The organism is Streptomyces sp. Ru62 (assembly GCF_002920615.1).
Taxonomy (GTDB): domain Bacteria; phylum Actinomycetota; class Actinomycetes; order Streptomycetales; family Streptomycetaceae; genus Streptomyces.
Window position 1 is genome coordinate 1 of record NZ_PQSU01000008.1, and the last position, 57,163, is coordinate 57,163.

Here is a 57,163-nt window from a genome sequence, read left to right on the forward strand (position 1 = left end):
GAGGGCGACCGCGGCGGCGAGCGCCGTCCTGAACAGCGGGGGACGGTGGGGGGATGTGGCGGACAAGGGAAGAGATCACTGCCTTTCGCGTCGATGAAGGAAAGGGAGGGCCTCGCCGGGCGGGGCGCTGCGTGCGGAGGCCCGTCCGGCAACCGGGAAGGTAAGAGGTCTGAACCAGTGCCGTCAAGATGTGAACAACGCTCTCTGCGCAGGGAGTTGGCCGACCCGCTGTCCTGAAATCAGGTCACGGGGTCGGTGGGGGTCCTCCCTCGCCCGGCGTTCACTTGTTGGTGTCGATGGCTTGGGCGTGTCGTTCCCGACCCCTTGACGGCCATCTGGTCCGTACCTATGGTCTCGTCAACTCGAACGTTCAGTCAGCCGCATTGCGTTCACATACGAGGACGGTCAGATGCAGGACACACCCGCTCGGCGCCGCCGCAAGTCCCCGCGTTCCGCTCTCGCCCTCACCGCGGCGGCCACCCTGCTCACCACCGGCCTGCTCTCCTGGCCCGGAAGCCAGCGGGCGGAGGCCGCCCCCGCCACCTTCACCCACCCCGGCGTCACCGTCTCCCGCGCCCAACTCGACTTCGCCCGCGGCAAGGTGCTCGCCGGCGTGCAGCCCTGGAAGAGCGCGTACGACCAGATGATGGCGAGCAAGTACGCGAGCCTCAGCCGCACGCCCCAGCCGCGCGCCGTCGTCGAGTGCGGGTCGTACTCCAACCCCAACTACGGCTGCACGGACGAACGCGAGGACGCGATCGCGGCGTACACCGACGCGCTCGCCTGGTACATCACCCGGGACGAGCGCTACGCCAAGAAGGCGATCGAGCTGATGGACGCCTGGTCCGCGGTGCTCCAGGACCACACCAACTCCAACGCCCCGCTGCAGACGGGCTGGGCGGGATCCTCCTGGCCGAAGGCCGCCGAGATCATCAAGTACACGTACGCCGGCACGTGGGCCAACTCCGGCCGGTTCGCGACCATGCTCCGCAACGTCTATCTGCCCGAGATCATCAACGGCTCCAACTCCAACGGCAACTGGGAGCTGTCGATGATGGAGGCGGCCGTCGGCATCTCCGTCTTCCTGGAGGACAAGGCGTCGTACGACACCGCCATGGCGAAGTTCCGCACCCGCACCGCCGCGTACGTGTACCTCGCCTCCGACGGTGACCTGCCGAAGACCGTGCCCAGTCAGAACCTGAACACGCGCGACAAGATCGTCTCCTACTGGCAGGGCCAGTCCACCTTCGTCACCGGCCTCACCCAGGAGACCTGCCGCGACTTCACCCACACCGGATACGGCATCTCGGCCATCTCCCACGTCGCCGAGACCAGCCGCATCCAGGGGCAGGACCTGTACGGCACCGATGTGGGCGAGCGGCTGCGGCAGGCGCTCGGCTTCCAGTCCAAGTACGAACTGGGCACCGCCGTCCCGAGCTGGCTGTGCGGCGGGTCGGTCAACCGGGGGCTGGGCCCGGTCACCGAGGTCGGCTACAACGCCCTGCACAACCGCCTGGGCATCGCCATGACCAACACCCAGGCCCTGACCGAGCAGAACCGCCCGGCCGGCAGCAACAACCTCTTCGTCGCCTGGGAGACCCTCACCCACGGGGACAACCCGAACTGAGGCACCGGCCCCCGCCGGACATCACCCCCCCCGCGGAGCCGGCGTGCCGGCCGAGCCCGGACAGCCGTACCGGCTGGGGCATCCCTGCCGTCCTGCTCGCCGCGGGTGTGGCCGTTCGCCTCATGCCCGGCAGCCCGGCGGTGCCCTGCGGGCCATGGCGCGGCTCGGCCCACAGGCGCGTCCGGCACCGCACAAGGTGAGGGCCTGATCCCGCCCCGGCTCCCGCGGGGCGGAGGGTCGCCGGGCCCCTGTCGGCCGGACGCCGCGCGCGGGCGTCACCCCGCTCAACGGGCCCGCGAGCCCCGGCCGTTCCCGTGGGCGTGGGCCCGGAGCGCCGCCGGCGGTCCGGACGCGGTGCGCTGCCCCGACTCGATCTGGCCGGCGAACGCCTGGAGCGCGGCGGAGCTGTTCGGCGGCAGGACCGCCATCAGCCCGCGGTCCTGCGCCTCGGCCAGCGTGTCCGCGGCCTGGCTGCCCTCGGGGGCGAGCACCAGACGCACATGCCCGTCACCCGATCCCCGCCGGTCCACCGGCGCCACGGCGCCGTGCGTGCCGTCGGGCAGGGTCACCCACAGCTGGAAGTCGTCGTACCGGAAGAAGTCCGCACCCTTCACGGGCCACGGGTAGTGGTGCTCGCCGGGCACCTTGGGCAGGATTCCCTGGTGATCCGCACGGCTCATCGGCACACAGGCGTTGAAGAGCGAGTCGGTCCACGCCTCGACACCGTCGGCGTCCGTGATCGGCGTGCGCAGCAGTTCCTCGGCCTCCTCGTAGCCCAGTTCCGCCAGGGCGGGCAGCGTCTCGGGGAACCCCGCCACGAGGGTGGCCGCGTCCTGGCGCAACCGGTCGATCTTGGACGGCTCGGCACAGAACTGCATGCTCCACTCGATGCCCGCGCGGGCCCGGTACATCCGCCAGCCGCTCGACGTCTTCACCCATAGGCTGCCCCCGTGGTGCATCTCCCAGTGCGCGGGCGCCACGGGCCGGGGCCCGTAGGGCAGGTCGGCGTCGTCGATCTCGTCCAGGATCTTGTGCGCCGTGCGTTTCGCGGCCCTGAAGAACGAGGACTCGAAGCGCTCCGGGTGCTCGACCAGCCGGATCCTCCAGGGGTGGTTCTCCGATTCGACGCCGCCCGGCTGGAGTGTGTCGGGTGTCCGGGCTGCGGCGACGGTGTCGGCGCGGGTCATGACGACCTCCTCCTGCCGCCCACGGCCCGGAGCACGGACCGTGGTCCGAGTGCCCCCTGTGATTATCGTGCGCTGTGGGACGGGAGTGCGCGAGCCGAAGCGGGCCGCGTTCCACCGGCGGCCCCACCTACCGTCACCGGACCGGTGCCGCCGGTCACGTTGACGCTGCCGGGACCGCTCTGTGCGCGGCGCGGCGGGCAGCAAACGGCCGCCGAGCCCGTGTGCTCGGCGGCGTATGCGTCACGGCTGCGTCCGGGTCAGAGGGACGAACCGCTGTCTCCGGGCCGGATCCGGCCGCGCCAGGCACCGGACTCGCCGCCCTGCTCCTCGATGAACTGCTTGAACCGCTTCATGTCTCCCTTGACGCGCCGGTCGATCGTGCCGATCAGATCCGCGGCCTTCTCCACCGCTCCGCTCGGCTCGACGTCCATCACCAGCTCCACCTTGGTGTGCATGTCGTCCAGGCGCTCGAAGCGGACGGTGCCCTTCTGGTTGGTGTCGCCGCTGGTGGTGCGCCAGGTGATGCGCTCGTCGGGCAGCTGGTCGACGATCTCGGTGTCGAACTCGCGCCGTACCCCGCCGATCTTCGTGGTCCAGTGATTGTGCCGGTCGTCCAGCTGCCTGACCTCCTCGACGCCTTCCATGAAGTTCGGGAAGTCCTGGAACTGCGTCCACTGGTTGTAGGCGGTGTGCAGCGGAACGTCGACTTCCACCGCTTCCTTGACCGTGCTCATCTCTGCACCTCCGTTTGTCGTTCGCTCGACTGCGACAGCCCCGGACCGTTGTCCGGACCTCGACCCGGCGAGTACCCGGGGAACCGCCGGTTATGAGCGCCGGCTCCGGCACCGGCACCGGTACGGCGATGCCGTTCCGCAGCGTGAGAAACTGACGACGCAGCGCGTCGGCGGTGTGCGCGCCCGTGCGGAGGCGGACGCGAACGGTGCGGATCCGGCCACGGCCCGCTCTTCCGGCCACCGCGCTGACGTGGTGTTTTACAGTGGCTCCACCAGTTCCGGCGACAGGACCTGTGAGGTATTCGCGAACATGCCGACCGAGACCTTCGAGTTCCAGGTAGAGGCCCGTCAGCTGTTGCAGCTGATGATCCACTCGGTCTACTCGAACAAGGACGTCTTCCTGCGGGAGCTCGTCTCCAACGCGTCGGACGCGTTGGACAAGCTGCGCCTGGAGAAGCTCTGGGACGACTCGCTCGACGCCGACGTGTCCGACCCCCACATCGAGATCGACGTCGACAAGGACGCCCGTACGCTCACCGTGCGGGACAACGGCATCGGGATGTCGTACGACGAGGTCGGCCGGCTCATCGGCACGATCGCCAACTCGGGCACCGCGAAGTTCCTGCGGGAGCTGCGCGAGGCCAAGGACGCGGCCGGGGAGGAAGGACTCATCGGCCAGTTCGGCGTCGGGTTCTACTCCGGCTTCATGGTGGCCGACGAGGTCACCCTGCTGACCCGGCGCGCCGGCGAGAGCCAGGGCACCCGCTGGACGTCGCGCGGCGAGGGCACGTACACGCTGGAGCGGGTGGACGACGCGCCGCAGGGCACGTCGGTCACGCTCCACCTCAAGCCGGCCGACCCGGAGAACCAGCTCCACGACTACACCTCGCCCTGGAAGATCAGGGAGATCATCAAGCGGTACTCGGACTTCATCACCTGGCCCATCCGGATGGTGCCCGAGCGCTCCGCCACGGCCGCCGAGGGCGACGAGGCACCCGAGCCCGAGACGCTCAACTCCATGAAGGCGTTGTGGGCGCGGCCCCGCGAAGAGGTGTCCGAGGACGAGTACCACGAGCTGTACAAGCACATCGCGCACGACTGGCGCGACCCGCTGGAGACGATCCGGCTCCAGGCGGAGGGCACCTTCGAGTACCAGGCCCTGCTGTTCCTCCCCGAACACGCCCCGCACGACCTGTTCACGCGGGACTTCAAGCGCGGCGTGCAGCTCTACGTCAAGCGCGTGTTCATCATGGACGAGTGCGAGGCGCTGCTGCCGCCGTACCTCCGCTTCGTCAAGGGCGTGGTCGACGCGGCCGACCTCTCGCTCAACGTCTCCCGCGAGATCCTCCAGCAGGACCGTCACATCGAGATGATGCGGCGCCGGCTGACGAAGAAGGTCCTGTCCACGGTCAAGGAGATGATGGCCAAGGACCAGGAGCGGTACGCCACCTTCTGGCGGGAGTTCGGCAGCGTCCTGAAGGAAGGACTGGTCACCGACTCGGAGAACCGCGACGCCATCCTCGCCGTCGCGTCGTTCGCGAGCACCCGCCACGACACCGAGCCGACCACGCTCAAGGGGTACGTGGAGCGGATGAAGGACGGTCAGGAGGACATCTACTACCTGACCGGCGAGTCGCGGCAGAGCATCGAGAACTCCCCGCACATGGAGGCGTTCCGGGAACGGGGCATCGAGGTGCTGCTGCTCACCGACCCCGTGGACGAGGTGTGGGCCGACGCCGTCGGCGAGTACGAGGGCAAGAAGCTGCGGTCCGTCGCCAAGGGGCAGATCGATCTCGACGCCGAGGAAGCGGACACGGCCGACGACGAGCGGGAGAAGCAGACCGAGGAGTACGCCGGGCTGCTCGGCTGGATGAAGGAGCAGCTGGACGAGGACATCAAGGAGGTGCGCCTGTCCTCCCGGCTCACCGTCTCCCCGGCCTGTGTCGTCTCCGACGCGCACGACCTGACGCCGGCCCTGGAGAACATGTACCGCGCCATGGGCCAGGAGGTGCCCCGCGCCAAGCGGATCCTGGAGCTCAACCCGGACCACCAGCTGGTGAAGGGGCTCAACCAGGCGTACAAGGAGCGCGAGGACCGCTCTGAGCTGGCCGAGACCGCCGAGCTGCTGCACGGCCTGGCGGTGCTCGCCGAGGGCGGCCAGCCGAAGGAACCGGCCCGGTTCGTGAAGCTGATGGCGGACCGGCTGGAACGCGCGCTGTAACGCGGCTCCGCCAGGGAAGCAGCGGCCCGCGCCCGTGCCCCCCGGCACGGGCGCGGGCCGGCCTCGTGCTCACTTCGGCCCGGCGCCGCTCATCGCCTCCGTCCGGCCGCCGACGCCGCCGCCCGAACCGGCCAACCGGACGCCGCCGTCGACATCGCCGCTCCCCACCCAAGTCCCGCATTGGCATGGACCTGACGCCAATGGGCGGCTAGGCTCTGCCCCGCCACGCATGAGAGCGCTCTCAATACTCGGCTGTTCCACCCCACCCCTGGAACGACGAAGGGCAAGTCCCATGAGACGCACGAGACTTACGCATGTCGTACTGGCCGCGCTGCTGATCCTCGGCGGATCGGGCGCGGCCGGAGCGGTCCCCGCGGCGGCGAGCGGCGCCACCACCCCACCCGGCTCCGCCGCCGAACCCGGCCCCGCCCCGGCGTCCCCCGAGCCCGCGTCCGACGGAGTCCTGATCGCCATGCAGCGCGACCTCGGCCTCACCCGGAAGCAGGCCGAGGCGCGGATCGCGGCCGAGCGGTCCGCCGCCGCGCTCGATCCGAAGCTGCGCCGGGCGGCCGGGGACACCTACGCGGGCTCCTGGTTCGACGCGGCGAAAGGGCGCCTGACGGTGGCCGTCACCCCGGATGCCTCGCCGGGAGTACGCCGCGTCATCGAGGCGGCCGGCGCCGGGATCCGTACCGCCGCGCACACGGCCCGGGAACTGGACGCCGCCAAGGCGCGCCTCGACCGGCTCTCCGCACCCTCCGGGGTCAGCGGCTGGCACGTCGATCCGAGGGCCGACACGATCGTCGTCGACGTCGTGCGACAGGACCGCCCTGACAACGATGTCCGACGATTCCTCTCCCGGGCCCGGGAGACGGGTCCCGTCACCGTCCGCACCGTCCCCGCGGCCCCGCGCACCTTCGCCGCGGGAACCGTCGGCGGGGACCCCTACTACACGGGCAACGTCCGCTGCTCCATAGGGTTTTCCGTGTACGGCGGCTTCGTGACCGCCGGGCACTGCGGCTCGCCCGGCGCCGGCGTCAGCGGCTGGGACGGCTCGTACATCGGCACGTTCCAGGGCTCGTCGTTCCCGGACAACGACTACGCCTGGGTGAGCGTGGGCAGCGGCTGGTGGACGGTTCCGGTGGTGCTGGGCTGGGGCACGGTGCCCGACCAGCTCGTGCGCGGCTCGGCCGTGGCGCCCGTCGGCTCCTCCGTCTGCCGGTCGGGATCGACGTCGCACTGGCACTGCGGGACGGTGCTGGCGATCGACGAGACCGTCAACTACAGCCAGGGCGCGGTGCACCAGCTGACGAAGACGAGTGTCTGCGCCGAACCCGGCGACTCCGGGGGCTCCTTCATCTCCGGGGACCAGGCGCAGGGCGTCACCTCCGGCGGCTGGGGCAACTGCGCCGGCGGAGGCGAGACCTGGTTCCAGCCCGTCAACGAGATCCTCAGCCGGTACGGCCTGACCCTGCACACCTACACCGGCTGACCACGGACCCGTCCGGAACAGACATGGAGCAGACACCGTGCTGAGACTCCCGTCCCGCAGGGCCTTCCCGGCGCCCCGGCCTGGACATGCCCTACGATCCCTGCGGCACCTCCTGAGCGCCCTCGTGGTGACGACGCTGGCCGTCACCACCCTCCTCACCGCGGGGGTCACCCCCTCCCGAGCCGTCGTGCCCTGGACACCGAAGCCGGCGCCGATGTCCACCCCCTGGACCGATCAGGTGCCGGTGGACCACCCCCTGCCGGAGTACCCCCGTCCGCAGCTCACCCGGCCCGACTGGGCCAACCTGAACGGCATCTGGGACTTCGCCGTCACCGCCCGCGACGCCGCACAGCCCACGACGTTCGGTGAGCGGATCCGCGTCCCGTTCGCACCCGAGTCCGCGCTCTCCGGCATCCAGCGCAAGATCACCGGGAGTGACAGGCTCTGGTACAAGCGCACCTTCACCGTGCCCGCCGGCTGGGGCGGCCGCCACGTCCAGCTCAACTTCGGTGCCTCCGACTGGGAGACGACCGTCTGGATCAACGGCCGGCAGGCGGGCGCCGTGCACCGCGGCGGCTACGACGCCTTCTCGTACGACATCACACCCCTGCTGAGGAGCGGCGGGGCCAACACGATCGTCGTGTCCGTGTACGACCCGACGGAGACCGGCGGCCAGGCCATCGGCAAGCAGCGCATCCAGGACGTCACTCCGCACGCCGGCCGGAGCATCGTCTACACCGCCTCGTCCGGCATCTGGCAGACCGTCTGGCTGGAGCCGACCGCGGCGGCGCACATCACCCGCCTGGACCTGGTCCCGCACCTGGAGGACAGCGCGCTCCGCGTGACCGTACGCGCCGCCGGAGCCACCGGTGCCGGGGTCAGGGTCACCGTCTCCAGCGGCGGTACCCCGGTCGCCAGTGCCACGGGCACGGTGGGCACCGAGTTCTCCGTGCCCGTGCCGAACGCCCGCCTGTGGTCGCCGGACGACCCGTTCCTGTACGACGTCACCGCCCGGCTGACCGGGAGCCCGGGCGGTGACCAGGTCGGTGGTTATGCCGGCATGCGCTCGATCGCTGTGAAGGACGTGAACGGCGTCCGCCGACCGGTGCTGAACGGCAGGTTCGTCTTCCAGACCGGCACCCTCGACCAGGGCTACTGGCCGGACGGCATCTATACCGCCCCCACCGACGCTGCGCTCAGGTACGACCTGCAGAAGCACAAGGACCTCGGGTTCAACATGGTCCGCAAGCACATCAAGGTCGAACCGCAACGCTGGTTCTACTGGGCGGACCGGCTCGGGCTGCTGGTGTGGCAGGACATGCCCTCCATGGACAGCGGCAAGGCCCCGGACGGCGCGGCCCGCACCCAGTGGGAGAGCGAGTACCGGGCCGTCATCGACCAGCACCGCAGCTCGCCCGCGCTCATCCAGTGGGTCGACCAGAACGAGGGCTGGGGCCAGTACGACCAGGGCCGCATCGCGGACATGGTCAAGGCGTACGACCCCTCCCGCCTGGTGGACAACATGAGTGGCGTCAACTGCTGCGGCGCCCAGGACGGCGGCAACGGTGACGTGGTCGACAACCACAACTACGTCGGGCCGGGCAACACGCCGACGGAACCGGTGCGCGCCTCGGTGCTGGGGGAGTACGGCGGCCTCGGCTACCGGGTGCCCGGTCACGAGTGGTACCCGGGCGGCGGTTTCAGCTACGAGGACCAGCCGAGCCTGCCCGCGCTCGACGACCGGTTCGTGGGCCTGCTCGACGGCATCCGGGAGAACGCCATGCCCGCCGGCGGTCTCTCGGCGTCCGTCTACACCCAGATCACCGACGTCGAGAACGAGACCAACGGGCTGATGACCTACGACCGCCGGGTCGTCAAGGTCGACGAGTCCCGGGTCCGCTCGGCCAACCAGGCGCTCATCGCCGCCTCCCGCATCCTCGGCCCGCCGGTGGAGCTGCCCCTGGAGCAGTACGTGTCGATCCGCGTCACGACACCCCGCTACACCGACCGCTACATCCGTCACTACGACGGCCTCGGCTACACGGAGGTGGTCGATTCCGGCAGCAGCGACCTGCTGAAGCAGGACGCCACCTGGAAGGTGAGGCCCGGCCTGGCGAACAGGCTCTGCTACTCCTTCGAGTCCCGCAATCACCCCGGTGAGTACCTGCGCCACCGCGACTTCCGGATCCGTCGCGAGGCGGGAGACGACTCAGCCCTGTACAAGGCCGACGCGACCTGGTGCCCGGTCCAGGGCGAGGGCGGCATCCGGCTGTCGGCGGCGAACTTCCCCGGTCAGTACCTGCGGCACATCAACTCCGAGCTGTGGCTGGCCCAGTCGGGCGGGACCCACACCTGGGACAATCCGAGCACCTTCACCGAGGACACCACCTGGTCCGTCGAGGCACCCTGGGCGCCCTGAGCGCCGTACCACCCGGGCACCGGGCGGGCGGTGTACTCCGCGCCGAGTACACCGCCTTGCTCCCCGGGCCGGACGGCACGGACGGGTTTCTGCGGCACGGTGTCGGACATGAAGTTGAGCCGACCCGCGCGCCGGGCCTCCCTCGTCGTCCATGTGGCCGTCTCCGCGAGCTGGCTCGGGCTCACGCTCGGGCTGCTCGCCCTCGCGGTCACCGCCACCACGACCGGATCGGCGGTGACCGCCGAGGCGTCCGTCCGCGCCATGAGGCTCTTCGCGGACTGGCTGCTGCTTCCCTGCGCCCTCCTGACCCTCCTCAGCGGTGTACTGCTGTCCGTGGGCACCCCGTGGGGACTGGCCCGGCACCGGTGGGTCCTCACGAAGTTCTGGCTGACGCTCGCCACGACCGCGGCCACGGCGTTCGCGCTGCGCCCGGGTGTGAACTCCGCGCTCGCCGGCATGACGGCGGGCGGACCACCGCCCGGCCCCGGCGACCTCCTGCCCGGCCCGATCGTTTCACTGTGCGCCTACGTCTTCATGACGGCGATCTCGGTCCTCAAGCCCTGGGGACTCACCAGGCGGGGAAGGAAACACCGAGCAGCGGTCGGCACCGCGGGATCGCCCACCGGCAGGCGGCCTACTCCGGTGCGGGGTGTGCCGACCGGACGATGAGCGTGCGGAGTTCTTCCACGGCGCGGCCGCGGGCTCCGGACAGTTCGGGCGAGGACAGCGTGGCCGCGGTGACGGGGACGGGGCGCGGTGTGCGCTGGAAGTGCTTCTCGACGGCCGTGATCATGGCCGGATCCGGTCCCCAGGCACCGCCGATGACGATCATCCGCGGATCGGCGAGGGAGACGGCAGCGGACAGCACGCCGCAGACAGCCCGGGCCAGCGCGGCGCGGATCCGCTGGGCCCGTTCGTCGTGCCCGGCGAGGAGTGCGCGGAGGGCAGGGACGTCGATGGCGGTGGAGGAGGGCAGGCGCAGGCCGAGGGCGGCGAACACCTCGGTGAAGGCCATGGCCTCGCCGTCCGGGCCGTAGGTGCACAGGTGCGCGATCTCCCCGACGAGGCCCCTGTGCCCGCGCCGGACCACGCCGTCGCTCACCACGGCACAGCCGAGTCCTTCACCGAGATGGAGGTGGACGAAGTCGTCGACGCCCCGGGCGCAGCCCGCCTGGTGTTCGGCGCGGGCGGCCCAGTTGACGTCGTTGTCCACCAGCACGGGGCCCGTCACGCGGCCCGCGAGGACGCCGGGCGGGTCGAGGTCACCGACGAGGAAGGGGGCGTCGGGCAGGTGCACCAGCCGGCCCGTGTCGCGGTCCACCGGATCGGCGGCGCTGATCACCGCGAGGCGCAACGGGCCGGTGATCCGCTCGGCCAGTTGTCCGGCGGCCCCGCTGAGGGCAGCGGCCGCCGCCTCCGGTCCCGCGTTCGCCTCCAGCGCGGTGCGGACCTGTCCGTGCACGTGGCCGAGGGCGTCGACCGCCTCCGCCGTCACTCCGTGCGGGGTGATGCTCGCCACCAGCGCGGCGCCGAGCCGCGGGGCGAGCGCGTAGTAGGAACCGACCCGCCCGCGTCCGGTGGTGCGTTCGCCGGTGTCGACGACCACACCGGCCCCGGTGAGGCGTTGGACGCTGTCGGAGATCGTCGGCTTGGAGATCCCGGTGTGCGCGGAGATCTCCGCCCTGGTCAGACGCGGGTGGTCCATGAGCGCGCGCAGCACGTTCTCGTCGGTCAGCGCGCGCAGCATCTCCAGTGACGGCTTCGGCTGGGTCATGCGGACCATTCTAGTAAGGACTCTTGCCTAAATATGGCGGACCTGCTTACCGTCGTTCTGGTAAGGAGTCCTCACCAAAGGAGCCGGGCGATGACACTCGCCGTAGAACCCCACCGTCCCGCCGCCCTGCCGCACTGGGAGGAGACCCCGGCCGACCTCGCCGCCGCCATCCGTGAGGTCAAGCCCGCTCTGCGCGCCCGCATCGAAGCCTCCGGACGCAGCGTGCCGGAGGTGTTCGCGGCCGTCGAACAGCGCATCGAGGCCCGCATCGCCGAGATCGAGGCCGACCGGGCCCGCGGAGAGGAGGTGTGGCCCGTCCTGGACTACGACGCGATCGCCGGCGGAACGGTGACGCCGGCCGAGACGGCCAAGCTCAAGAAGCGCGGGTGTCTCGTCGTACGCGGCCACTTCCCGCGCGAAGAGGCGCTGGCCTGGGACGCCGACATCGTCGACTACGTCGAGCGCAACGAGTTCTTCGAGAACTACACCGGCCCCGGCGACGACTTCTTCGGCAGCGTCGGCTCCAAGCCGGAGATCTACCCCGTCTACTGGTCCCGGGCTCAGATGGGTGCCCGCCAGTCCGAGCGCATGGCCACCGTCCAGTCCTTCCTGAACTCCTTCTGGAAGCACACCGCCGACGACGGCACCCAGTGGTTCGACCCCGACCGCGACGCGCTCTACCCCGACCGCATCCGCCGCCGCCCGCCGGGCACCGACTCCTCGGGCCTCGGCGCCCACTGCGACCCGGGCACGCTCGATCTGTGGATGACGCGCGAGTACCAGCAGGCCTTCCGCCACCTCTTCGACGGCACCGCCGAACAGTACGACCCCTGGGACGCGGCCCACCGCACCACCGGCCCCCAGTACCCCGGCTCCACCATGTGCTCCGCCTTCCGCACCTTCCAGGGCTGGACCGCACTGTCCGACATGGACGCCGACCAGGGCGTCCTGCACACCGTGCCGATCCCGGAGATCATGGCCTACCTGCTGCTGCGCCCCCTGCTGCCGGACGTCCCCGAGGACTCCATGTGCGGCGTGCGCACCAACCAGGTCTTCCCCGTCACCAAGCGCTGGCACCCGATGCTCCACCGGGCGCTGACCCCCATCCCCGACGTCCGGGCCGGCGACTCCGTCTGGTGGCACTGCGACATGGTGCACAGCGTCGCCCCGGTGGAGAACCAGAAGGGCTGGGGCAACGTCATGTACATCCCCGCCGCCCCCTGGTGCCCCCGCAACGAGAGGTACGCGGCCTTCGTCCGGGAGGCGTTCGTCACCGGGTCCAGCCCGAGCGACTTCCCCGAGGAGCACTACGAACGTACCTGGACCGGCCGGTTCACCCCGGACCAGCTCAACGACACCGGCCGCCGGGGGCTGGGCCTGGACTGACCGGGGGCGCCGAGCGGGCGGGGCCCGGCCCGGCGCCCGTGCCGTCAGACGGCTCCCAGGTCGGCGGAGATCCAGTGCTCGGGCCGCATGTACACGAGGAAGTGCTCGCCGAGCCGGGCCCGGTCGTACTCCACGAACGCCGCCACCTTCTCCTGCGGCAGATAGCGCGCCGCCATCTCCCGGGAGTGCTCGTGACTGTCCGGGGCCGTCCTGGTGACCGGTCCCTCGACCGACACGTAGCGCGCGGTGGGCTCCGTGCGCTGCACCATCAGGCTGAAGCGTCCCGCGGTGCGGATCGCCCTCGCCTTGCGGGAGTCGGCCCCGGTGCGCACCCACAGCTCGCCACCCGGCGTGTACTGGTACCAGATGGGAACCGTCAGCGGGGCGCGGTCCGGCCGCTCGACGACCGACAGAGCGCCGATGTGAGGCTCCGCCAGGAACTGTTCTCGTTCTTCGATGGAGAGTGTCACGGGCCCGACCCTAACGCCGGGGGCGCTAGGCCGGCCGTAGGGGATTGCGCCGAGTTCCGCGAGCTGACCGGGTGCCGGGCGACGGGTGCCACGGGTGCTGGGCGTTCTAGTCGGCGCCGCGCTCCAGGACGCGGCGGGCCGCCTCGGCCTCCGCCGCCGGCGGGGACAGCTCGTCGAGCGTGTCCAGCTCGTCGTCCGCTTCCAGTTCCCGTTCCCAGGCCGCCGCGAGGCGTTCCTGCGCCTCCCGCGGCTGCGCGCCGACGGCCTCCCGGTGGTGGGGGTCCAGCGCCGCCAGGAATCGTTCGACCGGGTCCGTCGGCATGCGGTGCTCCTTGTCGCCACTAGGTGCCGCTCCGGCCCAGCATGGCCAACCCGGGCCGCGTCGGCCGCCCGACACGACCCGGCACCACCCTGATGGCCCTGCGGGTCGTTCCATGGCAGCGGGGGTGGCCACGCCCGTGCCGGGCCGTGGGGCGTCGGCCGGTGGTCGGCCGTGCGTGGACGCGGGGCGGTTCAGGTCTGCCGGGCGTGCACCGGGTCGTGGGCGACCTCGTCCGGGCACTTCCGGTGCGGGGGGTGCGGCCGCCGGTCGCGCTGCCAGTCGAACGTCGCGAGTGCCAGGGACGCCGCCATCCCGACGAGGGCGGCGCACAGCGCGGTCACGAGGGCGCCCCGGTAGTCGTGGCTCCTGCCGAGCACCAGGTAGAAGAGGCCGGGCAGGGCTGCTGTCCCGAGCGTGGCGCCCAGCCGCTGCCCGGTCTGCAGGGCGCCGCCCGCCGCGCCCGCCATCCGCACCGGCACGTCCCGCAAGGTCATCGTGATGTTGGGGGCGACCACGAAGCCACCGCCGACGCCACCGAGGAACAGCACCGGGGCGGCGACCCACGGGGCGATGTGCAGGGGCACGAAGCGGAGCAGCAGCGCGGTGCCGCCCAGACCGACGATCACGCCCGTCAGGCCGCACACGGTGAGCAGGCGGCCGAACCTGTCCACCAGCCGCCCGGACACCACGGCCGCGCCCGCCGAGCCGAGGGCGAACGGAGTCACGGCGAGGCCGGACCGCAGCGGGGAGAAGCCGAGTCCGTGCTGGTAGAACAGGGCGAACACCAGCCAGACCCCGCTGAAGCCGATGAAGTACAGCGTGCCGATGCCCGCGCCGATGGCGTAGCCGCGCACGGTGCTGAACAGGCGCGGGTCGAGCAGCGGCTGGGCGTGCCGGGCGACCAGGCGGCGCTGCCACCGGGCGAAGACGACGAGCACCGCCGCACCGACGGGGAACAGCCACCACAGACGGTCGAGACCGCCGGATCCCGCCTGGACCAGCGGGTACATGAGCGCGAGGACGCCGAGGCCGAGGAGCAGGACGCCGGGCACGTCCACCCGGCTCCGCCCGGAGCGCCGGGTGCGGGGCAGCAGGCGGCGGCCGAGGAGGACGGCGAGGATGCCGATGGGGACGTTGACGTAGAAGATCCACCGCCAGCCCTGGGCGCCGGAGGCGAGGGCGAGGATGACACCGCCGGTGAGGGGGCCCGCGGCGGAGGAGATGCCGACGGTGGCACCGAAGAAGCCGAAGGCCCGGCCGCGTTCGGCGCCGCGGAACATCTGCTGGATGAGCGCGGAGTTCTGCGGGGCCATGAAGCCGGCCGCCAGGCCCTGGGCGAGTCGGGCCACCACCAGCAGCATGATGTCGGGGGCCGCTCCGCACACCGCGCTGAAGACCACGAATCCGCCGAGGGCCAGCAGGAAGATACGGCGCCGGTCCAGCGCGTCGCCGAGACGGCCGGCGGTGACGAGGGCGAGGGCGAAGGTCAGGGCGTATCCGGAGACCACCCACTGCACCTGTGCCGGGGAGGCCCCCAGATCCCGTTGGACGGTGGGCAGGGCGACCGCCACGATCGTCACGTCGAGCAGGCTCATGAAGCCCGCCACCAAGGTGACCCACAGGGCGCGCCACCGGCGCGGGTCAGGCTCGTACCCGGCCTCCTGGGCACCGCTGTCCCGACCGCCCGCCGCCGACGTCGACGTTGTCACGTGGGACTCCTCTCACCAGGGCCGCACCCGGCCGAACCACGTTCCCGGGCCGGGCACGGGCACACATACCCCCACCCTGCTACCCGACCCGCCCGCTCGCTCACCCCGCCCCCGCCGTGTTCAGGACCAGTTCGCGGAACGACGGCACGACCGGGCGGAGGTCCGTGAGGTGCCAGGCCGCCCAGAGCCGTACCGACGCCTCGTGCCAAGGCAGTTCCCGTACGGTGATGCTCTCGCCGGCGCCTCGCAGCAGGCTCTTCTGGATCAGCGCGAGGCCCAGTCCCGAGGCGACGAGTCCGAGGGCGGTCTGCGGCTCGGCGGCGTCCAGCCGCACGTCCGGCGTGAACCCGGACGCCGCGCAGGCGGCGATGAAGACGTCGCGCCAGGCCGGATGCTGGGAGTCCGCCACGGCGATCCAGGGCTGCCCGTCGAGATCGGCGGCGGTGATGACCTCCCGCGCGGCGAGCGGATGCCCATGGGGGAGCGCGAGCATCAGCGGGTCCTCCAGCAGCAGCGCCGAGCGCAGGTCGGGGTCGTCGTCGGTCGGCGGCTCGTGGACGAGCGCGATGTCCAGGCTCCGCTGCCGCAGACCCTCGAACTGCTCGGCGGGGCTCAGGGGGTACAGGGCGACGTGGATGTCGGGGCTGCGCTGCTGGAGGGCACGCAGCGCGCCGGGCAGGATGCCGGTGTGCAGGGCGTGCGGGACGTACCCGATGCACAGTCCGCCCTCCTCGCCCCGGCCCAGCCGCCGGCCGAGGTTCTCCAGCCGCTCGGCGTGCCGCAGCAGCGCGCGGGCCTCGCTGAGGAAGACCCGGCCGTCCGCGGTGAGCCGGATCCGCTGCTGGCTGCGCTCGAAGAGCGTCAGACCGAGCTTCTGCTCCAGCTGGGCGATCTGCCGGCTGAGCGGCGACTGGGAGATGTGCAGGGCCTCCGCGGCCCGGCCGACGTGTTCGGCCTCGGCGACGGCGACGAAGTAGGTGAGCTGGCGCAGATCGAGCATGTAAGACCTCTGGGGACTGAAGTCTGTCCAACTATGTCTTGGACAGTCTCAACTCCTCGATCCTAGCCTCGGTGACACAAGGACGACGACCGCCGGACACCCCGCCCGGCACCCGTCACGACCCTCACCGAAAGACCCCCCATGAGCATCAAGAACCTGCTTCCCGGACGTCTCGGCTTCGGCACCGCCCCGCTGGGCAACATGTTCCGCGCCATCCCGGACGAGGAGGCGGCGGCCACCGTCCAGGCCGCCTGGGACCACGGCGTCCGCTACTTCGACACCGCCCCGTTCTACGGCGCGGGGCTCAGCGAGATCCGCCTGGGCGAGGTGCTGTCCGGCATGCCCCGGGACGCCTACGTCCTGAGCACCAAGGTCGGCCGCGTCATCCTGGACGAGGCCGAGGACCCGGCCGCCCGCGACCTGGGCGAGAAGGGCGGCCTGTTCGAGCACGGACGCCCCAACAAGATGGTCAACGACTACTCGGCCGACGCCACCCTGCGTTCCATCGAGGACAGCCTCAAGCGCCTGCGGACGGACCGGCTCGACATCGTCTGGGTGCACGACGTCGCACAGGACTTCTACGGCGACGAGTGGCTGGCCAGGTACGAGACCGCCCGGACCGGAGCCTTCCGGGTCCTGGACCGGCTGCGGGACGAAGGCGTCATCAAGGCCTGGGGCCTCGGCGTCAACCGTGTCGAACCCCTGGAGGTGACCCTCGACCTGGAGGAGCCCAGGCCGGACGCGTTCCTCCTCGCCGGGCGCTACACCCTCCTCGATCACGAGCGCGCCCTCCAGCGGCTGCTGCCCGCAGCGGCCGCGCAGAACGTCGACATCGTCGTCGGCGGTCCCTACAGCTCGGGCGTCCTCGCGGGCGGCACGCACTTCGAGTACCAGCAGGCCCCCGCCGAGATCGTCGCCAAGGTCGAGCGGATCAAGGCGCTCGCCGCCCGGCACGGCGTCGGCATCAAGGCCGCCGCGCTGCAGTTCTCCCTCGCCCACCCGGCGACCGCCGCGGCCATCCCCGGCGCCACCCGCCCCAGCCGCGTCGCCGAGGACGTCGCCGCACTCGCCGAGACGGTCCCGGCCGCGTTCTGGACGGCGCTCCGCGAGGAGGGCCTGATCGCCGCGAACGCGCCGGTGCCCGCCTGATCGTCTCCCCGAACCGCATCCCGATCCACAGGAGAAACCCATGGCCACCACCACCGCGTCCCTCGACGTCCCCGTGCCCGCCGACCGGGTGTGGCGACTCATCGGCGGCTTCGACTCGCTGCCCGACTGGCTGCCGTACATCCCCGGCAGCGAACTGAGCGAGGGCGGCCGGGTGCGCACCCTGACGAACGAGGAGGGCGGCGTCATCGTCGAACGGCTGGAAGCGTTCGACGACAAGGCGCGCACCTACACCTACTCCATCGTCCGGGCCCCCTTCCCGGTCACCGACTACCGGTCCACCCTCACCGTGCGCGAAACGCCCGACGGCCACGGCGCCCGCGTCGAGTGGTCCGGCACCTTCACCCCCGTCGGGGTGCCGGACCAGGAGGCCGTCGACCTCTTCCACGGCATCTACGCCGACGGGCTGGCCGCTCTGCGCCGGACCCTCGCCGGCTGACCGCCCGGGCGCCGCGCGCCGGGCGCGGCGCCCGGTCAGCCGGCCGCCGGGGACTCCGCCCCCAGCCCGATGAGGTAGGCGGTGAGGACGCGGGTGAGGCGGGGTTCCACCTCGACGACGGCATGGCTCAGCCGGGGATCGCTCGCGTACAGCTCCCGCAGGCGCGGTCCCGGGCTGGCCATCTGCCACAGCGCTCCGGCCATGCTGGTGGCCGCGGCGACCGTGTCGACGGCCTGCAGTTCGGTCAGTCCGAGCAGCCGGTGCAGCTCGCCGCCGATCCGTTCGACCTCCCCGAGCGTCACCAGCTTGAAGGCCCGCACCGACTCGGTCGACACGTTCCGCTCCAGGTTCAGGGGCGCCTGGGCGAGCAGGTCGCAGAACATGGGGCGCGCCGCGAGCGTGCCGGCGATGACCTCGGCGACCTCGGCGGGCGTGGCCCGCGACCGGCCCGCGAGGTCGCCGCACAGGTCGGCGGACCACTGCCGCCACCCCTCCGCGGTCAGTGCGAGGAAGATCTGCTCCCTCGTCTCGAAGTAGCGCAGCAACGCCGACTTGTGCATGCCCACGGCCGCCGCGATGTCGGTGAGGGTGACGTCCCTCACTCCGTGCCGACCGCCGAGCGCGCGGGCCGCGTCCAGGATCGCCTGTTCCCGGGCCTGTTTGGCCTCGGCACTGCGCGCACGCTGAAAGGCAAGCTCACTCATGGAGGACATCATAGGAACCGGTAGCAGAACGATGTTGCGTTATTAAGGAAACGGTGTTGTACTAAAGCCATGAGTACACAGCACCCGCAGGTCTGGTTCATCACCGGTTCGTCGCGCGGCCTCGGCCGCGCCCTGGTCACCGCCGCCCTGGAGGCCGGTCATCACGTCGTCGCCACCGCCCGCCGCCCCGAGGCGCTCGCGGAGGCCTTCCATGAGTACGGCGACCGCGTCCTCCCCCTCGCCCTGGACGTCACCAGCGCCGACGCGGCCCGCGCGGCCGTCGACGCGGCGATCGAGCGCTTCGGACGCATCGACGTCCTCGTCAACAACGCGGGCTACGCGAACGTGTCGCCCATCGAGACGGCGGACGACGACGACTTCCGCGCCCAGTTCGAGACGAACTTCTGGGGCGTCTACAACGTCACGAAGGCCGCGCTCCCCACCCTGCGCCGACAGGGATCGGGCACCGTCGTGCAGTTCTCCTCGATCGGCGGCCGGGTCGGCGGCTCGCCGGGCATCGCCTCCTACCAGGCGGCCAAGTTCGCGGTCGACGGCTTCAGCCGCGTGCTGGCCACGGAGACCGCACCGTTCGGCGTGCGGGTCATGGTGGTCGAGCCGAGCGGCTTCGCCACCGACTGGGCCGGCTCCTCCATGACCGTCCACGCCATCCCCGAGGCCTACGACCAGACCGTGGGCGAGATGAACCGGCGGGTGCGGCAGAGCACGGACGGTGCGGCCGGTGACCCCCGCCGCGCGGCCGAGATCGTCGTGCGGACCGTGGGACGCGAGCAGATCCCCAGCCACCTCCCCCTCGGCGTGAACGCCGTGACCATGGCGCTGGACTACTCCCGCCGCCAGATCGCGGAGGCGACCGCCTGGGAGAAGGTGAGCAGGTCGGCGGACTTCAGCGAGCCCTACCCCGTGGAGCTCCCGGCCGAGCCGCGTCCGTGACGTCCACCCGGCCCTCGCCCCGGCGTCGTCGCTCACCGGTCCCGCTGCTCGGTGGCGGTACCCGGGCCGCCCGCAGGGAGGCGTGAGCGGTACCCGCCGCGTGCGCCGGTTTCGGCCGGCTTCGTCGGGTACCCAGGCGAGGTGAGGAGGCATCGGCATGGCCCGGACACGTGGAAGGCGGCCCGCTCGTGACGCGGCTCGGCGGCGCCGGGGGCGATCGGACGGACCTGGCTGACGGCTTGGTGGCCGCCGCGCTGGGGGTGGGCGATGCCGTCGAGCTCCTGGCGACCCTGTGGTCGTCGGCGGCCCAGGACGTGGACTTACCCCTGTCGCCCCATCAACTCCGGGCGCTGCGGGCGCTGGAGGCGGCGCCGGGTCTGAATCTCACCGCCCTCGCGGAGCGGCTGGGCATCGGGCTCCCCACGGCCAGTCGGCTCTGCGACCGGCTGGAGGCGGCCGGCCTGCTGGAGCGTTCGCCGCGGTCCCGTGATCGTCGTGAGGTGCGTCTGGAGCTCACGGCGCACGCGCGGCGCGTCCTCGGAGACGTGGCGCGACGCCGGGCGCGGGCACTGGCCACGGCACTCCGGCGCATGGGACCGGACGACCGGGCGGCGCTGACGCAGGGCCTGCGGGCGCTGCGGGCGGTGCTGGACGGGGGAGCGCCGGCGCGGGGCGCCGAGGCGGAGTGACCGGCCGGGGGCGGTGCCGGCGGGGTCGTCGCTCGCGGGTCCGGACCCGCCGCGTCAGCGTCCGTGCCAGTCCAGGCACACGATCAGGGCGTCGTCGTCCGGGGCGGGCCGGCCGCGATGGCCGGACAGTTCCCGCAGGATGGCGCGGGGGACGTCGGCGGCGGGCAGCAGGCGCGTCGACTGGATCGCCCGTGCCAGCGCGGCGTCCCCGTACGCCTCACCCTGGGCATCGGCGACGGCGTAGACCCCGTCGCTGACGAAGACCAGCCGGTCGCCCGGCCGCACGTGGAACTCCTGGGCCACGTAGTCGGTCTCCTCGAACATGCCGAGCGGCAGCTGGGCGTCGAAGACGACCCGCTCCACGGTCCCGCCCCGCAGACGCAGCATCTGCGGGGATCCGGCATCCACCACCGTCACGCGTCCGGTGGCGAGCTCGAAGTCGAACATCAGCACCGACAGGTAGCAGCGGCCACGGTAGTGGGCGTAGACCGCCTGATCGGCCAGCGCCGCCTGGTCCGCGAGGGAGATACCGGCCCGCCGGGCGTTGCGCAGGGCGTTGATGGCCAGGTTCGTGAGCAGGGAGGCCTCTATCCCCTCGCCCATCCCGTTGGTGACGTACAGCATGAGGTGGTCGGCGGTCGCGGACCAGTCGAAGTTGTCACCGAAGATCCCGTACGCGGGCTCCAACTGGGCGCCCAGCTCGTACTCGGGACGGGCGCACGAAGCGCCGGGCAGCAGTTGCCACTGCATCTCGGCGGCCAGGGTGAGCCGGTCCTTGCGGCGCGCCCGCAGGTACAGGTCGGTGTCGCGCCCGGCGACGACCACCTCATGGGCGAGCACTTCGGCGATCTCGGCCAGCTCCGCCAGCCCGTCGGGGGTGAGTGCGTCCTCCGGCAGGGTCACCGACAACACGCCGAGCCGGTCGCCCCGCACGGTCACGGGCAGATGGACCCGGACCAGCCCCTCCGACTCCGGCTCGGCGAACGGCTCCTGAGCGCCGAACGCGCGACCGGCCGCACTGCCGTGGACCGCCAGCGGCTCCAGCGCATGCGGCGGCACGGGAACCGGCTGCAGCACCGTCATTCCGTAGTCCGCCATGAACAACTCGGCGGACCGGGCCGCGTACTCCTCGGCGAGCACGCGGCGGAGGGCGTCGAGCAACTCGTGCGGTGCCGCCGTCCGCAGGGCGCGTTCAGCGGCCACAAATCTGTTCACGATGGGAAGAACACCAATCCTTCGGTCGGACCTCGGTCGCACGCGGCACCCGATATCTGCGCGCCGGTCGTGCGGGACATCTGTCATCGGCCCGCGTCCCTAGTAGGCTGCCAACCGTCCCGAAGCCTGCGAGAGTGTGACAGTGACCGCCTTCCGACACCTGCCACAGCCCGATGAGGTCGCCCGGGTGACCTCCACGGCCGGTGAGCTGCTGGAAGTGCTCTGGGGTCGTGCCTCCACCGCGCCCGCCTCCGCGTCCCAGCTGCGCGTGCTGCTCATCCTGGAGCACCACGAGGGCATCAACCTGCGCACCCTGGCGGATTCCCTGGCGTCCACACCGCCGTCCACGAGCCGGCTGTGCGACCGGTTGCAGGCCGCCGGTTTCGTCGACCGCGTGGTCAGCGCCACCGACCGGCGAGAGGTGCGGTTGTACCTGAGCAGCCGGGGGCGAGCCTTCCTCGACGACCTGCGGGCCCGCAGGGAGAGGGAGCTGCAGGAAGTCCTGACACTGATGCCCGCCGCCAAACGGGCCGCGCTCCTGGAGGGGCTGGAGGCGTTCTGCACCGCTGCGGCCACGCAGATACACGACGACGCCGAGGGGTCCGGCAGCCGGACCGCCTGATGCGCCGGGCGCCGTACCAGGCCCGTCGGCGCCATGGGGCGCCGGCGGCCGGGACAGGCAGCGGCCCGCGTCCACCGGAACATCACAGATCCTTCCCCGTGCCCGTCCGACACGGTTACTTTGTTGCCTCGTGGCTATAGTTGTCAAACGGCAACTGCCGTTCCCGTTCCTCTTCCTTCACATACCCCGGCCGCCGCCGAGCCTGTCCGAGCCGACGGCTGCCGGGTGGCCGTCGCGCCGATGCGACCGGATACCCTTGAGCGGCGCCGGGCATGTCCGGGCCTCCGGCGGGTAGACGTGGGCCCATGAACGGGGGAACGCGTATGGACCCGGTCACATCGGGACCCGGTGGTGACGGCGTGACCGGTCCCGAACCGATGCACGAAATCGTCCCGCTGGACGGTCAGGGTGGCTGCATCGCCGAGGCACGTCGCCACGCGGCCGACTTCCTCGCCCGGGTGCAGCGCGAGTACGGGTTGCCGGTGTCGGACCGGGCGATGGACCTGACCCGGCTGGTGGTCAGCGAGCTCGTGACCAACGCGCGCAAGTACGCGCCGGGTCCGGTGCTGCTGGAACTACGCCTCGTCGGCGGACTCGTCGAGGTGGTCGTGTGGGACGGCGATCCGACGCTGCCGATGGCACGGCCGGCCGACCCGGGCCGGGTCGGGCAGCACGGACTGGAGATCGTGATGGCGGTCGTCCAGGGCTTCGAGGTGCAGAGGGAGCCGGTCGGCAAGCGCGTCACCGCCCGAATCGCCCTGGCCGACGGCCCGGACGACACCCTCACCGGCCGCTCCCCCCGCTAAGCCCTCAGGGGGCGTCGTCCGCGCGCAGGGCCCTGGCGCGGGAATCGGTGAAGGTGAAGTGCTCCCGGGTGCCGGTGAGGGCGAACAGCCGCTCGACCGTCGGATGGAGGGGGCCGAGCAGCAGCAGCGCGCGGTTCGTGTCCCGGTGGCGGCGCCAGGCGTCGAGGAGGGCGTTGAGCAGTCCGCTGTCGGCGAAGGTGACCTGGGAGAGGTCCACCAGGGTCACGGGACGCGCCGACTCGTCGGCTTCGGCCCAGGCGGCCTGCAGCAGATCGCTCTCCTCGTAGTCGATCTCGCCGCGCACCGTGATCTCGAAGACTCGGTCATGGCAGGTCAGCCTCACGGTAGCCCTGCGTTCCCACTGCATCGCGTCGTCCCCGTGCGCCGTCGGTCGGTGGCCCGCGCGGCGCGGTGCCGCCAGGCATTGCGTGGTTCTCCTACCCAGCCCCGATCATAAGTTGCCTACCGGCAAGTATTCGCCGTGGAGACGGGACGGTCGGTCAGGGCGGCGGTGCCGCGCCGGAGCAGGTGCAGGGAGCGGGGGAAGTCGCGCAGCTGGTGTCTCAGGGCACCGAGTGTCGTCGCCGGGGGAGCGGTCACGGAATGCCCCGGTAGGCCGTGGAGCGGGCGCGACCCTGGTCGTCCGCCGCCGTCCGGTCCGCCGCGCGGGGCGCGCCGATGGCCACGGTGGCGATGTCGTCGTGGCCGCCCGGCCCCAGCCACTGGGCGGTCAGCATCTGGATCCGCTCGACCACCGCCTCGGCCGGCAGCCCCGCGCACTCCGCGAGGACCCGCTTGAGCCGGTGCTCGCCGAACAGTTCGTCCCCGAGGGGACCACCGCGGGCTTCGGTGATGCCGTCGGTGTACAGCAGACACGTCTCCCCGGGGTGCAGCGTCACCCGGGCGGTGGCGGCGGTGACCTTCGGGAGGGCGCCGATCAGTGATCCGCGCGTGGCGGCCTCCTCGACGGTGCCGTCGGCACGGACGATCAGCGGGGGGAGGTGCCCCGCGCTCGTGAGCCGCAGCTCCACCTCCCTGCCGCGCCGGCGGACGGACGCCAGGACCAGGGTGGCGAACCGGGTGTGGGGGGAGGACAGCAATGCCTTGTTGAGCAGGGTCAGCATGCGTACGTGGTCGGTGGCCAGCGGCAGCAGCGCGTGCAGCGTGTTGCGGATCTTGCCGGTCAGCACCGCCGCGTCCAGGCCCTTGCCCGCCACGTCTCCGAGCGTGACCAGGCTCTCCTCGGCGGGTCCGGCGCCGGGATGGACGTCGTAGAAGTCGCCCCCGATGTGTTCGTTGTCCCGCGCCGGGCGGTAGGCGCCTGCGTACTCCACCCCGTGCACGCTCTCCAGCCGTGGCGGCAGCAGCTCCCGCATCAGCGTGGCGGTGATCGAGGACTGTTCCGTGAACAGACGGGCGGCCGACAGCGCGGCCCCGGCCCGGGCCGCGAAGAGCCGGGCGAAGAGTTCGTCGTCGTCGCTGAACGCCTGTTCACCGCTGGAGCGGAGGAGGACCAGCGCACCGGCGGACACGCCGTGCCCGGGCAGCGGGGCGACGATGACGGAGCCCACCGGCTCCCGGAAGCCCGCCGGACGCGACCAGCCGGGCAGGCGGGCCGGGTCGATCCAGCGCGCGGGTACCGGCGGGAACCCTTGCAGCGCCTCGGCCAGTCCGGGGAGGTCGCACACGTCGACCGACGCGGTCACCCGGGTCACCGGCCCACCACGGAAGGCGTACGTGAGCGGGTGCCGGCGGCCCTGCGGCGGGGCGACGAGCACAGCCGCCTCGGCGAGGTGATCGGTGGCCATGCGGGCCGTGGCCTCCAGACACCGGGTCAGGTTCAGCGTCGACAGCAGCTGGCTGGAGACGTCGGCCAGGAGGGCGGTGCGTCGGCGTGTCCCGGCCAGGGTGGCCTCCGCCAGCCGGCGGTCGGTGTCGTCGACGAGCCACCACACCACGTCGCCCTCGTCCGTCGGGGTCGGGTGTGCCTCGAAGAACCGGTCCGCGACGGCGCCGGACGTCCGGACCGCGGCACCGGACGTCCCGTCCGTGAACCGTCCGTGTGCCTCCGCCAGCCAGGACGGCACGGTGTCGCGGAGCTTGTCCCCACGGGCGGCGTCGGACCACAACCGCCGGGCCGCGCGGTTCAGTTCGACCAGGCCCCCGTCCCGGTCGGCGACGAGCACCGGGTACGGGGCATGCGCCCAGGCCGCACCGGGGCCGGCCGCGACGCAGCGAGGATCTACGGGGGAGCCGCTGGAACCGAGCACACGCGGGGGCGCCGTCCGGGACGCGCCCCACCACCTCTCTGCGACGGAAAACAGATGTCTTATGGCAACAGTCCCGCATGACGCCCCCCGGCGCAAGCAGCTCTCGACGTTCCCGGTTGACGCGGCCCGGGCGCCGCGAAGAGGGCGCCGCCCGGACCCGGCAGGGCCCCTTGGCCACGCGTACGCGTTGCCCCAGGCGGCAGACTCCCCGGCGGTGTGGCACGCGCCTCGACGAGGAACCCCTGTCCTCGCCATCGACGATCAGCATGCCGGCCGGAGACGGATCGGGGGTGGCTGCCCCCTGGAGCGCGGTCGCCTCGTCCCGAGGGGTGGACAGGGCGTGAAGGGGTGCGGCGGGGGAACCCGGCCGGTGCCGACGAACGGATCGGAGGACGGCCATGACGGGACACAGCGACGAGCCCGCCGAGCGGTTCACCCGGGCCCGCGACGAGGAGGAGCCCGGAGCCCACTCGGGCAGCGAGAGCCAGGCCCGCGACCGCACGATTCCGGGCACGGCCAGTGCCAAGGAGGGCTATCAGCCCGAGGAGGGCACAGCGACCGGCGAGCCGCTGCGGGGCGTACGCGCCGAGGACCGGCCGGGGGAGCGCCGGCCGGGAGACGCGGAGACCGGCTCCGACCGGTAGGGAGGGCGCACCGGGCCGGACGGCGCGGTGTCACCCGGCGGGGCCGCCCACGGTGGCGGCCCCGCTGTGCTCACCGCTGTCGTCCCCGCCGCCCGCGCCGGGACGCCGTACGACGAGACTGCTCACCTCGAAGCTCATCTCGGTCGTGTCGGGATCGGGTGGCGGGTGGTAACGGCCTGCGCTCACGGAGAGGTTGACGATGAGATGGGCGTGCCAGGCGCGGCCCACGCCCCGCCCGTCCGAGAACACCCGCGTGCCGTTCAGCCACCAGACGACCGAACGGCGTCCGAAGTCGGTGCGCAGGTCCACCCAGGCGCCGGGACCGACGGCGTCGTCGTGCACATAGCGCTCGGCGCCGCGTACATGGTTGGTCAGTTCCAGCAGGTCCGGGTGGTCCGGGTGGTATTCGAAGACGTCGATCTCCTGGTCGCCGTCCCGCCAGGTCCAGATGGCCGGCCAGGCGCCGATCTCCCGGGGGAGCCGGACGCGGGCCTCCAGCACGTCCCCCGACCGGACCGTGAACCCCTCCTCGCTCCCCTCGGTGGTCAGCAGCCCCGTGTTCCATCTGCCGTCCGGCCGGCGCGTGGCCCGGAAGACCCCGGAGCGGCTGTGGTCGGCGTCGGACACCAGGTAGTCCAGTTTGTCGTCGCCCGGATTGACCGGGCCGCCGTCCGGATAGGCCCACGAGCGGCCCGCGACCCACTGCGTCTCCGAAGCGAAGTCCGCCGTGAACACGACGTCGGATCCGGTCGGGCGGCGCGGAGCCGGCAGGGGGCCGCCCGGTGCGTGTTCGTCCATGCCCGATGTCTCACCGGCGGTCGCCCGGTCATGCGCCCGGGCCCCGATCCGGCGCCGAGATTGAGCCGTCCGGGTGAACGGACGGCTCAGCGCAGACTGGCGCCCTGGGCGCGCAGCTCCCGCTGGACCGCGTTCACCGGGACGTCCCGCGGCTGCCGCCCCTGGGTCGCCGCCAGGGCCGCGCAGACGCCCGCCGCCTGCCCGGTGGCCATGGAGATCGGCATGACGCGGTAGGAGGAGTGGGCCACGTGGTCGCCGGAGATGCAGCGGCCCGCGACCAGGACCCGCTCCACCCCCCGGGGGAAGAGGCAGCGCAGCGGGATGTCGTACGACTCCCCGCGCGGCAGCCGCTTCAGCGTGGTGCCGCGGCCGCTCGGGTTGTGGATGTCCACCGGGTAGGCACCGCGGGCGATCGCGTCCTGGAAGGTGCGGGCCGTGAGCACGTCGTCGCCCGTCAGCCGGTACTCGCCCACGATCCGCCGCGTCTCCCGGACGCCGACCTGGACGCCGCTCTGCACGACGTAGGAGTCCGCGAAGCCCGGTACGCGTTCGCGCAGGAAACGGGCGATCTGCGCCATCTGCCGGTGAGCGGTGAACTCGGCCCGGGTCAGGTCCCACACGCTGGTGCCGAGCACCTCGGTGATACGGGTCGAGTTCACCGCCACCTCGCCGGCGTTGGGGGTGGCGAAGAAGAGCACGTCCTCGCGGGGCAGGTCCAGCTCCCCGGCGTCCGTGGCGGCGCGGACCAGGTCCCACAGTCCGTGCACGCCCCGCCACTGGTCCGGGTGGGCGCGGGTGTAGGCGGTGAAGTCGTCGTGGTCGAAACGGGCCATGCGGAACATCAGTGACATGGGCTGCGTCCAGCCGTCCTCCGGCCGGCCGACCTCGTACGAGGCCCCCGCCGCCGCGGCGATGTCCCCGTCCCCGGTGCAGTCGACGACGACGTCCGCGTCCATGACGAGGGGACCGGACTTCGTCTCGAACACCGCACGCGCCCGGTCCGGCAGGCTGAGGACGTCGGAGGCGAACGAGTGGAGGAGCGTGCGGACCTCGTGCATCTCCAGCAGCTCGTACACCACCAGCTTGAACAGCTCCGGGTCGAAGGGCACGGTGTAGCCGGTCTCCAGTGCGGGCCGGATCGCCGCTCCCGCGCGCACCAGGTGGTCGAGCAGCACCCACAGCACCCCGCCGACGACCGGCTGGCCCTCGCCGTGATCGGGCGGCAGCAGACGCGTGGTGTCGCCGGGCACGGCCTGCTTGACCTCGTTGTGGAAGCTCATCAGGGGCATCACCAGCGCCGCGGTGGCGTTGCCGCCGAGGAACCCGTAGCGCTCGACGAGGACCACCTCGGCGCCCGCGTTGGCGGCACCCAGAGCCGCGCTGATGCCGGCCGGCCCGCCGCCGATCACCAGCACCTGCGTCGACCCCGCGTGCAGCGCCTTGCGCGGCGGGAGCTCCACCGTCCTCGGAACGCGGGGCGGCATCAGGTAGGACACGTCTCACTCCCTCGGAGAACCGGTGGCCGTCGGCCTCAGCCCGCGGCGGAGGCCACCACGGGCACGCCGCCGGGTACGACGTCGTGCGGGGCGGCACCGTCCAGATAGGCGAGGAGCCGCTCTGCCGTCCGTGCCGCCCGCAGCCGCATCTCCGCCGTCCGCACGGCCGTGTCCGCCACCCGGGCCTCCCGCTCGTCCCACAGGCGGTCCACCTCCGCCAGCAGCAGCCCGGCCGTCTCCCGGACCACACCGCGCAGGGCCGGCGCGCCGATCTGCTGGGCGAAGTCGAAGACCTTGCCCGCGTAGGGCAGGGGCAGCAGGGGGATCCCGGCCAGCGCGGCGAAGACGAGGAAGTGCAGCCGCATGCCGACGGCCAGATCGAGCTGCTCGACGATGTCGAGGACCTGCTGCGGCCCGTGATCGCCGTGCAGCACCGTGCAGCGGTCCGCCTCGGCCATCCGCGACACCACCGCGTGGGCGTGCCGCATGTCGCCGCGTTCCATGGAGACGAAGACGACATGGGCGTCCAACCGGTGGACCAGGAAGTCACCCACACTGGCGAGGAGCTGGTGGTACCCCTCCTCGTCCAGGTGCTCCGCGGCGCGCCCGGGTTCCCGCACGCTCATGCCCACCAGCCGCACCCCGCGCGGTACGGCCTCCGCCCGCAGCAACGCCGCACCACGGCCGCCGGGTTCCAGCAGCAGCGCCGGATCGGCGGTGACCAGGACGGGACGGTCGAGACCGGCCTCTTCCAGCACGAGCTTCGACTCCTCGTCGCGCACCGTCACCTCGACCGCGTCCGACAGCACCGTACGGACCCACGCGCAGTCCGACTCGTCGGTGAGCGGCCCCGCCCCCACGGCGTAGGTGAAGACGGGCACGCCGAGGTCCTGCGCGGTACGGGCCGTCCGCAGATAGCGCCGCGCCTCGGTGTCGTAGAGGATCCCGCCGCCACCGAGGACCAGGACGCTCAGCCGGCGCAGGTGCGCGGAGATGCCCTCCCGGCAGACGCCCTCCCACCCGACGACCTCGACATCCGGATGGGCCCTGCGGGTGTGCCGGGGATCGCGGGAGAAGACCACGAAGCGAGTGCCCGGCCGGCCTGCCCGGACGCGGTTCAGCAGGGCGGTGAGGATCGCCTCGTCGCCCACGTTCCGGCCGCCGTAGGAACCCAGCACGCCTACGGTCATGCCCTGCGCACCATCCACGGCCGCTCCCTGCCGTACGACCCTTATGAGCATGTCTGTACCAGCTTGCCGTCGTCCGCGGGGAACGCGCGACCGCGTCGCTCGGCGCTCAGGGGCCTCGTTCGCGGGGGGAGGCTCACGTCCGGCCGGCCCGCGACGCACGACTGCCCGTCCACGGGAGCCGGGGCGTCGACGAGCGCCGGACGGAGCAGCCGGCCGCGGAGCCGTCCGGCGGCTGACCGGCCGGGACGCCCCCGCGGCCGGGTCCGGCGAGGGACGACGTCCCGCGCCGGGGCGGGTCGCGTGCGGGGTGGCCTTGGCCGGTCAGCGGAGCACGCGGTGGCTCCTGCCTCCCCGGCGGAAGCGCACCGCCGCGTAGACGAGGTCGAGGACGAGCACGACGGCGCCGATGACCAGCAGGTAGAGCAGGCCGTGGACGACGAATCCGATGATGCCCAGGACGACGGCCACGAGGATCAGGAACAGGAACAGAGTCATCGGGTCTCCCGGCGTTCTTCCGTGCTCAACGGCGGGCCAGGCGCCGCTCGCCGCCGGCCCCCGGGGTATAGGTCAGCTCGTAGTGGGCGAAGACGTCCGGCTCCTCGGCGACGGGCAGTTCCCCGTCGGTGTCGATCGCCGGGGCCTTCTTGACCTGGTCCTTGCTGTGGGTGACCTTCAGGTAGCCGGGACCGACCGTCGCACCGGGGAGCGGCACGAACACCAGGCGGCGACGGGTGGGCATGCCCACGATCACCGTGGCGAAGAACGGCTGGTCGGTGGCCGTGTCCACATAGACCGACTCCAGGACGCCGATCTTGTGCCCCTTGGGGTCGACGACGTCATGACCTCGCCACTCGCGGATATCGGATGCCTCGAACATCAGAACCTCCTCTGCGGGGGTACCCACGATCGGGCCGGTGATGTGGCCGCGCCATCCGAATGCCTCAGAAGGCGTACCGGATGCGCAGCCAGGGGACGTGGGACGCCAGGAGGTCCCGCAGGGTCCGTACGGCCTCCGCTTTGACGCCAGTGGCGTAGCGGACGTTCAGCGCGCCGTTCTCCGAGCGTTTGCCCTCTTGCAGGGCGGGCTGCCACAGCACTTCCTCGGCGCGGGGGTGCCATCCGAGATTGACCTCGTGCAGCTCCCGGTTGTGCGTGAGCATGATGACTTCGGCGGCCGCCTGCCGTTTGACCCTGTCGGGCAGGGCGTCGTCGAGATGCCGTAGCAGTTCGGTCCAGGCTTCCTGCCAGCCCGGGCGCACCACCACGGGGGAGAGGTTGAAGTGGACTTCGTATCCCGCGTCCAGGAAGTCCGCCGCGGCGGCGATCCGGTCCCCGACCGGGGAGGTCCGCAGATCCAGCAGGTTCGAGTCCGCCGAGGGCATCAGCGAGAAGCGGATGCGCGTCCGGCCCCGCGGGTCCAGGGCCAGCAGGTCGGGGTTGACGAACTTGGTGGCGAACGACGCCTTGGCCGTGGGCCACTGGCGGAAGGCACGGACGAGATCCGCGGTGTTGTCGCTGACGAGCGCGTCCACCGAACAGTCGCCGTTCTCCCCGATGTCGTAGACCCAGGCCGACGGGTCGCACTGGTTGGGGTCCCGTTTCCGGCCCTGCCGTGCGATGTGCCGTGCCAGGTGGGCGATGATGCCGTCGATGTTGGTGAAGACGGTGATGGGGTTGGCGTACCCCTTGCGCCGTGGCACGTAGCAGTACGCGCAGGCCATCGCGCACCCGTTGGAGGCGCTGGGGGCGATCCAGTCGGCGGACCGGCCGTTGGGCCGCGTCGTCAGTGTCTTCTTCTCGCCCAGGACCAGTGTCTCCCCCTTCACCCGCACCCAGCGCTCGACGTTCCCCTCGTTGCCGTGCAGCCCGGGGATGCGCCAGTGGGACTCCACCTCGATCACCTCGGCCCGGGGGAAGCGGGCGAGGATCTGGCGGCCGCGTGCGGAGGCGGCGGCGGCCGGCTCGGCGTAGACGGTCCGTACCGGCAGGAGGCGGCGGGCGACCGCGGAGTCACGGAACGAGCGCTGGTGCTCCGCCCCGTGCCCGGGAGCCGTGCCGCCCCGGCCGGTCGTGCGCGCGCCGGGCGCGGCGGTGCCCAGCGCGTCGACGTCGAACAGGGTGTCGGGGCCGTCGTCCGGTCCGGCGGAGGGGTACCGCATCTCTGCTCCGCTCGGGAAGGTGCCTGGTGGAGTCCTCACTCCACTGTAGGCATGCGGCGCAGCGGTGGTTCCGCGCGCCCGGCACAGGAGCAGGTGTCTCCGCTCCCCGCCCGCGACCGGGCCTACTTCTTCCTCTTGAGTGCGGACGGCTTGTGCACCGCCGAGCGGCCGGACTTGTCGCTGCGCACCTCGTACTGCGGGTCGTCGGACGAGGCGTTCACCGTGCGTCCCGCCGCCTCGGTGCGCTCGGTGATCTTCTTCTCCACGGTGCCCGTGGTCTCGCTTCCGTGACTGCGCCAGGCGACCTTGTCGCCCTTGGACAGCTCGTTCTCGCCTGACGCGCGCTTGGCCTCGGCCATGGTCGTACTCCCGGGAACAGAGGTTCCGGCGTGCCGGTGGTTTCCGGTACGTCCTCCTACCACCGTGCCGGGAGAGGGCGCGGTCCGCACCTGAGGGCCCGGCCGGCCCTCTCCTGGGCCGCAGAGGTCAGGAGAGCTTGCCGACCGCCGTTCGGGTGGTCGTCTTGAAGGCCTTGACCGGGGCGTCGCGGAACGAGCCCATCTGGGACCACTTCACGACCGTCACGGTCCTGCCGGCGCGGCCGACCGAGAACAGGGCGATGTCGGAGGCGCCCCAGGTCGCGGTGGTGTGGACGCCGTAGACGTGGGCGCCGTCCGCCACCTTGACCTTGCCGTAGTACTTCTTGGCCGCCGTGATGTCCGGGAACTGCGACCGGAGCTTCTTCGCGCAGCCCGCGAGGTCCTTGCGCAGCAGGCCGGCGAAGTCGGCGGCGCGCTGTGCGTCGCGCTCCACCACGGTGACCTGCAGTGCGTTGGTGTCGAGGTCCGTCCAGTAGACGCGGTGCACGGAGATCGACGGCAGGGCGTCCCCGACGCAGATCGGCAGCGGGTCCGGCTGGCCGGCGGTGACCGGCCCGGCGTACCAGGGCGACGACGGGTGGGGCGGCAGGTCCGCCGGGTCGAGGAAGGCGGGTGCGTCGGCGGTGCCGGCGGCAGCCGTCGCCGGCACCGCCGCCAGCGCGAGGGCGGTGCCGGTGGCCAGGGCCGTCAGAGTGTTACGGAAGCCACGCGTCCGGATCGTCATGCTGTCCCCCTGTGCGGTGTGATGCGCCGGATGCCGGTGAGGACGGGTTCCTCCCGGCCGTCATGTGGAGTACGACCCGTCACGGGAGCGGTTCGTTGTGCGCCCGTGTGGCACGGAACGGTCACGGACGTCACCGTTCGGTGCTTGCACCCGCCTCTCGCCCGGGCCCAGCCGGACGGGCAGGCTGCGCACGCCGCGGGCCACGCGAGCGGGGCTGTACGACACCCGGTGACCGGCCGGCCGGGGCCGGCGGGCGCTCCCCGTCCCCGGCTCTACCGACCGCCGGTAGGCGCGCCCACGGTGAACGGTGCGTTAGGCTCCCCTTGCCTCCCGTGGGGGAAGTCCGGTGAGAGTCCGGCGCTGACCCGCAACGGTGTGTGCGGGGACCTGTGGTCCTCGCGCGAGCCCGATCGCCCGCGGAGGGGTCAGCGACCCGTTTGACTGCTCGCCGCGGACTGCGAGAGGGGGGCCGCGCGGCCGGTACGGCCGTACGGGCTGTCCCTGTTTCGACGTCCCGCGGCAGCCCGTGCGAAGGACGGCCCCACCGTGCGTCGAAGAACGGCCCCCGGCCGGATACCCGCGCTGCCGCTCGGCCTGGGGCTGGCAGTGCTGCTGGTGCTCTCCCTCCTGTGCGGTGTCGCACTCGGGGCCGCCGGAATCGGCTGGGCCGACGTGCTCCGCCTCCTGTGGGCCGGGCTCACCGGCGGCACCGTGCACACGAACGACGCGGCCCCCTACACCATCGTCTGGGAGATCCGGCTGCCCCGGGTCCTGCTCGCCGCCGTCATCGGGGCGGGGCTCGCGGCGGTCGGCGTGGCCGTGCAGGCCATGGTCCGCAACGCGCTGGCCGACCCGTTCGTCCTGGGCATCTCCTCCGGCGCGGCGGTGGGCGCCAACGCCGTCATCCTGCTCGGCGCGCTGGCGGGACTCGGGGTGTGGGCGCTGTCGGTGTCGGCGTTCGCCTCGGCGCTCGGGGCCATGGCCCTCGTGTACGCAGTGGCCCGCTCGCCGCACGGACCGACCCCGCTACGGCTGATCCTGACGGGCACCGCACTGGCGTACGGCTTCGAGGCCGTCACCACCGTCATGGTGTTCGGCGCCGCCCGGGGCGAGGCGGCCCGGTCGGCGATGATGTGGCTGCTGGGCAGCCTCGGGGGCGCCAACTGGGCGCAGTTGCCGCTCGCCGCGGTGACCGTGGCCGCCGGATGGGCGTGGCTGCGATGGCGTGCGGAGGCGCTGAACGCGCTGTCCATGGGCGACGAGACCTCGGCCGCCCTCGGCGTCCCACCACCCCGGCTGCGGCGGGAACTGTTCCTGGTGACCGCGGCCGTCACGGGAACCGTCGTCGCGGTCAGCGGGGCCATCGGCTTCGTCGGGCTGATGGTGCCGCACGTCGTGCGCATGCTGGTCGGTGCCGACCACCGCCGGGTGCTGGCGGTGGCCCCGCTCGCGGGAGCGGTGCTGCTGGTGTGGGCGGACGTGCTGTCCCGGCTGCTGCTCGCCCCGGCCGAACTGCCGGTCGGGGTCATCACCGCGGTGGTCGGGGTGCCCGCGTTCCTGCTGCTGATGCGGCGGGGCGGTCACGCGTTCGGAGGGCGCTGAACGTGCGACTCGACATCGACCAGGTCACGATCGAGGCCGCCGGAACCCGGCTGGTCGACCGGATCCGGCTCGCCGTGGACAGCGGGACGTTCGTCGGGCTCGTCGGCCCCAACGGCAGCGGCAAGTCGACCCTGCTGCGCACCGTGTACCGGGCGCTGCGGCCGACCGCCGGGACGGTGCGGCTGGACGGCGACGACCTGCACGCCCTGGACCCGCGGGCCGCCGCCCGGGCGCTCGCCGCGCTGCCCCAGGAGTCCTCGGCCGAGTTCGACTTCACCGTCGCCGAGGTGGTCGCCATGGGGCGGCTGCCGCACCGCGGCCGCACGGCCGCTTCGGACCGGGAGATCTGTGCGCGGGCGATGGACCGCACGGGCGTCGCCCACCTCGCCGACCGGGGGTTCTCCGGCCTGTCCGGAGGCGAGAAACAGCGGGTCCTCATCGCCCGCGCGCTGGCGCAGCAGCCCCGGGTGCTCGTCCTCGACGAACCCACCAACCACCTCGACATCGCTCACCAGTTGGACGTCCTCTCCCTGGTCCGGGACAGCGGGCTGACCGTGCTGGCCGCGCTCCACGACCTCAACCTCGCCGCCGCCCACTGCGACGTCCTGTACGTCATCGACGAGGGCCGGATCGTCGCCGCCGGACCACCGCACGAGGTACTGCGACCCGCTCTGCTCGCCGAGGTGTTCGGTGTCCGAGCGCACCCGGTGCGGCATCCGGTGACCGGCGCCGTCCAGCTCCTGTTCGACCTGCTCCCGCCCACCACCTGAGGATCACGATGCGCACGCTGCTCGCCGCCGCCCTCTGTCTCGCCGCGACCGCCACCGGCTGCGGCGCCACGGTCGAGTCCGCCGGGGACGGGAGATCCCCGGCGGTCACCCTCACCAACTGCGGCCGTGAGGTGACCTACGACAAGGTCCCCGAGCGCGTCGTCACCAACGACGTCGGCATCACCGAGCTGATGTTCGCGCTCGGCCTTCAGGACCGCATGGCCGGCTTCGCCATGCCCGACGACAAGGGCGACCTGAGCCGCGTGCCGTGGAAGGACGGGTACGACAAGGTGCCCTGGCTGTCCAAGGACCGGCTCACCAAGGAGAACGTCCTCGACGCCCGCGCCGACCTGGTCGTCGCCGGCTGGAACTACGGCTTCCGCGAGGACGGCGGCTTCACCCCCGACGCCCTGGAGAAGCTCGGCATCCCCTCGTACGTCCTCACCGAGTCCTGCCGCAACGGCCGTACGAAGACCTCGCGGGGCATCATGCCGCCCCTGGACGCCCTCTACACCGACCTCACCAACCTCGGCAGGCTGTTCGGTGTCGAGAAGCGGGCCGAAGCGCTGATCGACGGCTTCGAGGAGCAGATCGCCGACGTGCGGGCGAAGGCGCCCAAGGGGGCCGACCGTCCCTCGGTCTTCCTCTACGACAGCGGCCAGGACACACCCTTCACCTCCGGCCGCTACGCCGCCCCGGAACAGATCATCACGGAGGCCGGCGGCGTCAACGTCATGCACGACGTGGCGGACTCCTGGACCACGGCCGGCTGGGAGAGCGTCGTCGAGCGCGACCCGGACGTCATCGTGATCTGCGACTACGGCGATGTGAGCGCCGAGCGGAAGAAGAAGTTCCTGCTCTCCTACGCCCCGCTGCGCGGCGTCTCCGCCATCAGGCACCGGCGCATCATCGCCCTCGACTACGCCGACCTGGTGGAGAGCCCCCGCAACCCGTCGGCGATCGCCCGGCTCGGCGCCTATCTGCGGACGGTGACGGGGGAGGGGTGACCGCCGTCGGAGTGCGGACCGGCCTGTACGACGGCGGTACGGACCGCGGCATCACCGAGCCGCGGTCCGTACCGGGGTGAATCGGCTGGGGCTGCGTGGGGTCAGCCGGTCCGGTTCACCTTCGCCAGGGCCTTGGCCAGGCCGTTGGCCCACAACTGGTTGACCCGGGAGCGCTCGGTGGCGTTCGGGTACCGGTTGGTGCAGGACGGGCCGGGGCCGCCGCCCGACATCAGTTCGCTGCACGGACCGCTGTAGTGGTCGGGCAGGCCCAGCACGTGGCCGGTCTCGTGCGCGGTGACGCGGATGGAGTCGTACTGCTGGTTCTGCGCGTAGTCCAGGAAGATGTAGCCGCGGCCGTGGCCGTTGGTGGAAGCGTAGGACCCGCGCGGGTCGTTGCCCTCGTAGTAGGTGAAGTCGCCGCTGCCCGAGGTCGCCTGGAGCTTGACGTTCGACACGGAGCTGTTCCAGATGGAGGCGGCGCTCGATATCTGGGAGCGGAAGCTCGGGGCCTGGGAGGCGTTGTAGTAGACGGTCACCACCTTCAGCGAGGGCTGGTCGGCCTGCCGCTCGGCGACCGACTTGAGCACCGCGTCGAAGAACGCCTTGCTGCCGGCGCCGTCGGCTGCGCCCACGTATCCGACGGTGGCGGTGCGGGCCGGGGCCTCGGCGGTGTTCTGGGCGCTCGCCGGGCTCGCGGTACCCAGCGCGGCCGAGGCCAGACCGAGACCGAGGGCCAGGGGCAGGAGTCTTCTGGTCCGCCTCGACCCGGTGCTGCTGCGGAACGACGCCATGGGGGGCTCCTTCTCGTCCTGTGGGGTGGAACGATCGGTTGCCTGTGAGTCTCGGGCAGCCCAACGGGGCGGGGGATGATGGCAATCGGGGATAGCCCGGGGCTATCGCGGGCCGACTCGTCCCTGTTCGTTGGTACTTGAACATCTGGTGCGGTGCCGTGCGCCGTCCTACGCTCCCCCCATGGAGCTGGAGGTGAGGCACCTGCGCGTCCTGTGCGCCATCGCCGACACCGGCAGTCTGCACAAAGCCGCACGGCAACTCGGCCTGGCGCAGCCCTCGTTGAGCACCCAGCTGCGGCGCATCGAGCGCTCCCTCGGTGCTCAGCTCTTCGTACGCACCCGGACCGGCTGCCGTCCCACCCCGCTGGGGCTCGCCGTGCTGAGCCGGGCCAGGCCCCTGGTCGCGGAGTTCGCGGCGATCGTCACCGAGACCAGGGCGGCGGCCGCCCGCGCCGCCGGCGGGTTCCGGCTGCGCATCGGCGCCACCGCGAGCCGGGCCATCCCGGGCTGGTTACGTCTGCTGAGGGCACGCGGGTCCGGATCCGGCCCGACGCTCCAGATGAACGTGTCCGCCAACGCCCTGCTGGCCATGGTCGCCGCCGGCCGGCTCGATATGGCGTTCGTGCACGAGGTGGAGGGCAGCCCGCTGCGCATCCCGCCCGGCCTGAGCCTGCGGGTGCTCGTCGAGCGCGAACCGCAGTTCGTCACCCTCGCCGCGGACCACCCGGCCGCCGCACGGCCGGAGGTGAGCCTCGCCGACCTGGCCGGTGACCGCTGGATGGTCGACTCCACGGTCGACGGCGAGTGGGACGGGCTGAGCCGGGTCCTGCGGGCCGCGGGCCTCAACTCCGAGATGCTGCACGGCGACTACCTCACCGCCTACTCACTGGCCGCCACCGGCGAGGTCGTCACGGTCAGCCAGCCGACCGCCCACCCCCGTCCCGACCTCGCGATCCGCCCGCTGAAGGGCGACCCGATAGGGGTGCGCCTGCTGCTGGCGGCCCGCACCGAGGGCGAACTGGACGAGGTCTACCCGGAGCTGGAGGAGGCCTACTGGGCCGTGGCCCGGGAGGCGCCGGCCTACCGGGAGTGGCTCAAGCGCGCGGACCCGCGCGGCGCCCCGGGAGGTCTCGCGATGCCCGCGAGGTGGGCCACCGCCGCGGGAACCGCCGACGCGCTGACGTGAATCACCCCCCGGTCGCTGCCCGGCGCTCGGCCGGTGAGCGCGGCGCCACCGCGGAGCACGGCCCTCACGCTCATCCGTTGCCTCCCCCTCCTGGCGACAGGCGCGAGCGCGGACCGGTCGTGTGCGGGCCGGTCGTGTGCGGACGGGTCGTGTGCGGGCCGGGACCGGCGTCGTCGATCCCACGCCGTCGACGACGCCCGCTCACACGTTTGGCAGCAACAGCCGGACCTCGGAGAAGGCCAGGCCGTGGGTACGGGTCACGGTCCCGCACGGGCAGCGAAGCGAGATCAGGGACCAGTGGCAGGTCACCGTCGGGCAGCAGCGCCCGCGCGACGGCCGCCGGCAGCGCGACGGCCGACGGGCTGACGTGATCCGTTGTCAGTGGCGGGTGCCCTGCCGGCGCACGTGGGGACCTTCGAGTCCGGGCCACCCTAAGGTGATCAAGTGACTAACTTCAACATCCTTGACGACCACAGCACGTGGCAGAAGGACTTCGAGCAGCGGCTGCACGCCCCCTACACGGCGGCCGGGTTCAGCGTGGCCGCGGCCGAGCGCCTGGTGGAGGACATCCGCGCCCGCGTCGGTGACTGGACCGTCGCCGAGATCACGGACGCCGGGACCCGGGTCGGACACGTCGCCGTGGACGTGGCCGACGACAACGGCGTGCCGGCGGGGAGCATCCGTGACCTCCGCGTCGACACGCCCCACACCGGCCGAGGGTATGAACAGGCCGCCCGGGACTGGGCCGAGGCGTGGTGCGCGGAGCAGGGCGCGCGCAAGCTCGGCATACGGCTCACCGAGCCGGCCGGTGACCTGTTCGCCGGTTACGGCGTCCGGGGCCAGCTCAGGGCGCGGCGCATCGACTCGCCGCCCGAGCCGCTCGAAGGCGTCATCGCGCGGCCGATGACCCCGGCCGAGTACCCGGCCTGGCACGCCTCCGAGACGGCCGCCTACGTCGCCGACATCGTCCGGTCGGGGGCCATGACCGAGGAGGAGGCCGCACGCAAGGCCGACCGGGACTTCGAGGAGCTGCTGCCCCAGGGGCTGGAGACGCCCGGCAACAGCGTCCTGGTGCTCGAAGCGGCGGGCGAGCCGATCGGCACCGGCTGGTTGAAGCACGGACATCTGCCGGGGGTGACGTACGGCTACTCGCTGAACGTCCTGGAGCGGCACCGCGGCAAGGGGTACGGGCGGGCCGCGATGGCGGCCGGCGAACAGGTCGCGCTCGCCGCCGGTGACTCGATGCTGATGTTCACCGTGTGGGGCGGCAACGAGGTGGCCATGAACCTGTACACGAGCGCGGGGTACCGCGTCGTGGAGGAACGGCGCTCCCTCGACCTCCCTCACAGCCTTCCCCGCGGCGCGGCCTGACGCGATGCGGCACGGCCCTGATCCTCGGCCCCCTCCATGGGCGAGGAGCAGGGCCTGTATCCGCTCCTGTTGCTCCTAAATTAGTAATTAATATTGACAGGGTTTCGGCCACGGGCCACAGTCTTCGCCGTGACGTCGGCCTCCCTCAGGGACGCGCCCGGCTCACACCTTCCCGCTTCCCAACCCCCGGGAGAGGCACGTGACTTCCCAGTCGCCCACGCACAGCCCCCCGCGCCACCGGACCACCAAGCTGGTCCTCGCCGCGGCGATCACGGTCGTCCTCACCGCGGCCGCCGTCCCCCCGGCCACGGCGGACCCCGCGGTGGACCAGGGGGCGCCCGACTTCTACGACAGCGGACTCGCCCCGACGCCGTACATGGGCTGGAACACGTACTACGGACTCGGCGCCCCCACCGAGAAGGAGGTGCGCGCGGTCGCCGACAAGCTGGTCAGCAGCGGTCTGCGCGACAGCGGCTACGACATCGTCTGGCTCGACGGCGGCTGGCAGGCCGACAACCCCCGTGACGCGCAAGGCCGGCTGGTGGCCAACCCGGACCGCTTCCCGTCCGGCATCCCCGCCCTCGTCACCTACCTCCACCAGCGCGGCCTGCGTGCCGGCATCTACACCGACGCCGGTACCTACGACGGCGGCAAGAGCTGCGGGCTCGGCAGCCGCGGTCACTACGCCGAGGACGCGCGGCAGTTCGCCGACTGGAAGATCGACGCGATCAAGGTCGACTTCCTGTGCGGCATCGGTGAGAAGCTCGATCCCGGGCCCGCGTTCAAGGAGTTCGGCGACGCCGTCGCCAAGTCGGGCCGGAAGATGCTGCTGAACCTGTGCAACCCGCTCACCGATGACTGGGGCCTGCCGCACACGCCCGAGCAGGACGCGCACAACACCTACGCCTACGCCCCGACGATCGCGGACTCCTGGCGCACCGGCACCGACATCGCCTGGGGCACCCCGAGTCCGGGGCAGTGGCCCAACGTCCTGCGCAACATGGACGCCAACGCCTGGCACCCGGAGGCCCAGGGACCCGGTCACTACAACGACCCGGACTACCTGATCCCCATGCGCCGCATGGCCGACGGCTCCCTGGAGCTGACGCAGGAGGAGTCCACCACCCAGTTCGTGATGTGGGCCGAGATGGCCTCCCCGCTCGTCCTCGGTTCCGATCCGCGCACCCTGACGCCGTCGATGATCGAGACGCTGCGCAACCCGGAGATCGTCGCCGTCGACCAGGACCCGCTCGGCGTCCAGGGGGTCCGGGTCGCCACGGACTCCGTCGGCGATGTCTACAGCAAGGTCCTGGCCGGACACGGCGAGCGCGCGGTCGTCCTGCTCAACCGCTCCGACCGGCCGGCCGAGCGCACCGTGCGCTTCGCCGACGCCGCCCTCGGCGGGTCCGTCAAGGTGCGCGACCTGCGGGCACGAGCCGACCGCGGCACGCACACCGGGTCGTACACCGTCGAGGTCCCCGCCCACGGCACCGCCTTCCTCAGGCTCACCGGGCAGGACGCGCTGCCCGGCACCAGCCTCGGGCGGAAGGCCTCGGCGAGCCCGGCCGTGGTGCGCGACGGCGACACGCTGACCACCTTCTTCCGCGGACCGGGCGGCACACTCGTCCAGCACACGGCGGACGGCACGCGTCCGGCGCGGACCAGGGACCTCGCGGGCCCGGCCGGCGGACGGATCCTCGGCCAGCCCGCCGCCTACGCCTCCGCCGGCGGCCGTATCGACGTCTTCGTCCGCGGAACCGACGACCGCGCCTACCGCAGGGTCTTCTCCGGCGGGCGCTGGGGCGACTGGCAGGACCTGGGCGGACGCCTGACCGACGCGCCGACCGTGGCCTTCACCGATCCCGCGCACTGGACCCTCGTCGCGCGCGGCGGCGACGGGAGCGTCGTCCAGCGCGGCCCCTCGTCCGGCTGGTCGTCACTCGGCGCGCCCGGTGACCGGCCGGTGTACGGCAGGCCGTCCGCGGCCGTCGACGCGGACGGGCGCGTCCACGTCGCCGTACGGACCGCCGCGGACGACATCTGGACCAGCTCGCGGGACGGGTCGGGACAGTGGTCGGCGTGGAGTTCGCTCGGCGGCACGGTGAGCGGCAGCCCGACGCTCGTCACCGTGGGGGACGCCGTGGTGCTGTACGCGCGGGCGGGTGACTACACCCTGTGGCAGCAGCGGTACGACGGCGGCGCATGGCGGGGCTGGACCAAGCGCCAGGAGTTCCCCAGCGCGGCCTTCGACGGCCCGCTCGGTGCGGTCGCCGGCCCGGACGGCTCGGTCGACGCGGTGTTCCGCGGTGTCGACGGCTACGTCCACAGAACTCAGTTCAAATAAATTAGTAATTAATATTGACGTGGCGTGATCGCCACGCGACTCTGGATCCGCCGCGAACGGGGCCCGGCCGTCCACAGGGCCGGCCCCGCCGCGCGGATCCACAGGGAGCCTCCATGACGAACCACCTGCCCGGCCGCCGGCGCTTCCTCGCCGGACTCGGAGCCGCCGGAGCGACCGCGCTGCTCAGCGGCTGCGTCACCTCGACCTCCTCCGCCAAGTCCTCCTCCAAAGGCCCGGTGACCCTCCAGTCCAACCTGTCCGCACCGCAGGCCAAGGCCGCGATGGAGGACCTCGTCGCCGCCTACGCCAAGAAGGGCGAGGGCCGCGCCAGCCTGAACACCGTGGCCGCGGAGACCTTCCGCACCCAGCTGCCGACCTACCTGACCTCGGCCAACCCACCGGACGTCTACACCTGGTACCCCGGCTCCGTGGCGGACGCCTACGCCAGGAAGAACCTGCTCCTCGACCTCGACGACGTCTGGAACACGTCGCCCGACCTCAAGCGGTACTCGAAGGCGCTGCACAGTCTGTGCACCGCGAGCTCCGGCAAGAAGGTCTTCGTCCCGACCACCTACTACTGGTGGGGCATGTTCTACCGGAAGTCGAACTTCGCCAAGTGGGGCGTGCGCGCGCCCTCCTCCTGGGACGAGTTCCTGGACCTGTGCGACAAGCTCAAGTCCAAGGGTGTGGCGCCGATCGGGCTCGGCGCCGGCGGCAACACCCCCTGGGTCGCCTCGGCCTGGTTCGACTACCTCGACATCCGCGTCAACGGCGCCGACTACCACCGGCAACTCCTCGCGGGCAAGCACCGCTTCGACGACCCCGAGGTGCGCAAGGTGTTCGACCGCTGGCAGGAGGTGCTGCCGTACTTCGACCCCGACGGCACCGCCCTGGCCTTCCAGGACGCCAGCACGGCCCTGCTCAACGGCCGCACCGGCATGATGCTCATCGGCACCTTCTTCGCCGACGCCACCCCCAAGAACGCCCTCGACGACATCGACTTCTTCCGCTTCCCCGTCATCGACCCCAAGGTGCCGCTCGCCGAAGAGGCCCCGACCGACGGCTACTTCGCCAGCGCCCGCACCGGACGCGGCGACCAGGTCGCCGACCTGATGAAGTACCTCGCCACCGCCGAGGCGCAGGAGATCTACATCAAGGGCTCGTCCGGAACCGTCCTGCCCTGCAACCCCGACGCGAAGGACGCGGGCACGGCGCTGGTGAAGAAGGGCCGCGAGCACATCGAGCAGGCGGCCGAGCTGACCCAGTTCTTCAACCGCGACTCCAGCGACGCCCTCCAGCCCACCGCCGACACCGCGCTCACGAAGTTCATCGCCAGACCGAAGGACATCGCCGGCATCCTCCGGGACTGGCAGCGCGACGCCGAGAAGATCTGGAAAGCCTGACATGGCCGTCCTGACCGCCCCGCACCGCGAGTCCCCGGTCCCGGCGCCGCCCCGGGGGCGCCGGCCCCGGGGCCCCCGCCGCACACCCCCGCTGGTCCTCGCCTTCGTCCTCGTCCCCCTCCTCGCCGAGGCCGTCTGGGTCTTCTGGCCCGCGCTGCAAGGCTTCTACCTCGCCCTGACCAGCTGGGACGGCGTCTCCGCACCGAAGTTCGTCGGTCTCGGCAACTTCCGCGAGATGGCGGGCGACGACGTCTTCCGCAGCGCCGCCGGCCACACCGTCCTGTGGCTGCTCCTCTTCGGCGGCCTGTCCGCCGTACTGGGGCTGGCCGCCGCCCTGCTGCTCCAGCAGGAACGCCGGGGCATCGGCTTCTACCGCGCGGCCCTGTTCCTGCCCGTCGTGTTCTCCCTGGTGGCCACCGCCCTGGTCTGGCAGGCCATCTACCAGCCCGACGGCGTCCTCAACCGCCTCCTGGAGTCCGTCGGCCTGGACAGCCTGCGGCACGCCTGGCTGGCCGACCAGGACACCGCCCTGTACGCGGTGATCGTGCCCGCCCTGTGGCGGCAGATCGGCTACGTGATGGTCCTCTACCTCGCCGGCCTGAAGGGCATCGACCCGGCCCTGTACGAGGCGGCCAAGGTGGACGGCGCCGGCCGCCGGCAGCGCTTCCGCCATGTGACGCTTCCCCAGCTGCGCAGCGTCAACGCCGTCGTGCTGTCCGTCATCGTCATCGACTCGCTGCGCTCCTTCGACGTGGTCTGGTCGCTGACCCGCGGCGGCCCCTACCACTCCTCCGAACTGCTGAGCACCTACATGTACTCCACCGCCTTCCAGTCCCTGCGCCTCGGATACGGCTCCGCCCTGGCCGTCGTCATCTTCCTGCTGGCCTTCGGAGTCATCGCCTCCTACCTGGTCCGGGCCTTCCGGGAGGCCGACTGATGTCCGCCGCGGAGACCCACACGTCGGCCCGTGCGCTGCGCCGCCGGCGGGCCGCCACCGCCGGCTTCCACCTCGGCGCCGGAGCCCTGGCCGTCCTGTGGCTGCTGCCCATCCTCCTGGTCGTGGTCACCAGCCTGCGGTCCTTCAACGACATCGCCGCACACGGCCTGGGCAGTTGGCCCCGCTCCTTCACCCTGGACAACTTCCGGCAGGCCTGGGTCGACGGCGGCCAGCAGCGCGCCCTGATCAACAGCCTGATCGTCACCGTCCCCTGCGTCCTGGTGACCCTCGCCCTGGCCGCCATGGCGGCGTTCGCCCTCAGCCGCTACGCGATGCCCTTCCGCCGCTCCCTGCTGCTGCTCATGCTCGGCGGCAACCTGCTGCCCCCGCAGATCCTGCTCATCCCGGTCTCCAAGCTCAGCGAGATGATGGGCATCTACGACACCCTGCCCGCCCTGATCGGCGTACAGATCGGCTTCGGCGTCGGCTTCTACGTGTTCGTCCTGCACGGCTTCATGCGCGCGATCCCCGCCGAGATCCAGCAGGCCGCCGTCGTCGACGGCGCCGGGCCCTGGCAGATCTTCTGGCGCGTCATCCTCCCGCTCACCCGGCCCGCGCTCGCCGCGCTCAGCGCGCTGTCCTTCACCTGGATCTTCAACGACCTGCTGTGGGCGATCACCGTCCTGCGCAGCGACAGCAGGATGCCGATCACCGCCGCGCTCATCGGCCTCCAGGGCCAGTACGTGTCCATGTGGAACGTGATCGCCGCCGGATCCGTCATCGCCGCCGCACCCACCGTGGCCGTCTTCCTCCGCTTCCAGCGCCACTTCGTGGCCGGCCTCAACCTCGGAGCAGTGAAGTGACCCCGCACCAGCGCTGGACGCTGCGCACCGAGCACACCAGCTACACCGTCCGGCTCTCCCCGGACGGCCCCTGGGCGGAACTCCACGCCTGGGGACCGCACGGCGTGGAGAACGGGCCGTCCGCACTGGACTGGTCCCACCGCACCCACTTCATCACCCCGGCGGACGCCGCCCCCGCGGAGTACCTGCCGCACGGACTGCGTCCGTTCACCGGCGCCGACCTCGTCGCCGCCCGGCCCGGCTCCGACCGCGGCGTGTGGTGGAGCTTCCAGGACGCCCGCGAGGAGCCCGGCACGCTCCGGCTCACCTTCACCGACGACCTCCTCGGCCTGCGCACCACCCTGTGCTACGCCATCGTGCCGGGCACCGACGTCCTGCACCGCTGGACCGAGCTGACCTGCACGGGCGAGGAGGAACTGCGGCTGGAACGGCTGGACTCCGCCGCCGTGAACATCCCGGTCACCGCCGCCGCCCGGCTGACGTACCTGACCGGCCAGTGGTCCCAGGAGTTCCAGCACACCCGACTCGACCTGGCCCGGGGCACCTTCACGATGGGCAGCACCCAGGGCGTGCCCGGCCACGCGTACGCCCCCTGGCTCGCCGTCCAGGACGCGACGGCGCCCCACGACGCGCCCGCCCCCGCCTACGGCATCGCCCTGGAATGGCCTGGCAACTGGCACATCACCGCACAGGCCGAGCCCGGCGGCGCCGTACGCGTCCGCGCCGGACGCGTGCCGCACGAGGGCGCGGTGCGCCTGGCACCCGGCGACACCCTGACCACCCCCCGCCTCGCCTGTGCCTTCAGCCCGGACGGACTCGACGGACTCTCCCGCGTCTGGCACCGCTACGAGCGCCGGCTCGCCGGCGAGCGCCTCCACCGCCCCCGCAAGGTCCTGTACAACTCCTGGGAGGCCACCGGCTTCGACGTCGACGCCGAGAGCCAGCTGGAGCTGGCGAAAGCGGCGGCCGACCTCGGCGCCGAGCTGTTCGTGGTGGACGACGGCTGGTTCACCGGCCGGACCGACGACACCGGGGGACTGGGCGACTGGTACCCCGACCCGGCGGCCTTCCCGCACGGCTTCGACCGGTTCGTCGACGACGTCCGCGCCCTCGGGCTGGACTTCGGGCTGTGGATCGAGCCCGAGGCCGTCAGCCCCGGCAGCCGCCTGCACGCCGAACACCCGGAGTGGGTCTACCGGATCGAGGGCCGCCCGGCCCGCCGCGTGCGCAACCAGCTCCTGCTCGACCTCGGCCGCACCGACGTGCAGGACTTCGTGCTCGCCACCCTGGACCGGCTGCTGACCGGCCACGCCATCGGCTACCTGAAGTGGGACATGAACCGCCCGCCGACCGAGCGCGGCCGTCCGGGCGCCGGGCCCGCGGACCGGCTGGACCTCGACGCCGAGCACGTCCACGGCTACCTCCGCGTCCTGGACCACCTGCGCACCGCGCACCCCCACGTCACCGTCGAGGGCTGCGCGGGCGGCGGCGGCCGGATCGACCACGCCACCCTCGCGCGCACCGACGTCGTCTGGCCCAGCGACAACACCGCGCCCCTGGACCGGCTCCGCGTCCAGTACGGCTTCCTGCACGCCCACGCCCCGCACGTGATGAGCTCCTGGGTCACCGACGCCCCCGGCGTCTTCGACCCCCGCCCGCGCAGCCTCGCCTTCCGCTTCGTCACCGCCATGTGCGGCGTCCTCGGCATCGGCGCCGACCTGCGGGTCTGGACGCCCGGGCAGCGCGCCGAGGCGGCCGGGTGGATCGCCCGGTACAAGGAGGTGCGGGACGTCGTCCACCACGGCGAGGCCCACCTGCTCGGCTCCCCCGGGGACGCCACCTGCGGAGTGCAGTACGACGCCCCCGACGGGCGTCGTACCGTCGTCGCCGCCTTCGGCACCGGCCCGCTCGACGGCGCCCCGCTCGTGCCGGGCCGCCCCGCCCGGCTGCGGCTACGCGGCCTGGACCCCACGGCGGTCTACCGGGACGCCGCCACCGCGACCACCTACAGCGGCGCCCATCTGCTGCACTACGGGCTGCCCTGCGCGTGGACCGCCGACCATGACGCCGACCTGGTGGTACTGACACGGCAGTAGCCGCACCAGCATGCCGGAAGCCACCCAGACGACAAGGAGTCCCGCCCCCATGGATCCCGCACGACGGCACGGCGCCCGCTTCACCGGCCGCACGGCCGTGATCACCGGAGCCGCCTCCGGCATCGGCGCCGCGACCGCCGAACGCCTCGCCCGGGAGGGCGCCGCCGTGGTCCTGGCCGACATCGCCGAGGAACCCGGCGAGGCCGTGGCCGCACGCATCACCGAGGACGGCGGCCGGGCCCGCTTCGTGCCCGCCGACGTCTCGGCCGAGCAGGACTGGCAGCGGATCGTCTCCGCCGCCCACAGCTACGGGCCCGTCGACGTGCTGGTCAGCAACGCCTACACCGTCGACGTCACCCCCGCCCACGAGATGACCCTCGCCTCCTGGCAGCGGCAGCTCTCCGTCAACGTCACCGCCGCCTTCCTCGGCTTCCGGGCGGTCCTGCCCGACCTGCGCTCCCGCCGGGGAGCGGTCGTGCTCACGTCCTCCGTGCACGCCCACGCCGGCATCCCCGGTCATCCCGCCTACGCCGCCTCCAAGGGCGCGCTGCTCTCCCTGTGCGGCCAACTCGCCGTCGAGTACGGCCCCGAGGTGCGCGTCAACGCCGTCCTTCCGGGACCGGTGCTGACCGCGGCCTGGGACAGGGTGCCGCCCGAGGAACGCGAGCTGAGCGTCGCCGCGACCGCGGCCCGCCGCTTCGGCACCCCCGAGGAGGTCGCCGCGGCCATCGCCTTCCTCGGCGCCGACGAGGCCTCCTTCATCACCGGCGCGCACCTCGTCGTCGACGGCGGCTGGAGCGTCACCAAGGCGTCCGCATGACCGCCGCCGTCCGCACACGCGGCCCGTGCGCACCCGGCCATACTCGTCCGACACGTGCGCATCCGAACCAGCCCGACATGTGCGCATCCCGAGAGAAAGGCTGTACGACATGACGCCCTACGCCCGCCGCGGCGTGCACGGCCAGACGGTGGAGGCGCTGGCCCGCCGCATCCTGGGTGGCGAGATCCCCGAGGGGGCCACGCTCGACCTGGTGGCGCTGCAGAGCGAACTGGACGTCAGCCTCACCGCCCTGCGCGAGTCCCTGAAGGTACTGGCCGCCAAGGGCATGGTCGACGCCCGCCAGAAACGGGGCACCTTCGTCCGGGCCCGCGCCGACTGGAACCTCCTCGACGCCGACGTCCTGCGCTGGCAGTTCGAGGGCGGCGGCGCCGACGAGACCGACCGGGCGCTGCTGCGCAACCTCGCCGAGGTGCGGGCCATCATCGAACCGGCCGCCGTCCGCCTCGCCGCCGAGCGGCGTACCGACGACGACCTCGCGGCCCTGGACGCCGCCCTGACAGCGATGGGGGAGCACGACACCGACCCCGCCCACGCCGTCGAGGCCGACCTCGCCTTCCACCGCGCCCTGCTCGCAGCCACCCACAACGAGCTGCTGGAACGCATGGAGATGGTGATCGAGTCCGGCCTCGCCCACCGCGACCGCCTGGTCCACAGCTCCCCGCACAGCGAGGACCCGGTCCCCGCCCACCGCGCCGTCCTGGACGCCGTACGCGACCAGGACCCGCGGGCCGCCGAGGCCGCCATGCACGCCCTGCTCGAACAGGCCGGGCGCGACCTGGACCGGATCGACGGCCCCGACGACACGAAAGGCACCGGCGGCAAGTGAAGATCGCCCGCATTGAGACGTTCCTGGTACCGCCGCGCTGGCTGTTCTGCCGGATCGAGACCGACGACGGCGTGGTCGGCTGGGGCGAACCCGTCGTGGAGGGACGCGCCGAGGTGGTCCGCGCCGCCGTCGACGTCCTCGCCGAACAGCTCCTCGGAAAGGACCCGCTGCGCATCCAGGACCACTGGCAGGTGCTCACCAAGGGCGGCTTCTACCGCGGCGGCCCCGTGCTCTCCAGCGCGGTCGCCGGCCTCGACCAGGCCCTGTGGGACATCGCCGGCAAGACCTACGGCGCCCCCGTGCACGCCCTCCTCGGCGGACCCGTGCGCGAACGCGTCCGGGTCTACGCCTGGGTCGGCGGTGACGAGCCCGCCGAGCTCACCGACCAGATAGCGGCGCAGGTGGAGGCCGGCTTCACGGCGGTGAAGATGAACGCCGCCGGGGCCACCTCGCCGATCACCAGCCCGGCCGAGACGGCGGCCGTCGTCGCCCGGGTGGCGGCGGCCCGCGAGGTGCTCGGTCCCGACCGGGACGTCGCCGTCGACTTCCACGGCCGCTTCACCGCCGCCAGCGCCCGCCGCGCCCTCGCCGAACTCGCCCCTCTGCACCCGCTGTTCGTGGAGGAGCCGGTCCTCCCCGAGCACAACCACCTGCTGCCCGGCCTGGTCACCGCCGGCCCGGTGCCGCTGGCCACCGGTGAACGCCTCTACTCCCGTGGCGAGTTCCTGCCCGTGCTCACCGCCGGGATCGCCGTCGCCCAGCCCGACCTGTCGCACGCGGGCGGCATCTCCGAGGTGCACCGCATCGCCGCACTCGCCGACACCTTCGGCGCCCAGCTCGCCCCGCACTGCCCCCTCGGCCCCATCGCCCTCGCGGCCAGCCTCCAGATCGCCTTCGCCACCCCGAACTTCCTCATCCAGGAGCAGAGCCGCGGCATCCACTACAACAAGGACGCCGACCTCCTCTCCTACCTCACCGACCCCGAACCGTTCCGGTTCGTCGCCGGTCACGCCCGCCGCAACGACGCCCCCGGCCTCGGCATCACCCTGGACGAAGCGGCCGTACGCGCGGCCGACCGGAGCGGGCACACCTGGCGCAACCCCGTGTGGCGGCACCCCGACGGCTCGTTCGCGGAATGGTGACCCGCGTGCTCGACGTCGTCACCGACCCCGCCCACGGCGGCCGTTGGACCTCGCTGCGCGCGGACGGCCGGGAATGGCTCTGGCACCGCCCCGCACCGCAGCGGGACACGGCCGCCCCCGGTGACGCGTTCGTCGACGCCGGGGGACTGGAGGAGTGCGTGCCCACCGTCCGTGGCCGCCCCGACCACGGCGACGCCTGGTCCCGCCCGTGGACCCGGGACGGCGACACCGAGCGCGTCCACTGCGACTCCTTCACCCTGACCCGCACCCTGCGCACCACGCCCGACGGAGCCCGGGCCGACTACACACTGACCGCCGAACCGGGCTTCCGCTTCGTCTGGGCGGCCCACGCCCTGCTCGACCTCTCCGCGCACGCCACCCTCCACATGACCGGCGGCGCGACCACCCGCCTGTTCCCCGAGGCCGCCCCCCTGCTGACGGAGCCGTGGCCCGGCGGCGCGCCCTGGATCGAGGGCGCCTGGCCCACCCCGCGCGGGCTGGCCCTCGACCGGCTCGGCCCCGACGACGGCACAGCGGTGGGAGCCGTCGTGGACACACACCTGTGCTGCGTGCACGACGGCCGCGACCGGCTGTCCTTGAGCGTGCAGGTGACCGGACACCCCGTGACCGCCCAACCGGCCGGCGGGGGCTTCGGAGTCGAGCAACCCGTGTCGATCGCCCTGTGGCGCAACCTCGGCGGCTTCCCCGAGGCGAACCCCTACCGCAGCACGGGCGTCGAGCCGATGCTCGGCCGTGTCTTCGACCTCGCCGACGCCGGCCCCGGGGACGCCGCCGAGGTGCCCGCCACGGGAGAGGCCCACTGGCGACTGACGCTCACCACCGCCTGCCGCTGCCCCTGAACCCCCAGCAAGGAGACCGGTTCGTGGATCTGCCCGCCGCCCTCGCGGCCCACCGTCTGCTGGCCATCGTCCGCGGGCGCGACGCCGACGCCGCGCTGCGCACCGTACTGACCCTGGCCGAGGAAGACATCGACCTCGTCGAGGTGTCGCTCACCGGCGCGGACGCCCTCACCGTCATCGCGCGCGCCCGGGAACTCCTCGGCCCCGACCGCCCGTTGGGCGCCGGCACCGTCCTGACCGCCGACGACGCTCGTGCCGCCCACCGCGCGGGGGCGGCCTTCGTGGTCACACCCGGCCTGGGCGAAGCCGTACCCGCGGCACACGACCTGGGCCTGCCGGTGCTCGCCGGTGTGTTCACCCCGACCGACGTGATCGCAGCACGGGGCATGGGCGCGGCGGCGCTGAAGATCTTCCCGATCGCCCAGGCCGGGGGAGCGGCGTACCTGCAGGCCCTGCGCGGCCCGTTCCCCGACGCCGCGTTCGTCCCCGTGGGCGGAGTCGACGAGGCCGCCGCCCGTGCCTGCCTCGCCGCGGGCGCGGCGGCCGTCGGCGTCGGTTCCCCGCTCGTCGGCGACGCCGCCGACGGCGGCAGCCTCGACGCGCTCAGGACCCGCGCCCGCGCCTTCCGCACCGTCGTACGAGAGGTGGCGCCGTGACCGCGGAGCCCCGCCCCACCCGCCCCGACCGCCTCGAACTCGGTGAGGGCATCCGCTGGACCGGCACCGGGATCGTCCTCGTGGACCTCCTCGCCGGTCGCCTCCTCGCGGCCCCCGACGACCCCACGGCCCCGCTGCGGACCGTCGCGCACCTCCCGGTTCCGCTGGGGGCCGTCGCCCCGGTGGCCGGTCACCCGGGCACCTGGATCGCGGCCGCGGGAACCGGCATCTGCCTCCTGCGCCCCGACGGTGCCACCAACTGGCTGGCCCGCCCCGAGGACGGCTCGGCGCCGCGCACGCGCATGAACGACGCCGTGGCCGACCCCTCGGGCCGCTTCTGGGCGGGCAGCATGGGCTACGACGCCGACGAGGACGCAGGTGCCCTCTACCGCGTCGATCACGACGGCACGGTCGAACGCGTCCTGGAGGGGATCACCGTGCCCAACGGCCCGGTGTTCACTCCGGACGGGCGCTCGATGTACCTGGCCGACAGCGCCCGGGGCGTCGTCCGCCGTTATCCGGTGGACCCCGTGACCGCCCGGCTCGGCAGCCCCGAGGTGTTCGTCACGGTGGACGACGGCAGCCCCGACGGGATGGCGATCGACGCGGAGGGCGCCGTGTGGATCGCCGTCTGGGGCAGCGGAACGGTACGCCGTCACCTTCCCGACGGCACGCTGGACCGCACCCTGCGGCTGCCCGCGAGCCGGCCGGCCGGCGTGTGCCTCGAAGCAGACGTCCTGCACATCACCACCGCTCGGCTGGGCCTGTACCCGCCCGGGCCCCACGACGGCGCCGTGTTCAGCGTCCGGGTCGAGGTGCCGGGCAGCCCGGCCGCGCCCTATCGGCCGACCGCCTCCGCCGTCCCGGCGCCACCGGCGGTGGCCGGGGGCGAAGCCTCCGGGAGGGGACCCGCATGACCGGTGCCGCGACGGAAACCCTGACGGGACAGCCGTGGCGCCCCGCCGCCGGGCGCGTGGTGTGCGTCGGCGAGACGATGGCGGCCTTGGTGCCCGATCCGCCGGAACCACTGGAGCGGGCCGGCCGGTTGAGCCTGTCGGTGGCGGGCGCCGAGTCCAACGTGGCCATGTACCTGGCCGACCACGGCGTCCCGGTCGCCTGGCTGTCGGCGCTGGGGGACGACCCCCTGGGCAGACGAGTCCGCGCCACGGTGTCCGCCGCGGGGGTCGACGTCTCGCACGTCCGCACCGACCCCCGCCACCCCACCGGTCTCCTGGTGAAGAGCCCGGGCTCTACCGGCACACGCGTGCACTACTACAGAACCGGTTCGGCGGCTTCCGCGCTCGGCCCGGAACTGCTGGCCGAAGAGCCCGTGCGCTCGGCGGCCCTGCTGCACTTCACCGGCATCACCCCGGCCCTGTCGCCCTCCTGCCGGGAACTGGTCACGAAGGCCCTGGCCACCCCCGCGGACGCGCGCTCCCACGCGGTCAGCTTCGACGTCAACCACCGCCCCGCCCTGTGGCCCGACGGCACCGCGGCCACCGTGCTGCGCCGGCTGGCCGACCGGGCCGACATCGTCTTCGTCGGCCTCGACGAGGCGCAGGGCCTGTGGGGCGAGGACCTCACGGTCACCGGCGTACGGCACCTGCTGCCGCATCCCCGCGTCCTCGTGGTAAAGGACGGGGCCCGCGCCGCCACCGCCGTCACCGACCACGGCGTCCACACCGTGCCGGCGCTGCGGACGGCAGTGGTCGAACCCGTGGGCGCGGGTGACGCCTTCGCCGCGGGCTTCCTCGCGGGCCTGCTGCGGAGCCTCACGACGGCACAGGCGCTCCGGCTGGGACACATCACGGCGGTGTCGGCGCTGCGGGTGCCAGGAGACCACGGCCCACTGCCCCCTCCGGCCCGCATCGAACGGCTCCTCGCCCTGCCCGACCCGGAGTGGGAGGCACTCGGCCAGGCGCCGGATTGAAACCCCTCCGGACGCATCAGCGTGGGCCCGAGCGTGGTGGCGACGGCGGTCCCGGTGTGTCCTGGTCCGCGGGCCGCTGCGGGAGCCGGGGACCAGGCGCCGCTCGCCGCCCGGTTCGCGGAGCCCGCACACCGTCGGCAGCGTGCCCGCGGTGTTGGCCGACGACGCCCACGACGGCCGCGTCCACCGGCTCGCCACGGTCCGCGTGTACCCCTCGTACACCGCGGGCCCGGCGACCAGCGTCAGCACGGGCGGCGTCACCGCCTGCGCCACCCCGCCTCCGGACAGCAGCGGCGCCGGGACCGCCACGACCACCGCACGGGCAGGCGGCGAGGCCCGCCGCGCGGGGCAGGCCGTGCCATCCGGCCGGGGAATCCGGGTATACACCCCTGGACAGTGACAAACACGTACGTATGGTCGCTGCCCGTTCCGGGAGGCACGATGAGCCAGCAGCCAGCCCTTCTCCCGTACGCCGACCCGGCCTTCGTGGCGGATCCCTTCCCCCTCTACCGACGACTGCGCGAGGAAGGCCCCGTCCGCCGCGCGATCATCGCCGGCGGCCTGGACGCCTGGCTGGTCACCCGTTACGAGGACGGACTCGCCGCCCTGTCCGACCCGAGGCTGAGCAGCGACGTCCGTGACGCCTCGGATCCCCGCCTCATCGAACAGCTGCCCGAGTTCGAGCGGGAGTCGATGGTGAGCACCATGCTCCGCTCCGACCCGCCCGACCACACCCGGCTGCGCCGCCTGGTGTCGAAGGCGTTCACGGCACGCCGGGTCGCCGGGCTGCGGCCCCGGATCCAGGAGATCACCGACCGGCTCCTCGACGCGGTCGTCCCGGCTGGCCGGGCGGAACTCGTGGCGGACTTCGCGCTGCCGCTGCCGGTCACCGTCATCAGCGAGCTGCTGGGCGTGCCGGTGGACGACAGGTACGACTTCCAGCGGTGGACCGACGCCATGCTGGTACGCGGGGAGAAGATGCCCGACTCGGCCGTGGTCGACGAGGCGTGGCACCAGATGCGCGCCTACGTGACGAAACACCTCGAAGCCAAGCGCGCCCGGCCCGGGGACGACCTCCTCAGCGCGCTGATCGATGCCCACGACCAGGAGCAGCGGCTGAGCCACGACGAGCTGATCGCGATGACGTTCCTGCTGCTGGTGGCGGGCTACATCACGACGGTCAACCTGATCGCCGGCGGCATCGCCGCGCTGCTCGCCCACCCCGGCCAGCTCACCCTCCTGCGGGATCGCCCGGAACTGCTGCCGGACGCGATCGAGGAGTTCCTGCGCTACGACGGCCCGGTCAGCCCGGGCATCGCCCGTTTCGCACGGGAGGACGTCGAGATCGCCGGCGTGACCGTCCCACGCGGCGCGACCGTGCTCATCGCGTCCGCGATCGCCGACCGCGACCCGGCACGGTTCCCGGAGCCCGACCGGCTGGACATCACCCGGCGGGACAACGCCCACCTGGCCTTCGGGCACGGCATCCACTACTGCCTGGGCGCGCCGCTGGCCCGGCTGGAGGGCCAGGTCGCCATCGGAACGGTGCTGCGCCGCCTGCCGGACCTGGCCCTGGCCGTGCCGCCGGCGGAGCTCACCTGGCGCCCCGGCGGACTCCGCGGCCCGGCGCGGCTGCCCGTCACGTTCACCCCCGGCCGGCTGAGCTGAGCACCGCCGGTCGCTCCCGTCCACCATGGTCGCCCCGAGGCCGATGGCCCGGCTGGACGGCCCCATCGGCCTCATGCCCCGTGGCCGTCACGACCTACGGTGGACACGGGATCACCCGAAGCGACGGGAGAGGACCAGGTGGAGATCATCGCGTACGGCGTCCTCGCCGACGAGGAGCCCCTGCTGCGAGAGGCGTTCGACAAGGCCTTCGCCGACCGTCACGAGCTGCGGTGTCTGGGGCTCTTCCTGGACCGGGACACCGTGCCGACCGCGCTCGGCCACGAGGTGGTGATCAGCGGCGTCAACGACACCCTGGACGCCGAGGTGCTGCGTGCCCTGGCCGAGGGCGGCACCAGGATGATCGCTCAGCGGTCCACCGGGTACAACAACATCGACCTCGGCACCGCCCGGGAAATCGGCCTGTCGGTGGCCCGGGTCTCGTACTACTCGCCGTACTCGGTGGCCGAGTTCGCCTGGACCCTCGCGCTCGCGGTCGACCGCCGGATCGTCCGGGCCGTGCAGCGCACCCGGGAGTTCGACTTCCGGCTCGACGGGCTCATGGGCCGGGACCTGCGTGGCCGCACGGCGGGGGTGGTGGGTACCGGGAAGATCGGCACCGCGTTCGCGCGGATCGCCCACGGCTTCGGCATGCGGCTGCTCGGCTGGGACATCGCCGAGCATCCCGACTGCCTCGCCCTCGGCATGGAGTACGTGCCACGGGAGCGGCTGTTCGCCGAGGCGGACCTGGTCAGCCTGCACGTGCCCCTGCTGCCCGACACCCACCACCTCGTCGGCGCCGAGGCCCTGGCGCTGATGAAGGACGACGCCCTCCTGATCAACTCCAGCCGGGGCGGTCTCGTGGACACCGACGCCCTCCTGGAAGCCCTGCGCGCGGGGCGGCTGAGCGGCGTCGGGCTCGACGTGTACGAGGAGGAGGCCGGCGTGTTCTTCCTGGACAAGTCGCTGGAGGTCATGACCGACGAACGCCTCGCGAGGCTGATGACCTTCAGCAACGTGCTGGTCACCTCGCACCAGGCGTACTTCACCAGGGACGCCGTCGGCCAGATCGCCGAGACCACGGTGGCCAACATCGAGGACTACCTCGCGGGCCGGACCAGTGACAACACTCTGGTACGGCCCGTGACGGCGTGACACGCGGTCTCGTGCGCGGATTTGGCCCCCGCTGGTCCGCCGCCCCGGGAGTGGCGGACCAGCGCCTGCGAAGGCGCCGTCGCGGGGTAAACGGAACCTACGCTTCCAGTCGTTCGCGACGGAAGACCTGGGGATGTGGTCCGCCTCACACCGGCCTGGTTGACCCGTCGGCGACGCGCTGACCAGCGGAGACGTACGGGATCACGGCGGGCCCGGCGTGGCAGGACACCGCTCGTCCCACTATCTGGGCGAGCACGGCGTCCCGTACTCGCCGCCGTCGAACGTGCAGCGCGAACACTGCGGTCGCACGGTCGACGCGCGCGTAGGCTCTGGACGCGCACGGTCGACCAGGGCGGCGTCGGGCCGGTGCCCGAGGGGTTGGACGAGGGGAGCGTTCCACGGTGACGCAGGCTCACGAGGAAGAAGTGCTGGACCGGATCGCCAGGGGGCTGGTCTACACGGAGTCGGAAGCGGCCTTCCAGGCCCCTCGGCGCCGCACGGAGGAGATCTTCGAGTACAACCACACACCACCGAGCCAAGCGGAGAGGCGCCGCGCGCTGCTCGTCGCGATCTTCGGCTCGGTCGGTGAACGCACGGTGCTGCTGCCGCCGTTCCACGCCGGGTTCGGCAGCAACGTCCACATAGGCGACGACTTCTTCGGGAACGTGAACCTCACCTTCGTCGACGACGTGGACATCCGCATCGGCGACGGCGTCATGATCGCGCCCAGCGTCACCCTGACCACGACGGGACACCCGGTGCACCCCTCGCGACGTGCCGACTTCGGCCGGTTCTCGGAGCCGATCGTGATCGAGGACAAGGTCTGGATCGGCAGCAACGCGGTGGTCCTGCCGGGTGTCCGCATCGGATACGGCTCGGTCATCGGCGCGGGCAGCGTCGTCAGCCGCGACATCCCCCCGATGACCGTCGCGGTCGGAACGCCGTGCCGGGTGGTCCGCCCCATCACGGAGGAGGACCTCACCACACGCACGACCGGGCATCGGTCCGCCGCCGGGTGCCATCCCGGGACGGACGGCCGTTCTCATCTCCCGTAGGAGCTCCCCCGGCGCAGGGGCCCCACGTCGGCGTGGCGGCCGGGGCGCAGGGCGGCGTGACGTCGGCC

General features: G+C 72.5%; 55 protein-coding genes and 1 riboswitch (1 of these 56 cut by a window edge). Of the genes, 34 read left to right on the forward strand and 21 right to left on the reverse strand.

Annotated elements, in window-relative coordinates:
- Positions 1-409 precede the first annotated feature (409 nt).
- Positions 410-1,627 (forward strand): alginate lyase family protein, encoded by a 1,218-nt coding sequence (locus C3492_RS12370; protein WP_103811805.1) that lies wholly within the window; start codon positions 410-412, stop codon positions 1,625-1,627.
- 284 nt (positions 1,628-1,911) lie between these two features.
- On the opposite strand, the gene C3492_RS12375 is transcribed toward C3492_RS12370, so the two are convergent.
- Complete coding sequence (locus C3492_RS12375) at positions 1,912-2,814, reverse strand: DUF6424 family protein (protein WP_103811806.1); 903 nt, start codon at positions 2,812-2,814, stop codon at positions 1,912-1,914.
- A 257-nt stretch (positions 2,815-3,071) separates the two neighbouring features.
- Positions 3,072-3,548 (reverse strand): SRPBCC family protein, encoded by a 477-nt coding sequence (locus tag C3492_RS12380; protein ID WP_103811807.1) that lies wholly within the window; start codon positions 3,546-3,548, stop codon positions 3,072-3,074.
- Positions 3,549-3,858: 310 nt separating this feature from the next.
- On the opposite strand from C3492_RS12380, the gene htpG reads away from it, so the two are divergent.
- From htpG to C3492_RS12400, 4 genes are all read left to right on the forward strand, one after another.
- On the forward strand, positions 3,859-5,769 hold the full coding sequence (gene htpG / locus C3492_RS12385) for a molecular chaperone HtpG (protein ID WP_103811808.1): 1,911 nt from the start codon (positions 3,859-3,861) through the stop codon (positions 5,767-5,769).
- Positions 5,770-6,061: 292 nt separating this feature from the next.
- Positions 6,062-7,261 (forward strand): S1 family peptidase, encoded by a 1,200-nt coding sequence (locus C3492_RS12390; protein WP_103811809.1) that lies wholly within the window; start codon positions 6,062-6,064, stop codon positions 7,259-7,261.
- Positions 7,262-7,397: 136 nt separating this feature from the next.
- Positions 7,398-9,680, forward strand: coding sequence for an AbfB domain-containing protein (locus C3492_RS12395; RefSeq protein ID WP_103812008.1), 2,283 nt, complete (start codon positions 7,398-7,400; stop codon positions 9,678-9,680).
- 108 nt (positions 9,681-9,788) lie between these two features.
- Positions 9,789-10,349, forward strand: a complete 561-nt coding sequence (locus tag C3492_RS12400; protein WP_103811810.1) for a DUF2269 domain-containing protein — start codon at positions 9,789-9,791, stop codon at positions 10,347-10,349.
- On the opposite strand, the gene C3492_RS12405 is transcribed toward C3492_RS12400, so the two are convergent.
- Positions 10,315-11,454, reverse strand: a complete 1,140-nt coding sequence (locus C3492_RS12405; RefSeq protein WP_103812009.1) for an ROK family transcriptional regulator — start codon at positions 11,452-11,454, stop codon at positions 10,315-10,317. The genes C3492_RS12400 and C3492_RS12405 overlap by 35 nt on opposite strands.
- A 90-nt stretch (positions 11,455-11,544) precedes the next feature.
- Between C3492_RS12405 and C3492_RS12410 the strand changes: the two genes are divergently transcribed.
- Positions 11,545-12,840, forward strand: a complete 1,296-nt coding sequence (locus C3492_RS12410) for a DUF1479 domain-containing protein (RefSeq protein ID WP_103811811.1) — start codon at positions 11,545-11,547, stop codon at positions 12,838-12,840.
- A 44-nt stretch (positions 12,841-12,884) separates the two neighbouring features.
- Here C3492_RS12410 and C3492_RS12415 read toward each other — a convergent pair whose 3' ends face one another.
- The 4 genes from C3492_RS12415 to C3492_RS12430 all read right to left on the reverse strand — a co-directional run bounded on the left by C3492_RS12415 (position 12,885) and on the right by C3492_RS12430 (position 16,341).
- The gene (locus C3492_RS12415; RefSeq protein ID WP_103811812.1) at positions 12,885-13,310 is read right to left on the reverse strand and encodes a pyridoxamine 5'-phosphate oxidase family protein; all 426 of its coding nucleotides are present in this window, start codon (positions 13,308-13,310) and stop codon (positions 12,885-12,887) included.
- Between the two features lie 106 nt (positions 13,311-13,416).
- Positions 13,417-13,632 carry a hypothetical protein gene (locus C3492_RS12420; protein WP_103811813.1) on the reverse strand — a complete coding sequence of 72 codons (216 nt, stop codon included), beginning with the start codon at positions 13,630-13,632 and terminating at the stop codon, positions 13,417-13,419.
- A gap of 191 nt (positions 13,633-13,823) precedes the next feature.
- Entirely contained in the window at positions 13,824-15,341 is a 1,518-nt protein-coding gene (locus C3492_RS12425; protein WP_107500668.1) for an MFS transporter, read from the reverse strand.
- 100 nt (positions 15,342-15,441) lie between these two features.
- Entirely contained in the window at positions 15,442-16,341 is a 900-nt protein-coding gene (locus tag C3492_RS12430) for a LysR substrate-binding domain-containing protein (RefSeq protein WP_103811814.1), read from the reverse strand.
- Between the two features lie 141 nt (positions 16,342-16,482).
- Here C3492_RS12430 and C3492_RS12435 point away from each other — a divergent pair, with 141 nt between their 5' ends.
- Positions 16,483-17,490, forward strand: a complete 1,008-nt coding sequence (locus C3492_RS12435) for an aldo/keto reductase (protein ID WP_103811815.1) — start codon at positions 16,483-16,485, stop codon at positions 17,488-17,490.
- A gap of 40 nt (positions 17,491-17,530) precedes the next feature.
- Positions 17,531-17,947 carry an SRPBCC family protein gene (locus C3492_RS12440; protein ID WP_103811816.1) on the forward strand — a complete coding sequence of 139 codons (417 nt, stop codon included), beginning with the start codon at positions 17,531-17,533 and terminating at the stop codon, positions 17,945-17,947.
- 35 nt (positions 17,948-17,982) lie between these two features.
- Here the strand turns inward: C3492_RS12440 and C3492_RS12445 are convergent, their stop codons facing one another.
- Complete coding sequence (locus tag C3492_RS12445) at positions 17,983-18,651, reverse strand: TetR/AcrR family transcriptional regulator (protein ID WP_103811817.1); 669 nt, start codon at positions 18,649-18,651, stop codon at positions 17,983-17,985.
- Between the two features lie 69 nt (positions 18,652-18,720).
- On the opposite strand from C3492_RS12445, the gene C3492_RS12450 reads away from it, so the two are divergent.
- Positions 18,721-19,602 carry an SDR family NAD(P)-dependent oxidoreductase gene (locus tag C3492_RS12450; protein ID WP_103811818.1) on the forward strand — a complete coding sequence of 294 codons (882 nt, stop codon included), beginning with the start codon at positions 18,721-18,723 and terminating at the stop codon, positions 19,600-19,602.
- A gap of 188 nt (positions 19,603-19,790) precedes the next feature.
- On the forward strand, positions 19,791-20,291 hold the full coding sequence (locus C3492_RS12455) for a MarR family winged helix-turn-helix transcriptional regulator (RefSeq protein ID WP_103812011.1): 501 nt from the start codon (positions 19,791-19,793) through the stop codon (positions 20,289-20,291).
- Between the two features lie 54 nt (positions 20,292-20,345).
- Here the strand turns inward: C3492_RS12455 and C3492_RS12460 are convergent, their stop codons facing one another.
- Positions 20,346-21,506, reverse strand: a complete 1,161-nt coding sequence (locus tag C3492_RS12460) for a PP2C family protein-serine/threonine phosphatase (RefSeq protein WP_181140335.1) — start codon at positions 21,504-21,506, stop codon at positions 20,346-20,348.
- A 136-nt stretch (positions 21,507-21,642) separates the two neighbouring features.
- On the opposite strand from C3492_RS12460, the gene C3492_RS12465 reads away from it, so the two are divergent.
- Together C3492_RS12465 and C3492_RS12470 are read left to right on the forward strand one after the other, a co-directional pair.
- A complete protein-coding gene (locus C3492_RS12465) occupies positions 21,643-22,128 on the forward strand; it encodes a MarR family winged helix-turn-helix transcriptional regulator (protein WP_258055653.1) in 486 nt (161 codons plus the stop codon).
- A gap of 377 nt (positions 22,129-22,505) precedes the next feature.
- Positions 22,506-22,934, forward strand: coding sequence for an ATP-binding protein (locus C3492_RS12470; protein ID WP_181140351.1), 429 nt, complete (start codon positions 22,506-22,508; stop codon positions 22,932-22,934).
- A gap of 4 nt (positions 22,935-22,938) precedes the next feature.
- Here C3492_RS12470 and C3492_RS12475 read toward each other — a convergent pair whose 3' ends face one another.
- Positions 22,939-23,277: an STAS domain-containing protein gene (locus C3492_RS12475; RefSeq protein ID WP_103811822.1), complete on the reverse strand. Its 339-nt coding sequence runs from the start codon at positions 23,275-23,277 to the stop codon at positions 22,939-22,941.
- 253 nt (positions 23,278-23,530) lie between these two features.
- Positions 23,531-25,120 (reverse strand): PP2C family protein-serine/threonine phosphatase, encoded by a 1,590-nt coding sequence (locus C3492_RS12485; RefSeq protein WP_103811823.1) that lies wholly within the window; start codon positions 25,118-25,120, stop codon positions 23,531-23,533.
- Positions 25,121-25,602: 482 nt separating this feature from the next.
- On the opposite strand from C3492_RS12485, the gene C3492_RS12490 reads away from it, so the two are divergent.
- Complete coding sequence (locus tag C3492_RS12490) at positions 25,603-25,848, forward strand: hypothetical protein (protein WP_103811824.1); 246 nt, start codon at positions 25,603-25,605, stop codon at positions 25,846-25,848.
- 30 nt (positions 25,849-25,878) lie between these two features.
- Here C3492_RS12490 and C3492_RS12495 read toward each other — a convergent pair whose 3' ends face one another.
- The 8 genes from C3492_RS12495 to C3492_RS12525 all read right to left on the reverse strand — a co-directional run bounded on the left by C3492_RS12495 (position 25,879) and on the right by C3492_RS12525 (position 32,595).
- Positions 25,879-26,646 carry a family 16 glycosylhydrolase gene (locus C3492_RS12495; RefSeq protein ID WP_103811825.1) on the reverse strand — a complete coding sequence of 256 codons (768 nt, stop codon included), beginning with the start codon at positions 26,644-26,646 and terminating at the stop codon, positions 25,879-25,881.
- A gap of 86 nt (positions 26,647-26,732) precedes the next feature.
- A complete protein-coding gene (locus C3492_RS12500; RefSeq protein WP_374938340.1) occupies positions 26,733-28,142 on the reverse strand; it encodes an FAD-dependent oxidoreductase in 1,410 nt (469 codons plus the stop codon).
- A 35-nt stretch (positions 28,143-28,177) separates the two neighbouring features.
- Positions 28,178-29,332: a polysaccharide pyruvyl transferase family protein gene (locus C3492_RS12505; protein ID WP_258055654.1), complete on the reverse strand. Its 1,155-nt coding sequence runs from the start codon at positions 29,330-29,332 to the stop codon at positions 28,178-28,180.
- 321 nt (positions 29,333-29,653) lie between these two features.
- Positions 29,654-29,827: a hypothetical protein gene (locus C3492_RS44575; RefSeq protein WP_181140336.1), complete on the reverse strand. Its 174-nt coding sequence runs from the start codon at positions 29,825-29,827 to the stop codon at positions 29,654-29,656.
- Between the two features lie 25 nt (positions 29,828-29,852).
- Positions 29,853-30,209 carry a PRC-barrel domain-containing protein gene (locus tag C3492_RS12510; RefSeq protein ID WP_103811827.1) on the reverse strand — a complete coding sequence of 119 codons (357 nt, stop codon included), beginning with the start codon at positions 30,207-30,209 and terminating at the stop codon, positions 29,853-29,855.
- Positions 30,210-30,273: 64 nt separating this feature from the next.
- Entirely contained in the window at positions 30,274-31,491 is a 1,218-nt protein-coding gene (locus C3492_RS12515) for a spore photoproduct lyase family protein (RefSeq protein WP_103811828.1), read from the reverse strand.
- A 122-nt stretch (positions 31,492-31,613) separates the two neighbouring features.
- The gene (locus tag C3492_RS12520; protein WP_103811829.1) at positions 31,614-31,850 is read right to left on the reverse strand and encodes a DUF2945 domain-containing protein; all 237 of its coding nucleotides are present in this window, start codon (positions 31,848-31,850) and stop codon (positions 31,614-31,616) included.
- A gap of 127 nt (positions 31,851-31,977) precedes the next feature.
- On the reverse strand, positions 31,978-32,595 hold the full coding sequence (locus C3492_RS12525; protein WP_103811830.1) for a hypothetical protein: 618 nt from the start codon (positions 32,593-32,595) through the stop codon (positions 31,978-31,980).
- Between the two features lie 335 nt (positions 32,596-32,930).
- A riboswitch (cobalamin riboswitch) is annotated at positions 32,931-33,011 on the forward strand.
- Positions 33,012-33,141: 130 nt separating this feature from the next.
- On the opposite strand from C3492_RS12525, the gene C3492_RS12530 reads away from it, so the two are divergent.
- The 3 genes from C3492_RS12530 to C3492_RS12540 are packed head-to-tail and all read left to right on the forward strand — an operon-like array spanning position 33,142 to position 35,974.
- Positions 33,142-34,197 carry an iron ABC transporter permease gene (locus C3492_RS12530; RefSeq protein ID WP_258055655.1) on the forward strand — a complete coding sequence of 352 codons (1,056 nt, stop codon included), beginning with the start codon at positions 33,142-33,144 and terminating at the stop codon, positions 34,195-34,197.
- A 2-nt stretch (positions 34,198-34,199) separates the two neighbouring features.
- A complete protein-coding gene (locus tag C3492_RS12535; protein ID WP_103811831.1) occupies positions 34,200-34,967 on the forward strand; it encodes an ABC transporter ATP-binding protein in 768 nt (255 codons plus the stop codon).
- 8 nt (positions 34,968-34,975) lie between these two features.
- Positions 34,976-35,974: an ABC transporter substrate-binding protein gene (locus C3492_RS12540; protein WP_103811832.1), complete on the forward strand. Its 999-nt coding sequence runs from the start codon at positions 34,976-34,978 to the stop codon at positions 35,972-35,974.
- 101 nt (positions 35,975-36,075) lie between these two features.
- Here C3492_RS12540 and snpA read toward each other — a convergent pair whose 3' ends face one another.
- A complete protein-coding gene (gene snpA, locus C3492_RS12545; RefSeq protein ID WP_103811833.1) occupies positions 36,076-36,765 on the reverse strand; it encodes a snapalysin in 690 nt (229 codons plus the stop codon).
- A gap of 181 nt (positions 36,766-36,946) precedes the next feature.
- Between snpA and C3492_RS12550 the strand changes: the two genes are divergently transcribed.
- The 18 genes from C3492_RS12550 (at position 36,947) to C3492_RS12640 (ending at position 57,095) form a co-directional block, all read left to right on the forward strand.
- Complete coding sequence (locus C3492_RS12550; protein ID WP_103811834.1) at positions 36,947-37,951, forward strand: LysR family transcriptional regulator; 1,005 nt, start codon at positions 36,947-36,949, stop codon at positions 37,949-37,951.
- A gap of 444 nt (positions 37,952-38,395) precedes the next feature.
- On the forward strand, positions 38,396-39,322 hold the full coding sequence (locus C3492_RS12555; protein ID WP_103811835.1) for a GNAT family N-acetyltransferase: 927 nt from the start codon (positions 38,396-38,398) through the stop codon (positions 39,320-39,322).
- A gap of 199 nt (positions 39,323-39,521) precedes the next feature.
- A complete protein-coding gene (locus tag C3492_RS12560) occupies positions 39,522-41,666 on the forward strand; it encodes a glycoside hydrolase family 27 protein (protein ID WP_103811836.1) in 2,145 nt (714 codons plus the stop codon).
- Between the two features lie 113 nt (positions 41,667-41,779).
- Positions 41,780-43,069 (forward strand): ABC transporter substrate-binding protein, encoded by a 1,290-nt coding sequence (locus C3492_RS12565; protein ID WP_103811837.1) that lies wholly within the window; start codon positions 41,780-41,782, stop codon positions 43,067-43,069.
- A 1-nt stretch (position 43,070) separates the two neighbouring features.
- Positions 43,071-44,006: a carbohydrate ABC transporter permease gene (locus tag C3492_RS12570; RefSeq protein ID WP_103811838.1), complete on the forward strand. Its 936-nt coding sequence runs from the start codon at positions 43,071-43,073 to the stop codon at positions 44,004-44,006.
- Positions 44,006-44,869: a carbohydrate ABC transporter permease gene (locus C3492_RS12575; protein WP_103811839.1), complete on the forward strand. Its 864-nt coding sequence runs from the start codon at positions 44,006-44,008 to the stop codon at positions 44,867-44,869. Before C3492_RS12570 ends, C3492_RS12575 begins: the two co-directional genes overlap by 1 nt.
- Positions 44,866-46,965 (forward strand): alpha-galactosidase, encoded by a 2,100-nt coding sequence (locus C3492_RS12580; RefSeq protein ID WP_103811840.1) that lies wholly within the window; start codon positions 44,866-44,868, stop codon positions 46,963-46,965. The genes C3492_RS12575 and C3492_RS12580 overlap by 4 nt, the downstream gene beginning before the upstream one ends.
- A gap of 49 nt (positions 46,966-47,014) precedes the next feature.
- Complete coding sequence (locus C3492_RS12585; protein WP_103811841.1) at positions 47,015-47,785, forward strand: SDR family NAD(P)-dependent oxidoreductase; 771 nt, start codon at positions 47,015-47,017, stop codon at positions 47,783-47,785.
- A gap of 109 nt (positions 47,786-47,894) precedes the next feature.
- The gene (locus C3492_RS12590; protein ID WP_103811842.1) at positions 47,895-48,632 is read left to right on the forward strand and encodes a FadR/GntR family transcriptional regulator; all 738 of its coding nucleotides are present in this window, start codon (positions 47,895-47,897) and stop codon (positions 48,630-48,632) included.
- Entirely contained in the window at positions 48,629-49,774 is a 1,146-nt protein-coding gene (gene dgoD, locus C3492_RS12595) for a galactonate dehydratase (protein WP_103811843.1), read from the forward strand. Before C3492_RS12590 ends, dgoD begins: the two co-directional genes overlap by 4 nt.
- Positions 49,775-49,779: 5 nt before the next feature.
- A complete protein-coding gene (locus C3492_RS12600; RefSeq protein WP_103812014.1) occupies positions 49,780-50,634 on the forward strand; it encodes a hypothetical protein in 855 nt (284 codons plus the stop codon).
- 23 nt (positions 50,635-50,657) lie between these two features.
- Positions 50,658-51,290 carry a bifunctional 4-hydroxy-2-oxoglutarate aldolase/2-dehydro-3-deoxy-phosphogluconate aldolase gene (locus C3492_RS12605; protein WP_103811844.1) on the forward strand — a complete coding sequence of 211 codons (633 nt, stop codon included), beginning with the start codon at positions 50,658-50,660 and terminating at the stop codon, positions 51,288-51,290.
- A complete protein-coding gene (locus C3492_RS12610; RefSeq protein WP_103811845.1) occupies positions 51,287-52,207 on the forward strand; it encodes an SMP-30/gluconolactonase/LRE family protein in 921 nt (306 codons plus the stop codon). The genes C3492_RS12605 and C3492_RS12610 overlap by 4 nt, the downstream gene beginning before the upstream one ends.
- On the forward strand, positions 52,204-53,220 hold the full coding sequence (locus C3492_RS12615; protein WP_103811846.1) for a sugar kinase: 1,017 nt from the start codon (positions 52,204-52,206) through the stop codon (positions 53,218-53,220). Before C3492_RS12610 ends, C3492_RS12615 begins: the two co-directional genes overlap by 4 nt.
- A gap of 142 nt (positions 53,221-53,362) precedes the next feature.
- Positions 53,363-53,620, forward strand: coding sequence for a hypothetical protein (locus C3492_RS12620; RefSeq protein ID WP_146075675.1), 258 nt, complete (start codon positions 53,363-53,365; stop codon positions 53,618-53,620).
- Between the two features lie 41 nt (positions 53,621-53,661).
- The gene (locus C3492_RS12625) at positions 53,662-54,888 is read left to right on the forward strand and encodes a cytochrome P450 (protein WP_103811848.1); all 1,227 of its coding nucleotides are present in this window, start codon (positions 53,662-53,664) and stop codon (positions 54,886-54,888) included.
- A 138-nt stretch (positions 54,889-55,026) separates the two neighbouring features.
- Positions 55,027-56,040 (forward strand): 2-hydroxyacid dehydrogenase, encoded by a 1,014-nt coding sequence (locus C3492_RS12630; RefSeq protein WP_103811849.1) that lies wholly within the window; start codon positions 55,027-55,029, stop codon positions 56,038-56,040.
- A gap of 401 nt (positions 56,041-56,441) precedes the next feature.
- On the forward strand, positions 56,442-57,095 hold the full coding sequence (locus tag C3492_RS12640; protein WP_258055656.1) for a sugar O-acetyltransferase: 654 nt from the start codon (positions 56,442-56,444) through the stop codon (positions 57,093-57,095).
- On the opposite strand, the gene C3492_RS12645 is transcribed toward C3492_RS12640, so the two are convergent.
- Positions 57,083-57,163: the end of a hypothetical protein gene (locus C3492_RS12645; protein WP_103811851.1), read on the reverse strand. Its footprint extends 453 nt past the window's final position; only the last 81 of its 534 coding nucleotides appear in the window; the start codon falls outside the window, past its right edge; its stop codon occupies positions 57,083-57,085. The two genes, C3492_RS12640 and C3492_RS12645, sit on opposite strands and share 13 nt — an antisense overlap.

Excerpts from the sequence above, each read along its gene's own strand:
- C3492_RS12370 (WP_103811805.1), top strand. The coding sequence starts at position 410 with ATGCAGGACACACCCGCTCGGCGCCGCCGCAAGTCCCCGCGTTCCGCT.
- C3492_RS12375 (WP_103811806.1), bottom strand. The coding sequence starts at position 2,814 with ATGACCCGCGCCGACACCGTCGCCGCAGCCCGGACACCCGACACACTC.
- C3492_RS12380 (WP_103811807.1), bottom strand. The coding sequence starts at position 3,548 with ATGAGCACGGTCAAGGAAGCGGTGGAAGTCGACGTTCCGCTGCACACC.
- htpG (WP_103811808.1), top strand. The coding sequence starts at position 3,859 with ATGCCGACCGAGACCTTCGAGTTCCAGGTAGAGGCCCGTCAGCTGTTG.
- C3492_RS12390 (WP_103811809.1), top strand. The coding sequence starts at position 6,062 with ATGAGACGCACGAGACTTACGCATGTCGTACTGGCCGCGCTGCTGATC.
- C3492_RS12400 (WP_103811810.1), top strand. The coding sequence starts at position 9,789 with ATGAAGTTGAGCCGACCCGCGCGCCGGGCCTCCCTCGTCGTCCATGTG.
- C3492_RS12405 (WP_103812009.1), bottom strand. The coding sequence starts at position 11,454 with ATGACCCAGCCGAAGCCGTCACTGGAGATGCTGCGCGCGCTGACCGAC.
- C3492_RS12410 (WP_103811811.1), top strand. The coding sequence starts at position 11,545 with ATGACACTCGCCGTAGAACCCCACCGTCCCGCCGCCCTGCCGCACTGG.
- C3492_RS12420 (WP_103811813.1), bottom strand. The coding sequence starts at position 13,632 with ATGCCGACGGACCCGGTCGAACGATTCCTGGCGGCGCTGGACCCCCAC.
- C3492_RS12430 (WP_103811814.1), bottom strand. The coding sequence starts at position 16,341 with ATGCTCGATCTGCGCCAGCTCACCTACTTCGTCGCCGTCGCCGAGGCC.
- C3492_RS12435 (WP_103811815.1), top strand. The coding sequence starts at position 16,483 with ATGAGCATCAAGAACCTGCTTCCCGGACGTCTCGGCTTCGGCACCGCC.
- C3492_RS12440 (WP_103811816.1), top strand. The coding sequence starts at position 17,531 with ATGGCCACCACCACCGCGTCCCTCGACGTCCCCGTGCCCGCCGACCGG.
- C3492_RS12445 (WP_103811817.1), bottom strand. The coding sequence starts at position 18,651 with ATGAGTGAGCTTGCCTTTCAGCGTGCGCGCAGTGCCGAGGCCAAACAG.
- C3492_RS12450 (WP_103811818.1), top strand. The coding sequence starts at position 18,721 with ATGAGTACACAGCACCCGCAGGTCTGGTTCATCACCGGTTCGTCGCGC.
- C3492_RS12470 (WP_181140351.1), top strand. The coding sequence starts at position 22,506 with ATGCACGAAATCGTCCCGCTGGACGGTCAGGGTGGCTGCATCGCCGAG.
- C3492_RS12490 (WP_103811824.1), top strand. The coding sequence starts at position 25,603 with ATGACGGGACACAGCGACGAGCCCGCCGAGCGGTTCACCCGGGCCCGC.
- C3492_RS12495 (WP_103811825.1), bottom strand. The coding sequence starts at position 26,646 with ATGGACGAACACGCACCGGGCGGCCCCCTGCCGGCTCCGCGCCGCCCG.
- C3492_RS12505 (WP_258055654.1), bottom strand. The coding sequence starts at position 29,332 with ATGACCGTAGGCGTGCTGGGTTCCTACGGCGGCCGGAACGTGGGCGAC.
- C3492_RS44575 (WP_181140336.1), bottom strand. The coding sequence starts at position 29,827 with ATGACTCTGTTCCTGTTCCTGATCCTCGTGGCCGTCGTCCTGGGCATC.
- C3492_RS12510 (WP_103811827.1), bottom strand. The coding sequence starts at position 30,209 with ATGTTCGAGGCATCCGATATCCGCGAGTGGCGAGGTCATGACGTCGTC.
- C3492_RS12515 (WP_103811828.1), bottom strand. The coding sequence starts at position 31,491 with ATGCGGTACCCCTCCGCCGGACCGGACGACGGCCCCGACACCCTGTTC.
- C3492_RS12520 (WP_103811829.1), bottom strand. The coding sequence starts at position 31,850 with ATGGCCGAGGCCAAGCGCGCGTCAGGCGAGAACGAGCTGTCCAAGGGC.
- C3492_RS12525 (WP_103811830.1), bottom strand. The coding sequence starts at position 32,595 with ATGACGATCCGGACGCGTGGCTTCCGTAACACTCTGACGGCCCTGGCC.
- C3492_RS12540 (WP_103811832.1), top strand. The coding sequence starts at position 34,976 with ATGCGCACGCTGCTCGCCGCCGCCCTCTGTCTCGCCGCGACCGCCACC.
- snpA (WP_103811833.1), bottom strand. The coding sequence starts at position 36,765 with ATGGCGTCGTTCCGCAGCAGCACCGGGTCGAGGCGGACCAGAAGACTC.
- C3492_RS12550 (WP_103811834.1), top strand. The coding sequence starts at position 36,947 with ATGGAGCTGGAGGTGAGGCACCTGCGCGTCCTGTGCGCCATCGCCGAC.
- C3492_RS12565 (WP_103811837.1), top strand. The coding sequence starts at position 41,780 with ATGACGAACCACCTGCCCGGCCGCCGGCGCTTCCTCGCCGGACTCGGA.
- C3492_RS12570 (WP_103811838.1), top strand. The coding sequence starts at position 43,071 with ATGGCCGTCCTGACCGCCCCGCACCGCGAGTCCCCGGTCCCGGCGCCG.
- C3492_RS12575 (WP_103811839.1), top strand. The coding sequence starts at position 44,006 with ATGTCCGCCGCGGAGACCCACACGTCGGCCCGTGCGCTGCGCCGCCGG.
- C3492_RS12585 (WP_103811841.1), top strand. The coding sequence starts at position 47,015 with ATGGATCCCGCACGACGGCACGGCGCCCGCTTCACCGGCCGCACGGCC.
- C3492_RS12590 (WP_103811842.1), top strand. The coding sequence starts at position 47,895 with ATGACGCCCTACGCCCGCCGCGGCGTGCACGGCCAGACGGTGGAGGCG.
- C3492_RS12615 (WP_103811846.1), top strand. The coding sequence starts at position 52,204 with ATGACCGGTGCCGCGACGGAAACCCTGACGGGACAGCCGTGGCGCCCC.
- C3492_RS12625 (WP_103811848.1), top strand. The coding sequence starts at position 53,662 with ATGAGCCAGCAGCCAGCCCTTCTCCCGTACGCCGACCCGGCCTTCGTG.